The 56,130-nt window shown below is 74.2% G+C and carries 53 protein-coding genes (1 of these 53 only partly in view); 27 read left to right on the forward strand and 26 right to left on the reverse strand.

Translation table 11 applies throughout. The annotated features are described in order from the left end of the window. Nucleotides 1-135: 135 nt before the first annotated feature. Nucleotides 136-570 carry a peptidase inhibitor family I36 protein gene (locus tag ACIBQ8_RS42845; protein WP_397194987.1) on the reverse strand — a complete coding sequence of 145 codons (435 nt, stop codon included), beginning with the start codon at nt 568-570 and terminating at the stop codon, nt 136-138. Between the two features lie 125 nt (nt 571-695). Between ACIBQ8_RS42845 and ACIBQ8_RS42850 the strand changes: the two genes are divergently transcribed. The 7 genes from ACIBQ8_RS42850 (at nt 696) to ACIBQ8_RS42880 (ending at nt 7,617) form a co-directional block, all read left to right on the forward strand. After that, nucleotides 696-1,181, forward strand: coding sequence for a MarR family winged helix-turn-helix transcriptional regulator (locus tag ACIBQ8_RS42850; RefSeq protein ID WP_397174548.1), 486 nt, complete (start codon nt 696-698; stop codon nt 1,179-1,181). Nucleotides 1,182-1,260: 79 nt separating this feature from the next. Next, on the forward strand, nt 1,261-2,700 hold the full coding sequence (locus ACIBQ8_RS42855; RefSeq protein ID WP_397194988.1) for an MFS transporter: 1,440 nt from the start codon (nt 1,261-1,263) through the stop codon (nt 2,698-2,700). Nucleotides 2,701-2,732: 32 nt separating this feature from the next. Further along, nucleotides 2,733-3,209, forward strand: coding sequence for a TIGR03618 family F420-dependent PPOX class oxidoreductase (locus ACIBQ8_RS42860; RefSeq protein ID WP_397194989.1), 477 nt, complete (start codon nt 2,733-2,735; stop codon nt 3,207-3,209). A gap of 99 nt (nt 3,210-3,308) precedes the next feature. Further along, entirely contained in the window at nt 3,309-4,391 is a 1,083-nt protein-coding gene (locus ACIBQ8_RS42865; RefSeq protein WP_397194990.1) for a dihydrodipicolinate reductase, read from the forward strand. Next, entirely contained in the window at nt 4,388-4,924 is a 537-nt protein-coding gene (locus ACIBQ8_RS42870; protein ID WP_352325308.1) for a carboxymuconolactone decarboxylase family protein, read from the forward strand. The genes ACIBQ8_RS42865 and ACIBQ8_RS42870 overlap by 4 nt, the downstream gene beginning before the upstream one ends. Before the next feature lies 1 nt (nt 4,925). Next, nucleotides 4,926-6,536 carry a GMC oxidoreductase gene (locus ACIBQ8_RS42875; protein ID WP_397194991.1) on the forward strand — a complete coding sequence of 537 codons (1,611 nt, stop codon included), beginning with the start codon at nt 4,926-4,928 and terminating at the stop codon, nt 6,534-6,536. A 97-nt stretch (nt 6,537-6,633) separates the two neighbouring features. Then, nucleotides 6,634-7,617: an alpha/beta fold hydrolase gene (locus ACIBQ8_RS42880; RefSeq protein ID WP_397174541.1), complete on the forward strand. Its 984-nt coding sequence runs from the start codon at nt 6,634-6,636 to the stop codon at nt 7,615-7,617. Nucleotides 7,618-7,665: 48 nt separating this feature from the next. Here ACIBQ8_RS42880 and secD read toward each other — a convergent pair whose 3' ends face one another. The 4 genes from secD to ACIBQ8_RS42900 form a co-directional block, all read right to left on the reverse strand. After that, nucleotides 7,666-9,903 carry a protein translocase subunit SecD gene (gene secD / locus ACIBQ8_RS42885; protein WP_397194992.1) on the reverse strand — a complete coding sequence of 746 codons (2,238 nt, stop codon included), beginning with the start codon at nt 9,901-9,903 and terminating at the stop codon, nt 7,666-7,668. A 38-nt stretch (nt 9,904-9,941) separates the two neighbouring features. Beyond that, nucleotides 9,942-10,331 carry a hypothetical protein gene (locus tag ACIBQ8_RS42890; protein WP_397194993.1) on the reverse strand — a complete coding sequence of 130 codons (390 nt, stop codon included), beginning with the start codon at nt 10,329-10,331 and terminating at the stop codon, nt 9,942-9,944. A gap of 55 nt (nt 10,332-10,386) precedes the next feature. Next, nucleotides 10,387-11,997 (reverse strand): amidase, encoded by a 1,611-nt coding sequence (locus ACIBQ8_RS42895; RefSeq protein WP_397194994.1) that lies wholly within the window; start codon nt 11,995-11,997, stop codon nt 10,387-10,389. Between the two features lie 127 nt (nt 11,998-12,124). Further along, complete coding sequence (locus ACIBQ8_RS42900; RefSeq protein ID WP_397194995.1) at nt 12,125-13,252, reverse strand: esterase-like activity of phytase family protein; 1,128 nt, start codon at nt 13,250-13,252, stop codon at nt 12,125-12,127. A 206-nt stretch (nt 13,253-13,458) separates the two neighbouring features. Here ACIBQ8_RS42900 and ACIBQ8_RS42905 point away from each other — a divergent pair, with 206 nt between their 5' ends. Beyond that, nucleotides 13,459-15,321, forward strand: a complete 1,863-nt coding sequence (locus ACIBQ8_RS42905; protein WP_397174532.1) for an ABC transporter ATP-binding protein — start codon at nt 13,459-13,461, stop codon at nt 15,319-15,321. 22 nt (nt 15,322-15,343) lie between these two features. Here the strand turns inward: ACIBQ8_RS42905 and ACIBQ8_RS42910 are convergent, their stop codons facing one another. Then, nucleotides 15,344-15,886 carry a GtrA family protein gene (locus ACIBQ8_RS42910; RefSeq protein ID WP_397174530.1) on the reverse strand — a complete coding sequence of 181 codons (543 nt, stop codon included), beginning with the start codon at nt 15,884-15,886 and terminating at the stop codon, nt 15,344-15,346. 280 nt (nt 15,887-16,166) lie between these two features. Here ACIBQ8_RS42910 and ACIBQ8_RS42915 point away from each other — a divergent pair, with 280 nt between their 5' ends. From ACIBQ8_RS42915 to ACIBQ8_RS42950, 8 genes are all read left to right on the forward strand, one after another. After that, nucleotides 16,167-16,997, forward strand: a complete 831-nt coding sequence (locus ACIBQ8_RS42915; protein WP_397194996.1) for an ABC transporter substrate-binding protein — start codon at nt 16,167-16,169, stop codon at nt 16,995-16,997. Continuing rightward, nucleotides 16,994-18,034 (forward strand): methyltransferase, encoded by a 1,041-nt coding sequence (locus ACIBQ8_RS42920; protein WP_397174526.1) that lies wholly within the window; start codon nt 16,994-16,996, stop codon nt 18,032-18,034. Before ACIBQ8_RS42915 ends, ACIBQ8_RS42920 begins: the two co-directional genes overlap by 4 nt. Before the next feature lie 140 nt (nt 18,035-18,174). Further along, nucleotides 18,175-19,278: a hypothetical protein gene (locus tag ACIBQ8_RS42925; protein WP_397174524.1), complete on the forward strand. Its 1,104-nt coding sequence runs from the start codon at nt 18,175-18,177 to the stop codon at nt 19,276-19,278. Next, entirely contained in the window at nt 19,275-20,552 is a 1,278-nt protein-coding gene (locus tag ACIBQ8_RS42930; RefSeq protein ID WP_397194997.1) for a hypothetical protein, read from the forward strand. Before ACIBQ8_RS42925 ends, ACIBQ8_RS42930 begins: the two co-directional genes overlap by 4 nt. Next, on the forward strand, nt 20,549-20,935 hold the full coding sequence (locus ACIBQ8_RS42935; protein WP_397194998.1) for a FixH family protein: 387 nt from the start codon (nt 20,549-20,551) through the stop codon (nt 20,933-20,935). Before ACIBQ8_RS42930 ends, ACIBQ8_RS42935 begins: the two co-directional genes overlap by 4 nt. A 45-nt stretch (nt 20,936-20,980) precedes the next feature. Continuing rightward, complete coding sequence (locus ACIBQ8_RS42940; RefSeq protein ID WP_397194999.1) at nt 20,981-21,589, forward strand: TetR/AcrR family transcriptional regulator; 609 nt, start codon at nt 20,981-20,983, stop codon at nt 21,587-21,589. Continuing rightward, nucleotides 21,586-21,786: a ferredoxin gene (locus ACIBQ8_RS42945; protein WP_397195000.1), complete on the forward strand. Its 201-nt coding sequence runs from the start codon at nt 21,586-21,588 to the stop codon at nt 21,784-21,786. The genes ACIBQ8_RS42940 and ACIBQ8_RS42945 overlap by 4 nt, the downstream gene beginning before the upstream one ends. A gap of 1 nt (nt 21,787) precedes the next feature. Next, nucleotides 21,788-23,059, forward strand: coding sequence for a cytochrome P450 (locus ACIBQ8_RS42950; protein ID WP_397195001.1), 1,272 nt, complete (start codon nt 21,788-21,790; stop codon nt 23,057-23,059). Between the two features lie 43 nt (nt 23,060-23,102). Here the strand turns inward: ACIBQ8_RS42950 and ACIBQ8_RS42955 are convergent, their stop codons facing one another. Both ACIBQ8_RS42955 and ACIBQ8_RS42960 read right to left on the reverse strand, forming a co-directional pair. Then, the gene (locus ACIBQ8_RS42955; protein ID WP_397174516.1) at nt 23,103-23,876 is read right to left on the reverse strand and encodes a methyltransferase domain-containing protein; all 774 of its coding nucleotides are present in this window, start codon (nt 23,874-23,876) and stop codon (nt 23,103-23,105) included. Nucleotides 23,877-23,961: 85 nt separating this feature from the next. Continuing rightward, complete coding sequence (locus ACIBQ8_RS42960; RefSeq protein WP_397195002.1) at nt 23,962-25,134, reverse strand: methyltransferase; 1,173 nt, start codon at nt 25,132-25,134, stop codon at nt 23,962-23,964. 306 nt (nt 25,135-25,440) lie between these two features. Between ACIBQ8_RS42960 and ACIBQ8_RS42965 the strand changes: the two genes are divergently transcribed. Continuing rightward, entirely contained in the window at nt 25,441-26,520 is a 1,080-nt protein-coding gene (locus ACIBQ8_RS42965; protein ID WP_397174513.1) for a hypothetical protein, read from the forward strand. A 28-nt stretch (nt 26,521-26,548) separates the two neighbouring features. Here ACIBQ8_RS42965 and ACIBQ8_RS42970 read toward each other — a convergent pair whose 3' ends face one another. From ACIBQ8_RS42970 to ACIBQ8_RS43015, 10 genes are all read right to left on the reverse strand, one after another. Then, nucleotides 26,549-27,004, reverse strand: a complete 456-nt coding sequence (locus ACIBQ8_RS42970) for a MarR family winged helix-turn-helix transcriptional regulator (RefSeq protein WP_397174511.1) — start codon at nt 27,002-27,004, stop codon at nt 26,549-26,551. Between the two features lie 7 nt (nt 27,005-27,011). Next, nucleotides 27,012-27,638, reverse strand: a complete 627-nt coding sequence (locus ACIBQ8_RS42975; protein ID WP_397174509.1) for an HPP family protein — start codon at nt 27,636-27,638, stop codon at nt 27,012-27,014. After that, nucleotides 27,635-28,324 (reverse strand): respiratory nitrate reductase subunit gamma, encoded by a 690-nt coding sequence (gene narI / locus ACIBQ8_RS42980; RefSeq protein WP_397195003.1) that lies wholly within the window; start codon nt 28,322-28,324, stop codon nt 27,635-27,637. The genes ACIBQ8_RS42975 and narI overlap by 4 nt, the downstream gene beginning before the upstream one ends. Next, nucleotides 28,321-28,938 carry a nitrate reductase molybdenum cofactor assembly chaperone gene (gene narJ, locus ACIBQ8_RS42985; RefSeq protein WP_397174505.1) on the reverse strand — a complete coding sequence of 206 codons (618 nt, stop codon included), beginning with the start codon at nt 28,936-28,938 and terminating at the stop codon, nt 28,321-28,323. The genes narI and narJ overlap by 4 nt, the downstream gene beginning before the upstream one ends. Further along, entirely contained in the window at nt 28,935-30,551 is a 1,617-nt protein-coding gene (gene narH / locus ACIBQ8_RS42990; protein ID WP_397195004.1) for a nitrate reductase subunit beta, read from the reverse strand. The genes narJ and narH overlap by 4 nt, the downstream gene beginning before the upstream one ends. Continuing rightward, nucleotides 30,551-34,228, reverse strand: a complete 3,678-nt coding sequence (locus ACIBQ8_RS42995) for a nitrate reductase subunit alpha (RefSeq protein WP_397195005.1) — start codon at nt 34,226-34,228, stop codon at nt 30,551-30,553. The genes narH and ACIBQ8_RS42995 overlap by 1 nt, the downstream gene beginning before the upstream one ends. Before the next feature lie 287 nt (nt 34,229-34,515). Beyond that, nucleotides 34,516-34,932, reverse strand: a complete 417-nt coding sequence (locus tag ACIBQ8_RS43000; RefSeq protein ID WP_397174501.1) for a MarR family winged helix-turn-helix transcriptional regulator — start codon at nt 34,930-34,932, stop codon at nt 34,516-34,518. Nucleotides 34,933-35,188: 256 nt separating this feature from the next. Continuing rightward, nucleotides 35,189-36,148, reverse strand: coding sequence for a CU044_5270 family protein (locus tag ACIBQ8_RS43005; RefSeq protein ID WP_397195006.1), 960 nt, complete (start codon nt 36,146-36,148; stop codon nt 35,189-35,191). Then, nucleotides 36,148-36,717 (reverse strand): RNA polymerase sigma factor, encoded by a 570-nt coding sequence (locus ACIBQ8_RS43010; RefSeq protein ID WP_397174498.1) that lies wholly within the window; start codon nt 36,715-36,717, stop codon nt 36,148-36,150. The genes ACIBQ8_RS43005 and ACIBQ8_RS43010 overlap by 1 nt, the downstream gene beginning before the upstream one ends. Before the next feature lie 103 nt (nt 36,718-36,820). Beyond that, nucleotides 36,821-37,654, reverse strand: a complete 834-nt coding sequence (locus ACIBQ8_RS43015; protein WP_397174496.1) for an SAM-dependent methyltransferase — start codon at nt 37,652-37,654, stop codon at nt 36,821-36,823. 210 nt (nt 37,655-37,864) lie between these two features. Here ACIBQ8_RS43015 and ACIBQ8_RS43020 point away from each other — a divergent pair, with 210 nt between their 5' ends. From ACIBQ8_RS43020 to ACIBQ8_RS43055, 8 genes are all read left to right on the forward strand, one after another. Then, complete coding sequence (locus ACIBQ8_RS43020; RefSeq protein WP_397195007.1) at nt 37,865-39,070, forward strand: CoA transferase; 1,206 nt, start codon at nt 37,865-37,867, stop codon at nt 39,068-39,070. 398 nt (nt 39,071-39,468) lie between these two features. Continuing rightward, nucleotides 39,469-40,152, forward strand: coding sequence for a hypothetical protein (locus ACIBQ8_RS43025; protein WP_397195008.1), 684 nt, complete (start codon nt 39,469-39,471; stop codon nt 40,150-40,152). Between the two features lie 4 nt (nt 40,153-40,156). Then, the gene (locus ACIBQ8_RS43030) at nt 40,157-40,945 is read left to right on the forward strand and encodes a glycosyltransferase family 2 protein (protein WP_397174492.1); all 789 of its coding nucleotides are present in this window, start codon (nt 40,157-40,159) and stop codon (nt 40,943-40,945) included. Then, nucleotides 40,942-42,141, forward strand: a complete 1,200-nt coding sequence (locus tag ACIBQ8_RS43035; protein WP_397174490.1) for a 2-phospho-L-lactate transferase CofD family protein — start codon at nt 40,942-40,944, stop codon at nt 42,139-42,141. The genes ACIBQ8_RS43030 and ACIBQ8_RS43035 overlap by 4 nt, the downstream gene beginning before the upstream one ends. Nucleotides 42,142-42,146: 5 nt before the next feature. Next, nucleotides 42,147-42,770, forward strand: a complete 624-nt coding sequence (locus tag ACIBQ8_RS43040) for an HAD family hydrolase (RefSeq protein WP_397195009.1) — start codon at nt 42,147-42,149, stop codon at nt 42,768-42,770. Between the two features lie 8 nt (nt 42,771-42,778). Then, nucleotides 42,779-43,525: an NTP transferase domain-containing protein gene (locus tag ACIBQ8_RS43045; RefSeq protein WP_397195010.1), complete on the forward strand. Its 747-nt coding sequence runs from the start codon at nt 42,779-42,781 to the stop codon at nt 43,523-43,525. Beyond that, on the forward strand, nt 43,513-44,766 hold the full coding sequence (locus tag ACIBQ8_RS43050; protein WP_397195011.1) for a lipopolysaccharide biosynthesis protein: 1,254 nt from the start codon (nt 43,513-43,515) through the stop codon (nt 44,764-44,766). Before ACIBQ8_RS43045 ends, ACIBQ8_RS43050 begins: the two co-directional genes overlap by 13 nt. After that, nucleotides 44,763-46,001, forward strand: a complete 1,239-nt coding sequence (locus tag ACIBQ8_RS43055) for a glycosyltransferase family 4 protein (RefSeq protein WP_397195012.1) — start codon at nt 44,763-44,765, stop codon at nt 45,999-46,001. Before ACIBQ8_RS43050 ends, ACIBQ8_RS43055 begins: the two co-directional genes overlap by 4 nt. 3 nt (nt 46,002-46,004) lie before the next feature. On the opposite strand, the gene ACIBQ8_RS43060 is transcribed toward ACIBQ8_RS43055, so the two are convergent. The 7 genes from ACIBQ8_RS43060 to ACIBQ8_RS43090 all read right to left on the reverse strand — a co-directional run bounded on the left by ACIBQ8_RS43060 (nt 46,005) and on the right by ACIBQ8_RS43090 (nt 52,934). After that, the gene (locus ACIBQ8_RS43060) at nt 46,005-46,976 is read right to left on the reverse strand and encodes a glycosyltransferase family 2 protein (RefSeq protein ID WP_397174481.1); all 972 of its coding nucleotides are present in this window, start codon (nt 46,974-46,976) and stop codon (nt 46,005-46,007) included. A gap of 81 nt (nt 46,977-47,057) precedes the next feature. Further along, nucleotides 47,058-48,059 (reverse strand): hemolysin family protein, encoded by a 1,002-nt coding sequence (locus tag ACIBQ8_RS43065; RefSeq protein ID WP_397195013.1) that lies wholly within the window; start codon nt 48,057-48,059, stop codon nt 47,058-47,060. Then, nucleotides 48,056-49,366 carry a hemolysin family protein gene (locus ACIBQ8_RS43070; RefSeq protein ID WP_397174477.1) on the reverse strand — a complete coding sequence of 437 codons (1,311 nt, stop codon included), beginning with the start codon at nt 49,364-49,366 and terminating at the stop codon, nt 48,056-48,058. The genes ACIBQ8_RS43065 and ACIBQ8_RS43070 overlap by 4 nt, the downstream gene beginning before the upstream one ends. 126 nt (nt 49,367-49,492) lie before the next feature. After that, the gene (locus tag ACIBQ8_RS43075) at nt 49,493-49,888 is read right to left on the reverse strand and encodes a pyridoxamine 5'-phosphate oxidase family protein (protein ID WP_397195014.1); all 396 of its coding nucleotides are present in this window, start codon (nt 49,886-49,888) and stop codon (nt 49,493-49,495) included. A gap of 66 nt (nt 49,889-49,954) precedes the next feature. Next, nucleotides 49,955-50,647: a sigma factor-like helix-turn-helix DNA-binding protein gene (locus ACIBQ8_RS43080; protein ID WP_364338633.1), complete on the reverse strand. Its 693-nt coding sequence runs from the start codon at nt 50,645-50,647 to the stop codon at nt 49,955-49,957. Continuing rightward, nucleotides 50,617-51,735, reverse strand: a complete 1,119-nt coding sequence (locus tag ACIBQ8_RS43085) for a hypothetical protein (protein WP_397195015.1) — start codon at nt 51,733-51,735, stop codon at nt 50,617-50,619. Before ACIBQ8_RS43085 ends, ACIBQ8_RS43080 begins: the two co-directional genes overlap by 31 nt. Beyond that, nucleotides 51,732-52,934, reverse strand: a complete 1,203-nt coding sequence (locus tag ACIBQ8_RS43090) for a sensor histidine kinase (RefSeq protein WP_397195016.1) — start codon at nt 52,932-52,934, stop codon at nt 51,732-51,734. Before ACIBQ8_RS43090 ends, ACIBQ8_RS43085 begins: the two co-directional genes overlap by 4 nt. A 287-nt stretch (nt 52,935-53,221) precedes the next feature. On the opposite strand from ACIBQ8_RS43090, the gene ACIBQ8_RS43095 reads away from it, so the two are divergent. After that, on the forward strand, nt 53,222-53,986 hold the full coding sequence (locus ACIBQ8_RS43095) for a PP2C family protein-serine/threonine phosphatase (protein WP_397195017.1): 765 nt from the start codon (nt 53,222-53,224) through the stop codon (nt 53,984-53,986). 64 nt (nt 53,987-54,050) lie between these two features. Here the strand turns inward: ACIBQ8_RS43095 and ACIBQ8_RS43100 are convergent, their stop codons facing one another. Then, a complete protein-coding gene (locus ACIBQ8_RS43100) occupies nt 54,051-54,584 on the reverse strand; it encodes a hypothetical protein (RefSeq protein ID WP_397195018.1) in 534 nt (177 codons plus the stop codon). Nucleotides 54,585-54,629: 45 nt separating this feature from the next. On the opposite strand from ACIBQ8_RS43100, the gene ACIBQ8_RS43105 reads away from it, so the two are divergent. After that, nucleotides 54,630-56,130, forward strand: partial view of a PucR family transcriptional regulator gene (locus ACIBQ8_RS43105; protein ID WP_397195019.1) — the 5' portion only. The gene runs 110 nt beyond the window's last position; the window shows 1,501 of its 1,611 coding nt (coding positions 1-1,501); the start codon lies at nt 54,630-54,632; the stop codon falls past the right edge of the window.

Here is a 56,130-nt window from a genome sequence, read left to right on the forward strand (position 1 = left end):
TAGTTCACTATTACCGGGTTGTGGGGTAATGTGGAGGGGTGTGGGGGGCGCAAAACCCCCCCCCCCCCCCCGGGGGGGGGGGGGGGCGGGGGGGGGCCCGGGGGGGGGCGGGGGGCCGCCCGGAGGGTTCGAAGGTCAGCCGTGGGAGTCGGTGGTCGCGGCGCGCTTGATGCTCAGCTCGTCACCGCCGATGGAGCAGGAGGGGCCGTTCGGGCCGCCGAAGCGGACGGAGTCGAAGAAGTCGCGGAAGGTGATGTAGAAGTTGCCCTTGCCGCGCGGGCCGGTGACGGCCGAGCAGCCGCCGTAGTCGGCCTCGGAGTAGAGATGGATGAGCGTGTCGGAGCGGTTCCAGTCGGACTTGGCGCGGTCGCCCATGCCCAGGGCCGCCAGGTTGGCCGTGCTCGCCTGGAGCTGGACGATGTCGCCGGTGCCGTCGAGACCGGAGAACAGGCAGTAGTTGCCCTCCTGGCAACGGTCGTACCCCGTCGCCGCCTGGGCCGGGGACGCCACTGCGGCCAGCGCGGCCACGGCGATCGGTAACGCCAGAACGTGAAACTTCTTGCCCACCATGCCTCCATGGACGAAACTTTCCTTCGGTCCGAACATACATAGTGAGATCAACTTGCGCTAGACCGTCAGCGTGGACGTTCTTCAGCGGATAATCCGCTACGGGATGAGTTGGTAGCCTCGACGGCATGACTTCGATGGCGCCCTCGCGTACCGAGCACGACCTGTCGTTCCTGCTCGACCACACCAGTCACGTGCTGCGCACCCGGATGGCGGCGGCCCTGGCCGAGCTGGGGCTGACCGCGCGCATGCACTGCGTGCTCGTGCACGCCCTGGAGGAGGAGCGCACGCAGATCCAGCTCGCCGAGATCGGCGACATGGACAAGACCACGATGGTGGTCACCGTCGACGCCCTGGAGAAGGCCGGGCTGGCCGAGCGGCGGCCGTCGAGCACCGACCGGCGGGCCCGGATCATCGCCGTGACCGAGAAGGGCGCACAGGTGGCGCGGCGCAGCCAGGAGATCGTGGACGGCGTGCACGCCGCGGCCCTCGGCTCGATCCCCGACGACGAGCGGGAGGTGCTGGTCCGCGCCCTGAACCGGCTGGTCACCGGCCACCTGGAGACCCCGGCCGAGGCCCCGCAGCCGGTCCGGCGGGCCAGGGAGCGCAGCTGAACAGTTCCGTGGCATATCGTCTGTAATGAAACTATCTGCTACGGTCTCTCCTGTTGCATTCCTTGAACAGGAGACGACCATGTCCCTCACCTCCCGGCGCACCGCCCTGGCCGTGCTGTCGACGTCCGCCTTGATGACCATCCTCGACGGCAGCATCGTCACCGTGGCCATGCCCGCCATCCAGCGCGACCTGGGCTTCTCCCCCGCCGGGCTGAGCTGGGTCGTCAACGCGTACCTGCTCGCGTTCGGCGGGCTGCTGCTGCTGGCCGGACGGCTCGGCGACCTCGTGGGCCGCCGGACGATGTTCCTGGCCGGGAACGCGGTGTTCACCGGCGCGTCCCTGCTGGCCGGCGTGGCGAACAGCGAGGGCCTGCTCATCGCCGCCCGCTTCCTGCAGGGCGTCGGCAGCGCGATGGCCTCGGCCGTGGTGCTCGGCATCCTGGTGACGCTGTTCACCGAGCCGCGCGAGCGGGGCCGGGCGATCGCGGTCTTCAGCTTCACCGGCGCGGCCGGCGCGTCGATCGGGCAGGTGCTCGGCGGCGTCCTCACCGACGCGCTGAGCTGGCACTGGATCTTCTTCATCAACCTGCCGATCGGGCTGGCCACGATCGCGCTGGCACTGCCCGCGCTGCCCGCCGACCGGGGGCTCGGCCTGGCGCGGGGCGCCGACGTGACCGGCGCGCTGCTGGTCACCTCGGGCCTGATGCTGGGCATCTACACCGTGGTCAAGGTCGAGGAGCACGGCTGGCTCGCCGTGCACACGCTGGCGTTCGGCGCGGTGTCGCTGGCCCTGCTCGCCGGTTTCTTCCTGCGCCAGGCCACCGCGCGCACGCCGCTGATGCCGCTGCGCGTGCTGCGCTCCCGCAACGTGATCGGGGCCAACGTCGTGCAGATGCTGACGCTGTCGGCGATGTTCGCCTTCCAGATCATCGTCGCGCTCTACATGCAGAAGGTGCTCGGGTACGGCGCCCTCGCCACCGGCCTGGCGATGCTCCCGGCGGCCGTGGCGATCGGCGGCGTGTCGCTGTTCGTCTCGGCGCGGCTGAGCGCCCGCCTCGGCGCGCCGGCCGTGCTGCTGGCCGGGCTGGTGCTGCTGCTGGCGGCGATGGCCTGGCTCACGCGGGTGCCGGTGGACGCCGACTACGTCACCGACCTGCTGCCGGTCATGGTGCTGATCGCGGGTGGCGGGCTGGCGCTGCCGGCGCTGACCACGCTCGGCATGTCGGCCGCCCGCGCGGACGACGCCGGCCTGGCCTCGGGGGTGTTCAACACCACCCAGCAGATCGGCATGGCGCTGGGCGTGGCCGTCCTGACCACGCTGGCGGCCGCCCGCACGCAGGAGCTGCGCGCCGGCGGGGCGGCCGAGGCGGCGGCGCTGACCGGCGGCTACCACCTGGCCTTCGCCACCTCGGCCGGGCTGCTCGCGGCGGCCGTCGTGGTCGCCCTGGCCGTCCTGCGCCGCCCCCGCGCCGCGGCGGCCGCCGAGGCGTCGCCGATCGACCAGCCCGCCGCCCGCTGACCCCTTCTCACCACGGAACGGAGCCGATCACCATGACCGAGCCCGCGTACGGCCCCGGGCAGGGCCCCGGCGCCCGCCCCCTCATCGAGGACGAGCTCCTGCGGATCCTCGCCCGCCAGCCCTTCGGCGTGCTGGCCACGCTCAAGCGCGACGGCCACCCGCACCTGGCCTCGATGGCCCTGCGCTGGGACGCCGCCGAACGCGTCCTGCGCATCTCCTCCGCCGCGGGCCGCGTCAAGGTGCGCCACCTGCTCGCCGACCCGCGGGCGGCGGTGCACCTCCAGGGCGACGACGTCCTGTCGTACGCCGTCGCCGAAGGACGGGCGGAGGTCTCCGAGCCGTCGCTCACGCCCGGCGACGCCACCGGACGGGAGCTGCTGGAGATGGCCGGCGGCTTCCCCGACCCGGCGGACGAGGCCGCCTTCCTGGCGGAGATGGCCAGGGCCCGCCGCCTGGTCATCAGGATCCGGGTGGACCACCTGTACGGCATCGCCCTCGACGCCGCCTGACCGGCGGCTGCTCCGGCTGACGGCTGCCGGGAGCCGGACGGGCGGGCGGGCGGTCGCGGGGCCCTGTACACCAAACCAAGCGCTTGCTACGCTCCGCCCATGACGTCCACCGTGGTGTGGGGTACCGGCAACGTCGGCCGCGCCGCCATCAGGGCCGTGGAGGCCCATCCCGACCTCAGTCTCGCCGCCGTCGTCGTGCACTCCCCCGACAAGGCCGGCCGCGACGCCGGAGAGCTCGCCGGGCTCGGCCGCGACCTCGGCGTCACCGCCACGGACGACGCCGCCGCCGTCCTGGCCGCCCGCCCGAGGGCCGTCGTGTACGCCGCCTCCGGCGACCTGCGCCCCGACGACGCCCTGGCCGACGTCCTGCGGGCCGTGCGGGCCGGCGCCGTCGTCGTCACGCCCTCCCTGTACTCCCTCTACGACCACCGCGGCGCGCCGCCCGAGCTGCGGGACCAGGTGCTGGCCGCCGTCGCGGAGGGCGGCGGCTCGCTGTTCGCCTCCGGCATCGACCCCGGCTGGGGCAACGACCTGCTGCCCCTGCTGCTCAGCGGCCTCGGCTCGGTCGTGGACGCCATCCGCTGCCAGGAGATCTTCGACTACTCCGGCTACGACCGCCCGGACGCGGTCCGGTACATGGTCGGCATGGGCCAGTCCATGGACTACGAGCCGCCGATGATCGCGCCGACCGTCCCGTCCATGGTGTGGGGCGGGCAGGTACGGCTGATGGCGCGGGCACTCGGCGTCACGCTGGAGGAGATCCGCGAGGTCGTGGAGCGGCGTGCGCTCGACCGCACGGTCACCACCGACGGCATGGGCGTCTTCGAGGCCGGCACCCAGGGCGCGGTGCGGTTCGAGGTGCAGGGCGTCGTCGAGGGCGAGCCGCGCATCGTGATCGAGCACGTCACCCGCATCCACCCCGCCTGCGCCCCCGACTGGCCGCTCCCCCCGGACGGCGGCGACGGCGCCCACCGGGTGATCGTCGAGGGCCGCCCGCGCATCGAGGTCACGATCGAGGCGACCGACGAGGGCGGCAGCCGTTCGGCGGGCGGGAACGCCACCGCGGCGGGCCGGCTGGTGAACGCCATCGACTGGCTCGCCGCCGCGCCGCCCGGCCTGTACGACGCGCTCGACGTCCCGCTGCGCCCCGCGTCCGGCCGGCTCGGAAGGAAGAACCCATGATCGTCGACGTGCCCGGCGGCAAGGACCCGATCGCCTACGTCTGGGGCGAGCTGGTCCCCGGCATCGGGACCGCCGCCTCGAAGTTCTCCATGGCCGTCTACGCCCACACCACGCTGGGCCTGCGCGAGTTCGAGGCGGCCCGGCTGCGGATCGCGCAGATCAACGGCTGCGTCTTCTGCCTCGACTGGCGCACCGAGCGCGACGGCGTCAAGGTCGAGGACGGCTTCGCCGACGCGGTCGCGGACTGGCGCGCCACGGACGCCTTCGACGCGCGCACCCGGCTCGCCGCCGAGTACGCCGAGCGCTACGCCCTGGACCACCACGGGCTCGACGAGGAGTTCTGGTCCCGGATGACCGAGCACTACAGCCAGAACGAGATCGTGGAACTGAGCATGAGCATCGGTTCCTGGTGGGCCTTCGGCCGGCTCAACCACGTGCTGGGCCTCGACACGGCCTGCATGCTGACCGGCGGCCCGGCACCCTCCGTCAGACCGACCGAGTCCGCGTCAGACCGACCGAGCGAGGGCACGTGACATGAACACCAGCCGCCGCACCTTCATCGCCGGAACCGCCTCCCTCCTGGGCGCCGCCGCACTGCCCGGCCGCGCCGCCGCCACCACCGCCGCCGCCGTCACCGCCGCCGGGCCGATCACCGACGGCGCCCGCGTGCCCGTCCTGGTGATCGGCACCGGGTACGGCGGCTCGGTGGCCGCCCTGCGCCTGGCCCAGGCGGGCGTCGAGGTGCACATGATCGAGATGGGCATGGCCTGGGACACCCCCGGCTCGGACGGCAAGATCTTCTGCAACACGCGTGAGCCCGACTATCGCTCGTACTGGCTGCGCACCAGGACCAAGGCGCCGCTCAACTACTTCCTCGGCTTCCCCATCGACCGGGACATCCCCCGCTACACCGGCATCCTGGACGGCGAGGAGTTCGCCGGCATCACGGTCTACCAGGGCCGCGGGGTCGGCGGCGGCTCGCTGGTCAACGGCGGCATGGCCGTCACGCCCAAGCGGGAGAACTTCGCCGCCGTGCTCCCGTCGGTGGACGCCGACGAGATGTACGGCGTCTACTACCCGCGCGCCAACTCCGGCCTCGGCGTCGGCCTGGTGGACCCGGCCTGGTTCGACACCACCGCGTGCTACCAGTACGCCCGCGTGGGCCGCAAGCACGCCCAGCGCTCCGGCTTCCCGTTCACCTTCGTCCCGGACGTGTACGACTGGGACTACATGAAGCAGGAGGCGGCCGGCACGGCCACCCAGTCGGCGCTGGCCGGCGAGATCCTCTACGGCAACAACCACGGCAAGAAGTCCCTGCAGAAGACCTACCTGGCGCGGGCCCGCGCGACCGGCAGGGTGACGATCTCGCCGCTGCACCAGGTCACCTCGGTCGCCCCGGCGGCGGGCGGCGGCTACACCGTCCGGATCGACCAGCTCGCCACCGACGGCTCGGTCACCGCCGCCAAGACCGTCACGGCCGCCCGGGTGTTCTTCGCCGCGGGCAGCGTCGGCACGAGCAAGCTGCTGGTCAGGCTGAAGGCCACCGGCGCGCTGCCGGGGCTGAGCGACGAGGTCGGCAAGGGCTGGGGCGACAACGGCAACGTCATGTGCGGCCGGGCCAACCACCTGTGGGACCCGACCGGCAAGCTGCAGTCGGCCATCCCGTGCGCGGGCATCGACAACTGGACGGCCGGGGGCGCGTTCGCCGAGGTGGCGCCGCTGCCGACCGGGATCGAGACGTACGCCTCGTTCTACCTGTCGATCACCAACACCCCGCACCGGGCGCAGTTCTCCTGGAACGCCGCGACCGGCAAGGTGGACCTGAGCTGGCAGACCGCCTGGAAGCAGACGTCCATCGACATGGCGAAGACGATCTTCGACAAGATCAACGCCAAGGAGGGGACGATCTACCGCACCGACCTGTTCGGCGTGTACAAGATCTGGGGCGACCATCTCACCTACCACCCGCTCGGCGGCGCGGTGCTGAACAGGGCCACCGACAACCACGGCCGCCTGAACGGCTACCCCGGCCTGTACGTCATCGACGGCTCGCTGATCCCCGGCAACACCACGGTGAACCCGTTCGTCACCATCACGGCGCTGGCCGAGCGGAACATCGAGAAGATCATCGCCACCGACCTTTAGCCCAGGGTTTGCCGAAACGGCAACGCAGTTGGCGGGCGGCGGCACGGGCCGCGCATGATCCTGGTGACAGGCCATAACTCATGTGCGTGGAGGAACGATGTCGCAGCTCACCCCGGTCGCCGAGGGCGTCCACCGCCTGGTGCCCTCCCCCGCGGGCCGCGTCCATCTCGTGGAGGCGGGGCAGGGGCCGCTGGTGCTGCTGGTGCACGGCTTCCCCGAGTCCTGGTACTCCTGGCGGCACCAGCTCCCGGCGCTGGCCGCCGCCGGGTACCGGGCGGTGGCGGTGGACGTGCGCGGCTACGGCCGCTCGTCCAAGCCGGCGGACGTGGCCGCGTACCGGATGACCGAGCTGGTCGAGGACAGCGTGGCGGTGGTGCGGGCGCTGGGCGAGCGGACCGCGGTGATCGTCGGCCACGACTGGGGCTCGCCGATCGCGGCCAACAGCGCCCTGCTCAGGCCGGACGTCTTCCGCGCGGTCGCCATGCTCAGCGTGCCGTACACGCCGCGCGGCGGGCCGCGTCCGTCCGAGACGTTCGCCGGCATGGGCGGGACGGACGAGTTCTACGTCAGCTACTTCCAGACCCCCGGCCGGGCCGAGGCCGAGATCGAGCCGGACGTCCGGGGCTGGCTGGCGGGCACGTACGCGGCCCTGTCCGCCGGGACCATGCCGGGCCCGGACGCGCCCCACCCGCTGTTCGTGGCCCCGGGCGGCAGGATGCGCGACCGGTTCCCGGCGGAGGGCACGCTGCCCGGCTGGCTGAGCGAGGCCGACCTCGACTTCTACGCCGCCGAGTTCGAGCGCACCGGCCTGACCGGCGCGCTCAACCGCTACCGCAACATGGACCGCGACTGGGCCGACCTCGCGCCCCACGACGGCGCGCCGATCGTCCAGCCCTCGCTGTTCGTCGGCGGCGCCGAGGACGCCACGACCCAATGGCTCTCCGGCGCGATCGACGCCTTCCCCGCCACCCTGCCCGGCCTGGTCTCCTCCCGTCTCCTGGACGACTGCGGCCACTGGATCCAGCAGGAACGCCCCGACGAGGTCAACGCCATCCTCCTGGACTGGCTCGCCCGGCTCTGACCCGCGACGCCGCGGGCCCGTCCGGGCGAGGCGGGCCCGCGGCGCCGGTCACAGCACGGCTCCCGAGCCCTCGCGGGGCCGCCGGGCGGCCTTGGGCGCGGGCGGCTGGGGGGCCGGACGGCGGTCGTAACGGGCCAGGCCGATGGCCGCCGGGCCGGCCACGAACGACGACGTCAGCGTGCCCACGACGATGCCGGTGACCAGCGCGATGGCGAAGTCACGCAGCGAGTCGCCGCCGAAGACGGCCAGCGCGACCAGCACGAACAGCGCGCCGAGCCCGGTGTTGACGGTCCGCGGCACGGTCTGCAGGATCGCCGTGTTCACCGCCTCGGCCAGCGGCGCGGTGCGGCGGGCGGCCCACAGCTCGCGCACCCGGTCGAACACCACCACCTTGTCGTTGACCGAGTAGCCGACCACGGTCAGCATCGCCGCCAGGAACACGCCGTCCACCGGCTTGCCGAGCCAGGCGAACAGCCCGATCACCACGGCCAGGTCCACCAGCAGCGCCAGCACGGTCGCCGTGCCGAACGTCCAGCGGAAGCGCACCGCCAGGTAGAGGAGCTGCGCCGCCACGGCCACGCCGAGCGCGATGACGGCGTTGCGGCGCAGCTCCTCGCCCAGCGTGGGGCCGATGAACTCGTCGCGCCGCTTGCTCACCTCGCCGCCCTGCCCCTCCAGCGCGGCCTGGACCTTGGCCGGGTCGAGCTGCCCCGCGCGCACGGTGACGCCGTCGGCGGCGGCCTGCACGACCGCGCCCGGATAGCCGGCCTCGCTCACCAGCCGCCGGGCCGTGTCCGCGTCGACCGCCCTGGACGTGCCGAACTCCACGAGCCGGCCGCCGGTGAACTCGACCCCGAAGTCCAGGCCCCGGGTGAACAGCCCGGCCAGCGCCGCGACGACCAGGCCGCCCGCGACCGCCAGCCACACCTTCCTGGCCTTCATGAGCTGGGGGTTGCGCCGGGCCAGCCACGTCCGGACCGCGCCCGGCGAGCCCAGGCCCGACAGGCGCGGCCCGATCCGCCCGATGACGGCCTGGGTGAGCACGCGGGTGATCAGCATGGCCGACACCAGCGAGGCCAGCACGCCGATCGCCAGCGTCACGCCGAACCCCTTGACCGGCCCGGAGGCCAGCCCGAACAGCAGCGCGGCGGCGATGAGCGTGGTGACGTTGGAGTCGGCGATGGCGCTCCAGGCGTTCTTGAACCCCCGGTTCAGCGCCGGGGCGAGCCCGCGGGCCGGGGCCAGGCCGTACTCCTCCCTGGCGCGTTCGAAGACGAGCACGTTGGCGTCGACCGCCATGCCGACGGCCAGCACGAACCCGGCCAGGCCGGGCAGGGTGAACGTCGCCCCCATCGCGACCAGCGCGGCGTAGGAGATCAGGCCGTAGCAGGTGAGCGCGACGGCGGCGAGCAGGCCGGACAGGCGGTAGATCACGATGATGAACAGGGCGGTCAGCACCAGCCCGGCGATCGCGGCCTTGACGCTGGCCTCGATGGCGTCGGCGCCCAGCGTGGGGCCGACCGTCCGCTGCTCGACCAGGTCGAGCGGCACGGGCAGCGCGCCGCCCTTGATCAGCACGGCCAGGTCGCGGGCCTCCTCGTGGGTGAAGGACCCGGTGATCTCGGTGTTGCCGCCCGGGATGCCCGTGCCGCACGGCACGGACGGGTCGAGCTGCGGCGAGGAGATGATCTTCTTGTCGAGCACGATGGCGACGCGCCGCTTCGGGTCGCCCGCCGGCTGGCAGGCGGCCGCGCCGGTCATCCGCTGCCAGGCGTCGGCGTCGCGGAAGTCGACCGTGACCGACCAGCCGGGCCCGCGCTGGGGGTCGCTGCGCTCGGTGGCGTCGCTGACGCCGTCGCCGCTGATCGCCGCCGGGCCGAGCGCGAGCGGGCTGCCGCTCTCGTCGGGCAGCGCGGTGGCGTCGCCGGCCTTGCCGGGGCCGGTGACCGGGTGGAAGGCGAGCTGGGCGGTGCGGCCGATGACCTCGGCCGCCTTGCTCGGGTCGAGCACGCCGGGCAGCTCGACGATGATCCGCTTGTCGCCGGAGCGGGCCAGGGTGGGATCGACGACCCCCAGCGCGTCCGCCCGGCGGCGGAGCACGTCGAGGGCGCGGTCGGTGGCCGAGGAGTCGGCCGTGACCGTCGGGGAGTCTCTGGCCTCGAAGACGAGCTGGGTACCGCCGCGCAGGTCGAGGCCGAGGCGTGGCGTGGCGGTGAGGGACAGGATGATCGAGGTCGCGATGACGGCGAACGCCGCCAGCGCGCGCCACATGGGCGCACGTGACATGAGGCCTCCACAGGCTCAGGTGTGCGGAAGAGGGATCTTCAGAGCACCGTGGAGGGAGGCGCGCGGGCCGCCGCCGCGCCCCGGGCGCGGTCGGCGGCGGCACGGACGGCGGGCCGCCGGACGACGGCCGACCAGACGTGGAGCAGCCGGGCCGGAGCCGCGGCGGGCAGTGCCTGCCCGCCGGGCCCGGCCTGGTCGTGCCCCGCCTGCCTGACCTGCGCGAGCGGAGGCGGCGGCGGGGTGGAGCCGAGCTGGGCGACGGCGGGCCGGTCGGCCGCCGCCTGGATCGCCGTGACCTGCGTGACGGCCTGCGTGACGGCCTGCGTGACGGCCGGGGCGGCGACCTGGGCGGCGATCTGGGCATGGCCCGTCGCGGGAAGCAGCCACGACAGGACGAGAAGCAGCGCGGCGGGCAGCCTGGTGCGCACCTCGCCTCCTTCCCGTCGTGACCGTCGCCCCTACCGTAGCCCGCCGCCGGGCCGCTCAGGGCAGGGTGCGCAGGTACGTCGGCGGTCTGCGGACCTGGGTGGCCTGCTCGAAGGCGTATCCGAGGGCGATCAGGGACGGCTCGGAGAACCGCCCGCCGAAGAACGTGACGCCGAGCGGCAGGACGCCCCCGGCGTACCCGGCCGGGACGGTGACCGCCGGGTAGCCGGAGATCGCCGAGGGCGCGGAGGAGGAGACGAAGCCGGTGAAGTCGTCGCCCTTGGTCAGGTCGGTCAGCCAGGCCGCGTGGTTGGTGGGGGCGAGCAGCGCGTCCAGGCGGCCGGCGGCCATCGCCGAGTCGATCGCGCGGCGGGCCAGCGTGGTGGCCTGGTCGCGCAGGGCGCGGTAGGCGGGGTCGTCCAGGTCGCCGGTGGTGGCCTGCGCCTGCTCGAAGATCTCCTGGCCGAAGTGGCGCAGCTCGGTCCGGGCGTGCCGGCGGTTGAAGTCGATCAGCCCGGCCAGGTCGGCGGGGTGCCGTCCGGGGGTGGCGGCGAGGTAGGCGTTCAGGTCGTGCTTGAACTCGGTCAGCAGCGCCGGGAACTCGGCCTCGCCGGCCTGGTCCATGCCCTCCAGCTCGACGTCCACCACCGTCGCGCCGCGGGCCCTGAGGGTGACCACGGCGGCGTCCAGGGCGGCGCGCACCTCCTGGTTGTCGCCCGCGACCGAGCGCCACACGCCGACGCGGGCGCCGTTCAGCGCGCCGGGACGCAGGGCCTTGAGGTAGTCGCGGTCACCGCCCGGGACGGTCGCGGGGTCGCGCGGGTCCGGCCCCTGGATGGCCGAGAGCACGGCGGCGGCGTCGGTGAGGTTCCTGGTGATCGGCCCCGCGGTGTCCTGCCGGGCCGAGATCGGCACCACGCCGGCCCGGCTGACCAGCCCGATCGTGGGCTTGATGCCGACCACGCCGTTGATCCCGGCCGGGCAGACGATCGAGCCGTCGGTCTCGGTGCCGATGGTGACGGCGGCCAGGGTGGCGGCGGCGGCGACCGCCGAGCCGCTGCTCGACCCGCAGGGGTTGCGGTCGAGGACGTAGGGGTTGTTGGTCTGCCCGCCGATCGCGCTCCACCCGCTGGAGGACGGGCTGGAGCGGAAGTTGGCCCATTCCGACAGATTGGCCTTGCCCAGGATCACCACGCCGGCCGCCCGCAGCCGCTGGACGAGGAACGCCTCCGCGGCCGGCCGGGCGCCGAGCAGCGCCTGCGAGCCGGCGGTGGTGCGCAGCGGCGCGGCAGTGTCGATGTTGTCCTTGAGCAGGACCGGGACGCCTTCCAGCGGCCCGTGCGCGCCCCTGCGGCGGCGCCGGTCGCTGCGCTCGGCCTCGCCCAGCGCGCCGGGGTTGGTCTGGACGACCGCGTGCAGCAGCGGGTCCACCGCGCGGATGCGGTCGAGGTAGAAGCGGGTCAGCGTCACCGCGTCGAAACGGCCCTGGTCCATGGCGCGTTGCAGGTCGAGCACGGTGGCGCGGTCGAGGTCCAGCCCGCGCAGGACGGTGCCGGCGGACGGCGGGGCCGCCTCGCGCGCGTGCGCGGGGACGGCCGCGGTCAACCCGGCGGCGAGCGCGAGCGCCAGAGCGGCGGCCGCCCGGCGTGCGGGCTTCAGGAGAGTCATGGCTGACGAGCGTAGCCAGGATGCTTTCCCGGGAAAATATTCCAATTCGTATATATCCGCCACCCTCGGCCGGCCCCCTCGGTCCGGCCCGCACCCCCGAGCACGGGGCGGGGCCGGCGGCGGGGTGTCAGGGGCAGCCCGTGGCGGCGAAGGCCGTGAACTGGCTGACCTCGTTCCTGCTGAAGTTGTCGTCCGAGCCGATCACCAGCGTGCACTCCCCGCTGGCCAGCCGCGGCCCCCAGGCCATGGCCTCCAGGTTCTGCACCGGCGGCCGGAAGTCGCCCAGGTCGTAGACCAGCCGCTTGCTCACCGGCCGGTACCCCGCGCTCAGGTCGTCCCGGTCGAGCACGTTGGTCGCGCCCCTCATGTCGATCTCGTACAGCTTGACCTTGTAGTCGACGCCCTCGATCCAGGAGCGTTCCAGGGCCAGGTAGCGGTGGTCGTCGATGGGCAGGATCTCCGAGACCCCGCTGTCGGACTCCCCGGTGGGCGGCACCGGCGCGGCCGGGAGCGCGTCGAGCGGGTAGACGAACTGGCCGCGCGGGACGCCCCGCCGGTCCCACACGGTGAGCCGGGCGGGCGCGCCGTGCTCGGCCGTCGGCGGCTCGCCGTCCTCGTACCGCGGACCCTCGGTCATCGCCGTGATCCGGCGGGCGGTGACGGCCAGGCCCTCGAAACCGGCGTTGCGCCGCGGGCCGTGCTCGGTGGTGGTCAGGCGCAGGTTGCCCGGCAGGCGCAGGTCCCCCTGGTGGCGGCCCTGAAGGTCGGCGGCGCGCACGCCGGAGGCGGCCAGTGGCAGGCCGGGGTGGCCGGCGTCGGGGCGGTCGCCCTCGTCGCCCCACAACAGCCGGCCGGACCAGCGGTCGTACCTGATGGACTCGGGGTCGGCCGAGCCGGGCTTGCCGTAGCCGGGGTAGGGGGTGCCGTCCCGCCTGGTCAGCGTGGTGACCCCGGTCAGGCTGATGCCGGTGAACGCGCCCGAGTCCCGGTCGATGTCCAGGCGGGCGGTGTAGAAGCGGGCCGGGCCGTAGCGCCAGCGGTCGTCGGAGATCAGATACCAGGCACCGGTGCGCGGGTCGCGGTCGATGCCCGACACCCCGCCGACGGTGGTGCCGTCGAACTGCATCAGGTACGGCAGCCGCTGCTCCCCGAGATACCGGGTGATGCGGACCTCCTCCCGCGGGGCCGCCCAGGCGGGCTGGGTGACGCTCATGGCGACCGCGCACGCGACCGCGAACCCCGTGATTCTTCGCATTCCGTCCCCTGTGTCGTTCTGGTTACGTGGAGTGACCGGGGGACATGAAATCGCGCCCGCGCCCGCCGGGGCGACCGGGACACGCCGCCGCCCGCGCGTCTTTGCCTGGCGGGCCGTGGACAGGCGGGTGGCGCACGGGCCACCGTCTCCTCACTCCGGCGCGCGAGGCGGCGGAAACCGTCGGTGCCCGCCCGCACACTCAGCGCATGCCCGATGAGCCTCTGGAACTCGGCGAGATCACCGTCTCCGACTGGTACGCCCACAACGACAAGATGGCCGAGGTCGGCTTCCTGACCATCGCCAGACGCCTGCCCTCGCTCGTGCGCCAGGCGATGAGCATGTCCTGGCGGGCCGGCCCCCGCGACACCGTGGCCACCATCGCGCTCAACCTCCTCGGCGGCGTCTTCACCGCCTTCGGCCTGCTGGCCACCACCGGCGTGCTGAGCGCCCTGTTCAGCGAGGGCCCGACCCCCGACCGCGTGCTGGCCGCGCTGCCCAGCCTCGTCCTGGTCGGCGCGGCCGCCGTGCTGCGCACGGTGGTGCAGGCCGGCGCGGGCTGGGCGCAGTCGCGCCTGACCCCGCAGATCTCCCGCCACACCGAGGAGCGCCTGTACGGCCTGACCAGCCAGGTGGAGCTGGTCGCCTACGACGACCCGGAGTTCCACGACAGCCTCGAACGCGCCAACATGCGCGGCGTCAGCGTGGCGAGCTCGGTGGTCAGCTCGGCCATCAACGTGGTCACCGCGGCCGTCGGCATCGCGGCGGCGGCCGGCGTGCTGGGCGTGCTCCACCCGGTGCTGCTGCCGCTGCTGCTGCTGGCGGTGCTGCCCGACGCGTGGGCCACCGTGCGCGGCGCCCGCATGCGCTACTCGACGATGTACTCCCTCATCCCCGCCCGCCGCCGCAAGTGGATCATCGCCGAGCTGCTGGCCGAACGCGAGCCCGCCGCCGAGGTGCGCTCGTTCACCATGCGCGGCTTCCTGCTGCGCATGTACGACGCCGTCGCCAGGGCCGAGCAGGAGGTGCTGCTCAACCTGGCCAGGCGCCAGACCGTGGCCGGCCTGGTCGGCGAGGCCCTGGGCGGCCTCGGCACCGCCCTGGTCTACGTCGCGCTGGGCGTGCTGCTGGCCGTGGCGGCGATCCCGCTCGCCGTCGCGGGCACCGCGGTGCTGGCCATCAGGACCGGCCAGTCCTCGCTGGCCAACCTCCTGTACGCCACCAACCGCCTCTACGAGGACGGCCTGTACTTCACCGACTTCCTCCAGTTCTGCGCCGACGCCGAGCGCCGCGTGCCCGCCGCCCGCTCGGCGGCCGTGCCCGAGGGGTTCGAGCGCATCGTGGCCGACGACGTGACGTTCGCCTACCCGGGCGCCGACCAGCCCGCGCTGCGCGGCGTGACGGTCGAGATCAAGCGCGGCGAGGTCATCGCGTTCGTGGGCGAGAACGGCTCAGGCAAGACCACCCTGGCCAAGATCCTTTCCGGCCTGTACGAGCCCGACACCGGCACCGTCTCCTGGGACGACGTCGACCTGGCCGACGTGCCCCCCGACGACCTGCGCCTGCGCACGGCCGTCATCGCCCAGGACCACACCCGCTGGCCGCTCACCGCCCGCTACAACATCACCATGGGCACCGACAAGGGCGAGCCCGCCCTGGTCGCGGCGGCCTCGGTCGCCGGGGCCGACGAGGTGGTCGCGGGCCTGCCCCACGGCTACCGCACGCTGCTCGACCGCCGCTTCAAGGACGGCTGCGAGCTGTCCGGCGGCCAGTGGCAGCGCGTCGCGGTCGCCAGGGGCTTCCACCGCGACGCCGACCTGCTCATCTGCGACGAGCCCACGGCCGCCCTCGACGCCCGCGCCGAGCACGCCCTGTTCGAGCGCATCCGCGACCACTCCGAAGGCCGTACGGTGCTGCTCATCACCCACCGCCTGGCCAGCGTGCGCTACGCCGACCGGATCTACGTCCTCGACCACGGCAAGGTCACCGAGCAGGGCGACCACCAGGCGCTGATGGCGCTCAACGGCCTCTACGCCGACCTCTACACCCTCCAGGCCGCCGCCTACCGCTGACCCGTCTCACCGCTGTCCCGTCTCACCGCTGTCCCTGCCGGACGCCGGACCTGCGGGGCTTGCGCTTGGCGACCGGCAGGGTGCGGCGTCCGTGGTACCGGGGGACGGCGGCCGGCCGCATGCCGGCGGGGTGGGCCTTCTCGTCGGGGAAGACCCACTTCCGCAGCGCCCAGAAGCGGAAGACCATGGCGACCAGCGTGCCGACGACCTGCGCGCTCACGAAGTCGGCGATCTCCTGGGCCGCCAGGCCCACGTCGGGGGCCTCCAGGCGGAACACGTAACGGGAGATCCACAGCGGCGCCGAGCTGAGCACCAGGCCGATGCCGCTGACCAGGAAGAACAGCCCCGCCTCGTGGCGGCGCTCGCGGCCGCCCCTCAGCCGGAACGACCACTCGCGGTTGAGCACGTAGGACACGATCGTCGCCACGAGCACCGCGATGATCTTCGCGGTCACCGGCTTCGGTTGCAGGACGGTCAGCTTCAGCCCGTAGAACACCGCGTTGTCCACCACGAACGTCGCCCCGCCGACCACCGCGAACTTCAGCAGTTCACGGTGCCTCAGCACGTGCGCCTGCAGCGGCGCCGGCAACCTCGCGAGTACTGCTTTTGCGATTCGGAGCACTCTCGATCTTCTCATCAGTCCGGACCGCGCAGGACGACGCTCACCCCGTGCCGGGCCGGAACCGGGGTCAACGGCGGGCGCGCTTCTGACACGGCGGCCATCCCGTTCTGACCGGGCGTTGCAAGGCGGGCCTCCCGATGGTGCACTCAAGGACGTTGGTTCCGACCTGTGTTCAGGCCGCCAGCGGGAGCGAGGGCCGGCGGCGGACCTCGAAGGGAGAACCGTGAGACGATTACGTCCTCTGCTGCTGTTCCTGCTCGCCGCCCTGCTCGCCGCCCTGGTCCCGGCCTGTGGCGGGGCCGCGCCCGGCGGCTTGCGGGCGGCCGGTTCGGGCGCGCCGCCGGAGAGGATCAGGATCGGCGTCATCCCGATCCCCGACAGCGCGCTGGTCCACCTCGCCCGCGACCGCGGCTACTTCGCGGCCGAGGGGCTGTCGGCCGAGCCGGTGACCGTGCAGGGCGGCGGCCCGGCGATCGACCGGATGAAGGGCGGCGCCCTGGAGTTCGGGCTGGTCAACTACGTGACGGCGGTCTCGTACCAGCGGCGCGAGCCCGGACGGCTGAAGCTGGTCGCCGACGCCTACCACGCCGCGCCCGGCGCGTTCCAGCTCTTCGTGGCGCACGGCAGCCCGATCAGGAGCCCGCGCGACCTGCGGCACACCGGCGGCGCGAAGAAGAGCGTCGCGGTGGCCACGCTGCGCTCGGTCGGCACGCTGAGCGCCGAGACCGTGCTCGCCGCGGCCGGGGTGCCGGCGGACGACGTCGCGTTCAAGGAGATCCCCCTGCCCGACATGCCGGCCGCGCTGGCCGCGCACGCGGTGGACGTGGCGTGGATGACCGAGCCGTTCATCACCGCCTACAGCCGGCAGGGCGGGCGGTCGCTGGGCGACGCCATGGCGACGATCACGCTCGGCACGTTCCCCGCCACGCTGGAGCCCGAAGGGCTGCAGTCGGTGGTGGACGCCATGGTGAGGTTCGGTTACCTGCCCGCGCCGCTGCGGGCCGAGAGCATGATCGTCCGGCCGGCCCGGGAGTCGGGGAAGGGGAACCCATGAGCGAGACGCCGGAGCGGGCGCGGGTGCTGCGCCTGATCGACGACTTCATCCTGTACGCCGCCGTCCGGGCCGCGCTGCGGCTGTCGGTCTTCGACCTGCTGGCCGCCGGGCCGTGCGCCGTGCACGAGCTGGCCGACGAGATCTCCGCAGGCGGCGCGGGCCGTCCGGACGAGCTGCTGCTCGGCCGCCTGCTGCGCGCGCTGGAGCACCTGCGGCTGGTCGAGCGGGACGCCCGCGGCCGCTACCTGCTCACCGGCGAGGGCGACCTGCTCACCAGCGGCCGCGACGACTCGCTGGCCCCCGCCGCGCTGATGTGGGGCGAGGAGCTGTGGCGCGACTCGGCCGACCTGCTGCACCGGACGATCACCAGGGGCGCGCCCGCCGCGCTGGAGCTGCACCAGGTGGACTCCCCCTACGCCTGGCTGGGCGCCCGGCCCGCCGCCGGCGCCCTGTTCAACGAGTTCATGGCCACCCGCAGCGTCACCGTGGCCCGCGCGCTCGCCGAGCAGGACGTGACCGGCGTGGACGCGGTCGCCGACATCGGCGGCGGCACCGGCATCGTCCTGGCCACGATCCTGGCGGCCCACCCGCGGCTGCGCGGCGTGCTGTTCGAGCTGCCCGAGGTGGCCGCCCAGGCCCGACGTCACCTGGACGGGCGGGCGGGCGTCACGGTGGCCGAGGGCGACATGTTCACCGACCCGCTGCCCCGGGCGGGCCTGTACCTGCTGGGCAACATCCTGCACAACTACCCCGACGAGCAGGCCGCCAAGCTGCTGGCGCGGCTGGCGGCCCTGATGGACGGCCGCGCCGAGCTGTGGATCGTGGACGCCGTCCTCGACGACGACCCGCACCGCTCGCCGACGTCGGCGGTCGCGCTGGACATGAAGATGCTCACGCTGTTCAGCGGCGGGCAGGAACGCACGCTGACCGAGGTCGAGAGCCTGCTGGGGGCCGCGGGGCTGCACGTCGCCCGCACCGAGCCGCTCCCCCACGGCCTGCACCTGGTGGTGGCCAGGCAGCGCCCGGCTCCGGCGTGAGGCCCCGGCCGCCGCGCATCCGCGGCGGCCGTCGGCGAGACTGGCGGCCACGGGCGGTGGCCCGGGCCGCTCGGCGGTGCTGATCTTGGGCTTCCCGCCGCTTCGCGGCTTCTGCAAGTATGCGATCGAGGTATTCGATCATGGAAGAGGGGAGACGCGACGTGGCGGAGGCCAACGTGGGCGTACGGCGATTACTTGCGGACTCCGGGGAGCCGCGCGGATGGGTCCCGCTCCGGGCCGATCTCGTCACGGCGCTGCTGGGAGTCTGGTTCGGCGTCGGGCTGATGATCGACGCCTGGGCCCACACCAACCGCAGCGACCTGGAGACGTTCTTCACGCCGTGGCACGCGGCGTTCTACTCCGGGTTCGCGGCGGTGTCCGGCTGGATCATCTGGCAGGTGTTCCGCAACGTGCGGCTCGGCCGGCAGGGGGTCGCGGCCGTTCCCCAGGGTTATCTGGCCGGGCTGGTCGCCGTCCCGGCGTTCGCGCTCTTCGGGCTGGCCGACATGACCTGGCACACCGTGCTCGGCATCGAGACGAGCGTCGACATCCTGTTCAGCCCGTCGCACCTGGGGCTGATCGTGACCATGCTGCTCATCATCACCACGCCGCTGCGCTCGGCCTGGAACGCCCCCGACGTCGGCGTCCGGCCCTCGCTCGGGCGGCTGTTCCCGGCGCTGGCCGGGCTCGCGTTCGCGGCCACGCTGGTGTCGCTGTTCCTGTCGTACGGCGACGCGCTGCAGTACCGGTCCGCGCGCGTCGTCGTGGCGTTCTCCAGCGTGGACGGGCCGGGCGCCGAGCATCTGGCCACCTCCATGGTCATCAGCAACGTCGTCCTGCTGGCCCCGGTGCTGCTGGTGGCCCGGCGCTGGAACCTGCCGTTCGGCGCGGTGACCGTCATGTACACGATCGCCGTCCTGATGCCCGGCGCGCAGACGGCGTTCGAGAACGCGTCGACGCTGCTCACGTTCGTCGCCGCGGGCCTGGCGAGCGACGTGCTGATCCGCCTGCTGCGCCCGTCCGGCGCGCGGCGGGGCGCCTACTGGGCCTTCGCCGGGCTGTCGGCCTTCGTCACCTGGTCGCTCTACATCGCCGTCGCCTCGGCCGCCGTGGGCAGACTGCCCGCGGTGCCCGAGCTGTGGACCGGCGCGCCGGTGGTGGCCGGGCTGATCGGCCTGGCGCTCGGGGCGCTGTTCCTGCCGAACGCGCTCCCCGCGGCCGCGGCCGACGCCGGACGGGCATGATCCGGCCGCTCCGGGTCCTGTGTCTCGTCGCCGCACTCCTGCTCGCGGGCGCCGCCCCGGCCGCGGCCCACAACGTCACGGCCGGCGCGGACCTGCGCTTCGCCCAGACCATCGCCGGCGCCGAGCTCACGGTCGTGATCAAGGGCACGTCGCGGGTGCCGGGGCCGCTGCTGATCGGCGTGATCGCCTACGAGCCGGCGACCGGGCCGCCGATCGGCCTGGAGGTGCGCTCGGCCGAGGACGGTCACCGGGCGACGGCCACCGCGCAGCCGTCCGCCACCCCCCGGTACGTCAAGCTGACGGTCGAGCGCACCGGGCCGCACGAGCTCAGGCTGACGGCGGGGGGCGAGGTCGCCGTGCTGCCGTTCCGCGTCCTGGTGGACCGCGGTTCCGCCGGCGAGTTCCTGATCTACGGCGGCCTGCTGGTGGCCGGGCTGCTGCTGGTGGGCGGCCTGCTCACCGGGGCGCTGTCGCGCCGGACCCCGGCGATGCTGCTGGCCGGGGGCGCGGCGGCCGCGGTGACGGTGGCCGCGATGGTCGTGGTGTTCGAGCCCTCGCTGCCGCCCCCGCCGCCGGACGGCGCCGCCCCGGCGGTCGGCACGCCGGCCCCCGGACGGCCCTTCGCGCAGGGACAGGTGACGACCGTCCCGGCCCGACCGGCGGCCGGCCAGGAGTTCACGCTGCGCCTCGACCTCACCGACGGCTCGACCGGGCATCCGGTGGACGACCTCGTCCTGCACCACGAGGCGCTCGCCCACCTGGTGGTCACCAGCGAGGACGGCGCCTACTTCCGGCACCTGCACCCGCTGCGCACCGCGCCCGGACGGCTGGAGGTCCGGCTGCGCGCCGACCGGCCGGGCCGGTTCCTGGCCTACGCCGAGCTGGAACGCGAGGACTCCGGCGGCCAGCTGCTCGACGGCGAGTTCCGGGTCGCCGGGCCCGCGGTGGCCGCGCCGCCGCCGGTGACGCCCGCGACGGGGGGCACGCCGGTGATGCGGCCGTCCGTGCCGGTGGCGGGGCGTCCGGCGGCCGTCGAGGTGGGGCTCGGGGTCACGCCGCGGCAGTGGCTGGGCATGTCGGGGCACCTGATCGTGCGCAGCCAGGACGGCGCGTTCCTCGGCCACGTCCACGAGATGGGCGCCCCCGCGCCCCGGCTGCGCTTCACGTTCAGCTTCCCGGCGCCGGGCCGCTACCTGGCCTGGGCGCAGTACGCGGCCGACGGCCGGATCGTGACCGTGCCGTTCACCGTCGAGGTCGCGGAGGCTGTCCGATGAGGCGGATCCTGGCCGTCGCCGCCCTGCTGGCCGCGGCCCTGGCGGTGTTCCTGTACGTGCGCGGCTCGGCGCCCGTCCCGCTCACCCTCACCAGCACCGGCGAACGGTACGCCGTCACCGTCCTGATCCCGCGGCCGACGACGGGCCGCGTGACGGCCGAGGTGCGGGTGACCGCCGGCGACCCGCACACGGTGGCGCTGTCCACGGTGATGCCGGGCATGGGCCACGCCACCCCGGAGATCGTCGCAGACCCGCGGCAGCCGGGCCGTTACGTGGCCGAGGGCGAGTTGTTCCCGATGGCCGGGGTGTGGGAGCTGTCGGTCCGGCTGAGCGGCGCGGCGGGAGAGGAGGTGCTGGTGGTGAAGGCGCCGATCACGGGATAGGAGGCCGCTCTTGACGTATGAAATGAACGATCTTTTAATTCGTCCATGGGACGTATCGCCGGCGTCACCGCCGCCGAGACGCGGGAACGCCTGCTGCGCGCCGCCGCGGACGTCTTCGCCAGGCGCGGCTACGACGGCACCCGCGTCGCCGACATCGCCGCCGCCGCCGGGGTGAGCAACGGCGCCCTGTACGCCCACTTCGGTTCCAAGGCCGGCCTGCTCGTGGCCGCGCTGGGCGCGCACGGGCGGCGGCTGATGGACGGCCTGTTCGCCGACGACCCCGGCCGGCCGGTCGCCGACCTGCTCGTCGCCGCCGGCCGCCGCCTCCCCCGCCCCCTGGACGCCGGCGGCGACCTCGTCGTCGAGGCGCTGGCCGCCGCCCGCCGCGACGAGGACGTGGCCCTGCCCATGCGCGACTACGTCGGCGAGCGCGTCCGCCGGCTGGCCTGCCTGGTCCGCGCCGGCCAGGACGGCGGCGAGCTGGACCACGCGCTGTCACCGGAGGCGATCGCCCATTTCTGCCTCCTGCTCGCGATGGGCAGCGCGCTCATCGCCCCCGACCCCCACCAGGTGGACGAGGAGGAGTGGGCCAGGCTGCTCATCCGCGTCGTCGCCGCCCTCTCCCCCGCCCCACCGCACGAAGGAACGCCGTGAGAGTACAGATCGACCCCGAGCGCTGCCAGGGACATGGCCGCTGCTACGACCTCGCCCCCGACCTGTTCGGCGAGGACGACGAAGGTTACGGAACGGTCCTGCGCGACGGCGAGGTGCCGCCCGGCCAGGAGCGCACGGCGCGGCTGGCCATCTCCAACTGCCCGGAGCGGGCGATCGACCTGCTCGGGGAGGCGTGACATGAGCGTGGACGAGCGCTTCGTCAAGGGCTTCGGCGAGCCCGGCGACGACGAGGAGATCGGCACCCGCAGCGAGATCGTCACCGGCCCGGTCTCGGACTGGGCCACCGACTTCTCCCACCTGGAGCCGGAGTGGGCCGCCGACCCGTACCCCATCCAGGACGACCTGCGGCGGCGCTGCCCGATCGCGCACACCGACCGGTTCGGCGGCGGCTGGCTGCCCACCCGCTACGAGGACGTCGCGGCCGTCGCCTACGACACCGAGCGGTTCTCCTCACGCTCGATCATCATGAGCAACTTCCGGCCGCCGCGGGAGAGCGCGCCCGTGGGCGGCACGCCGCCGATCTCGTCCGATCCGCCCTTCCACCACGACGCGCGCAAGCTGCTGCTGCCCGCCTTCACCAAGACGGCGGTCGCCAGGCGGGAGGAGTCGACGCGGGCGCTGTGCCACGAGCTGATCGACGGCCTGGAGGGCCAGGACGTCGTGGACGCCGCCCGCGACTACGCCCAGCACATCCCGATGCGGGTGATCGCCGACATGCTGGGCTTCCCGCCCGAGGACGGCCCGCGCTTCCGCGAGTTCATCGAGAACGCCCTGGAAGGCGTCAACCTGCCGCCCGAGCAGCGGACCGCCAACATGGGACGGCTCTTCGACTACCTGCTGGACCAGATCCGCGACCACGTGCAGCACCCGCGCGACGACCTCACGACCTACCTCGTCGAGGCCGAGCTGTACGGCCACAAGCTGGAGGCCGGGCACGTGGCGGGCACGATCGCCCTGCTGCTCATCGCGGGCATCGACACCACCTGGAGCGCGATCGGGGCGTCCCTGTGGCACCTGGCCAAGACCCCCGCCGACCGCGAACGCCTGGTCGCAGAACCCGCCCTCCTGCCCACCGCCATGGAGGAGTTCCTGCGCGCCTACGCCCCCGTCACCATGGCCCGCCTCGTCAAGAACGACATGCACTGGAACGGCGTCGACATGAAAGCCGACGACTGGGTCCTGCTCTCCTTCCCCGCCGCCAACCGCGACCCCGCCCACTTCGACCACCCCGCCGACATCCGCATCGACCGCGAGGTCAACCGCCACGCCGCCTTCGGACTCGGCATCCACCGCTGCGTCGGCTCCCACCTGGCCCGCATGGAACTACGCACCGCCCTCGACGTCTGGCTCCAGCGCATCCCCGCCTTCACCCTCGCCGACCCGGGCGCCGTCACCTGGGCGGCGGGCCAGGTCCGCGGCCCCCGCACCCTCCCGCTCCGCATCACCTGACCCTCCCTCGGTCGCCGTCCCCGGCCCGGGACGGCGTGGCCGCTCAGGCCGCTTCGGCCGTCACCAGGAACAGCAGGGCCGAGGCCAGGAAGGGGCGGGAGCGCAGGTCGTCGAACCACTCCTCGGCGCCGGGTTCGAGGTATCCGGCGCCGACGGCCCTGCCCAGGTTGCGGCGCAGGCCGAGGACCTGGTCGGCGGTGTCCAGGTCGCGGAAGACCGGCGCGACCGTCGTCACCGACCGGACCGCGAGGCCCGCCTCCTCGCAGCGCCGGGCCAGGCCGCGGCCGAGCGTGCCGTGGCGGACCATCTCGGTGGAGATGAACCGGGCCAGCGTCCGGCCGACGTCCGGGCGCGGGGAGTCGATCAGCATGCCCTCCCAGTCGGGCTCGGCCATGACGATCCGCGCCCCGGGACGCGCCACCCGGCGGAACTCCGCCAGCACCCGCGCCGGGTCGTCCACGTGCTGGAGCACCCGGTCGGTACGGGCCCGGTCGATGCTCCCGTCCGCGAGCGGCAGCGCGTGCACGTCCCCGGGACGGACCTCGACCTGGGGCCGTCCGGCCAGCCGGGCGGCCGCCTCGGCGACCATCGCCGGGTCGCGGTCGAGGCCGATCACCCGTCCGGCGGGGGTGACGGCGTCGGCCATGGCCGCGAGGTCGGTCCCGGGGCCGCAGCCGAGGTCGAGCACGGTCTGCCCGGGCCGCAGGTCCAGCAGTTCGAGTACCTGCCGCTTGTACCCCCTGCCGACGTCCGTCGAGGCGACGTGGTCGAGGTAGGCGATGGGGTCGGGGCGGGAGGCGGGATCAATGTCGATCATGAACCCAGCCAACCAGACGAGCGCGCAGATCCCGGGGACACGGGGTGAAGATTCCGTGCACCCGAGCCCCCGGGGGTTAAGAGGGTCAGGTGCGGCGCAGGCGCCACAAGGAGGTGACCTCGGTGGCGCGGGCCGCGTGCAGGGGGTCGGTCCGGTCGGCGGCGCGCGGGTGGCGCGGCCGGGTCCGGAGCCGGTCCACGACGCGCAGGCCCGCGCTCGCGAAGGCGGACAGCAGTTCGGCACGGGTCCGTAACCCCAGCCGTTCGGCCAGGTCCGACAGGATCAGCCAGCCCTCGCCCTGCTGGGTCAGGTGCTCGCCGAGGCCGTCGAGGAAGCCCCGGAGCATGCGGCTCCCCGGGTCGTAGACCGCGTGGTCGAGGGGCGAGACCGGCTTGGCCGGGAGCCACGGCGGGTTGCAGACGACGAGCGGCGCGCGTCCGGGCGGGAAGAGGTCGGCCTCCAGGACGCCGACCCGGCCGGACAGCCCCAGCCGTCGCAGGTTGTCGCGGGCGCAGGCCACGGCGCGCGGGTCGCGGTCGGTGGCCACGACGCGCTCGACGCCTCTGCGGGCGAGGACGGCGGCGAGCACGCCCGTCCCGGTGCCGACGTCGAACGCCCCGGCGCGCGAGACCAGCGGGGCCGCGGCCACCAGATCGACGTACTCGCCGCGCACCGGTGAGAAGACGCCGTAGTGGGGGTGGATGCGGGCGTTCAGGGCGGGCACCTCGACGCCTCGCCTGCGCCACTCGTAGGCCGCGACGACGCCCAGCAGCTCGCGCAGCGAGATCACCGAAGCCTCGGTCGCGGGCCCGTAGACCTGCGCGCAGGCGTTCCGCACGTCGGGGGCGCGCCGCAGGGGGACGCCGTGGTCGGGGTCGAGCGGCACCAGCAACCGGCCCAGCGTGACGACCGCCTGGGAGCGGGCCTGCCGGTACCGGTGGAACGCCTGCGCGGGCGACTCAGCGGGCGCGGGCGACTCAGCGGGCGCGGGCGACTCAGCGGGCGCGGGCGACTGAGCGGGCGCGGGGGCCGGTGGGCGGGGGGCGGCGCGGCGGGTCATGGCGCGCAGCAGGCGGCGGGCGGCGTGGAAGTCTCCGCGCCACAGCAGCGCCGTGCCCTCGCAGGCCAGCCGGTACGCCGTGGCCGCGGCCAGGCGCTCGTCGGCGATCACCACGCGTGCGGGCGGCGGCGAGCCGTTCTCGGAACGCCAGCGGGCCGAGCGGGCCTCGCCGTCCTCGGTCCAGCGGATGTCGAGCACTCAGGGCTCCTCATGATCGAACCAGTGATGGCCATGAGAAGCACTTCGACGCGGAGAGGGTCAGCCTGTGGCGGCCTCCCGCGAGGAAGTGCGCGCCGGGGCGTCGCCGAGAACCATGCCGGGCGGTGGGAACGACATGATCAACCTCCTCGCGGTGCTGGGAACCCCCTCATCCTAGCTTCACGGGCCGACGTCGAGCGCTGTCAGCTTCCTCTTGACCGCGTTTCGGGGACAGATCCGGTCAGGCCGGAATACGGTGGGCCGTTGACGATCGGCCACCGCCCGCAAGCCCTACGGAGTCCCTCCATGCGTACCGCAGCGGCAGTCCTGTCCTTCGTGCTCGCCCTCGCCCTGCTCCCCGTCCAACCGGTGACGGCCACCGTGACTGCCACCGGGGCTGCCACTGGGGCTGCCACTGCCGCCGCCGGGACGGCCGCCACGCCGCTGCCGGGCGGCAAGTCCACGTTCGTCGTCTCGCAGGGCCATCTCCAGGCCGCCTCCCGGCAGAACTGGGTGCGCCTGGGCACCTACCGCTTCGCCGCGAACGGCACGGTGAGCGCCGCCCTGTACCTGTGGTGGCAGCGCTTCCCCAAGGCCAGGCAGCGCACCGGCACCGTGCCCGACCCGAGCTGCACCACCAAGGCCGGCGGGGTCGCGACGCGGCCGCGCGGCTGCGAGGTGCTCACCGCGGGCGGCTACACGGGCGGCCCGAGCGAGACCCGCACGGGGACGTACACGCTGGCGGGCAACGTGCTCACCATCCGGTGGAAGATCGCCCAGACCTGGACCGAGCAGTGGTACGTGCGCACCTCCCCCGACGGCAGGCTGGCCCGCCTCGACCTCAAGGGCAGCAGCCTGGCCACGCACGGCTACGGCTACGGCAGCAACGCCGCGATCGGCACCCGGCGCGCGATGAGCTCGGTGCGGGCCTTCCCCGGCTCGCTCAGGCAGGACCTGACGAGCTGGGCGAGCGGCACGCTGGTCAACTCGGCGAACCAGCCGTTCGGCCACTCCTCCTTCCGCGCCTGCAAGTCGACCACCTCGTGCCTGACCTACCTGCAGCCGTCCTCGCGGGGGGCGTGCCAGAAGTCGGGCGGCTGCCCCAAGTACGGCGGCGGCACGCGGCCCAACGTCAGCTCCATCCAGTACTACCTGACGACGATCTCCAAGTCCGACCGCCGCGACACGCTGTGGCACTGGTGCACGTGCCTGGCGATGGAGCGCGGCGAGTTCTGCTACACGGGCAACTCGCATGTCAAGCCGCTGATGCAGATCATCGACGACTCGGGGGCCTTCCGCGGCTGGGTCGGGGTGGAGGCGTCGTTCTCGACCGGTTCGCGGGCGACGGACATGCTGGCGGTGCTGCGCATCTCCGACTTCCGCTGAGCGCGGGGTCAGGCGGGGGCAGGCCGGGTCAGGAGCCGGAGCGCAGGTCCTCGGCGGCCTCCTGGTAGGCGCGGGCGGCCCGGTCGAAGTAGTCGAAGAGCACGTCGAGGTGCTCGGCCGGGTAGCCCGCGAGGATGTCGCCGATCTTCTGCCGGACGGGCGCCATGACCGCGTCGAGCTCGGCGGGCCTGCCGACCGGCTCGACGATCACCTTGCGGCGGTCGTCGGGCGCGGGGACGCGGCGGACGTACCCGGCCTGCTCCAGCCGGTCGATCAGCCGGGTGGTCGGGCCGGTGGTCAGGCCGGTGCGCACGCCGAGCTCGCCGGGGGTCATCGGGCCGGCCAGTTCGAGGATGTTCAGGGCGTACAGGTCGGTGGCGCCCAGGCCGCAGGCTTTGGCCCCGGCGTGGCCGTGCAGCATGACCGCGCTGAGGTAGCGGCGGTAGCGCCGGCCGGCGTCCGACGGGTCGGGGGTGTTCGGCACGCGGTCCTCACTTCCTGTCCTCCTTCTTGGAGAAGATAAATCCCCCAAGAAGTAACTTCTTCTGCGAAGTTACCACGCGGGGGACGCGCAGGCGTCCCAGCGCGAGCAGGACGAGGGTCGTGAGCACCACGGCGGTCAGCAGGACGGCCAGGTTCAGCGGGGTGCGCAGGAAGCCCAGCGCCACGATCAGCGTGGTCGCGCCGCCGGGCGGATGGGAGCTGTCGGTGGCCAGCATGCCCAGCGTCGTGCAGGACAGCGCGATGATCACGGCGAGCGCCCGGCGCCCGTCGATGTGCCCCAGGTCGGGTGCGGTGCGCGTCAGCCCGGTGACGGTGAGGGCCAGGTAGCCGCCGGCGGCGCTGATGGCGTGCCCGGCGACGGTGCGGCGGGGAGCGGCGGCCGGCGCCCCCGGCGCGGTGAGCACCAGGTAGATCGTCGGCCCCAGGGACGGGAAGACGAACGGCTGGTGGGCCAGCCAGGCGACCAGGGCGGGCACGCTGATGCACAGCGCGGCCCGCGCGGCGACCGCGCACGCCCCGGCGACCCGCGCCCTGACCGCCGCCCGCTCCCGGGCCCGGCCCCCGGCCGCCCCTTCCGCGCCTTCTGCCCCTTCCGCGGCGGCTTCCGCGCTCATCGGGGCAGCGCGCCACCGCGGGAGCGGTAGACGATGTACGGCCTGGCCAGGTAGGCGACGGGCGCGGCGAAGGCGTGGACCAGGCGGCTGAACGGCCACAGCGCGAACAGGGCCAGGCCGAGCAGCGTGTGCGCCTGGAACACGAACGGCGCCGAGGCCATGGCGTCGACGTCCGGCTCCAGTTCGAGCAGGCTGCGGAACCACACCGACACGCCGAGCCGGTAGTCGTAGTGGCCGGACGGCCCGAGCAGGGTGGCGATCAGCCCGGCGAGCAGCACGGTGGCCAGCACCGGGTACAGGACGCGGTCGGAGCGGCCGGTGGCCCGCCGCACGGCCCGTACCCGCAGCCGCCGCCACAGCAGCACGCCGAGCCCGGTCACGGTGGCCAGCCCGGCCAGCCCGCCGACGACCAGGGCGTTGAGCCGGTACATGGGCTCGGTCACGTGCACGGCCTCGGTGAAGCGCTCCGGGACGAGCAGGCCGACGAGGTGACCGGCGATCACGAACAGCAGCCCGAAGTGGAACAGCGGCCCGCCCACCCGCAGCAGGCGGCTCTCGTGCAGCTGGCTGGAGCGGGTGGTCAGCCCGAACCGGTCGTAGCGGTAGCGCCAGAGCGCCCCGGCGACGAACAGCACCAGGACGACGTACGGCAGCACGCCCCACATGGCGATGTTGAGATGCCTCATCGGCGGACTCCTCCGGGAACCTCGGGCAGGGCGGTACGGCCGACGCGTTCGGCGGGCGGGCCGAGCGCCGTCCGCTCGTCCACGGTCCGGCGGTCGGCGGACGTGGCGCGCGGCAAGGTCAGCCGCACGGCCTCCACGACGGCGGCGTAGCGGCTGCGGCGGGCGGTCAGGCCGGCGTGCAGCAGGTCGAGGCCGGGCCGGTGGTCGCGCAGCAGCCGGCCGCCGGGGCCGGGCACGCGGGCGGCGAACTCCAGCATCACCGGCAGGAAGTCGGGCAGCTCGCCGGTGCCGGGCCGCCAGCCGTGGGCGCGGTAGAGCGTCTTGAGCGCCAGCAGGGACTCGCCGCGCCGGCGGGTGTCGCCGTCGCCGTAGTAGGTCATGTGGAGCGTGCGCCGGCCGCTGCGGTCGAACGTGGACACGTACGCGGCGCCGGCGTCGAGCGCGGGCAGGGCCGCCGCCTCGGCGCAGAAGCCGCGCAGGCGCTCGGCGGCGGCGCCGCCCGCCGGGCCGAGCGCGTCGCGGACCAGGCCGAGGCGGGCGGTCCAGTCGTCGCCCGGGTAGCTCAGGAGCAGGGAGGCGGCCTGGTGGATCAGGCGGGCGTCGTGCCGGTTCACTCGGCCGCCTCGTCCCTGGAGGGGAACAGGCCGTCGGGGGTGCCCTTGCCGTCCCAGTTGAGCAGGTTGACGCGGCCGCGCAGCCGGTCGTCCCTGGCGACCGGGGGGCTGTGGAAGCCCTCGGCGAGCATGCCGGGGCCGCCGGGGGCGTCCAGGCTGCAACCGGCGTGGCCGGCGTGGCCGGCGTGGTCGGCATGGTCGGCGTGGTCGGCGTGGTCGGAGGTGACGTAGGCGGTGGGGATGACGTACCGCTCGTCGTACTTGGCGAGGGCGAGCAGGCGGTACATGCGTTCCAGGTCTGCGGGCGACAGGCCGGTCCCGGCGGCGATGCCGGGGTCCGGCTCGTCGCCGAGGTTGCGGGCCCGCATGTGGGCGCGCATGGCGGCCAGGCGGTGCAGCGCGGCCTCCACCGGGGCCGGGTCGCCCGCGGTGAACAGCTCGGCCAGGTACTCGACCGGGATGCGCAGCGAGTCGATGGCGCCGAACAGGTTGCCGGCGTCCTCGCCGTCGTGGCCGGTCTCGGCCAGCGCGTCGACGATGGGCGACAGCGGCGGGACGTACCAGACCATGGGCATGGTGCGGTACTCCGGATGCAGGGGCAGCGCGATGCGGAACTCGGTGATGAGCTGGTAGATCGGTGAGCGGCGGGCCGCCTCCAGCCAGTCGTGCGGGATGCCCGCGGCCTCGGCGGCGGCGACCACCTCGGGGTCGGCGGGGTCGAGGAAGCAGGCGAGCTGCGCCGGGTACAGGTCGTGCTCGTCGGGCACGGCGGCGGCCTCCCCGATGCGGTCGGCGTCGTACAGCATGACGCCGAGGTAGCGCAGGCGGCCGACGCACGTCTCGGAGCAGACCGTCGGCTCGCCCGCCTCGATGCGCGGGTAGCAGAACGTGCACTTCTCGGCCTTGCCGGTCTGGTGGTTGAAGTACACCTTCTTGTACGGGCAGCCGGACACGCACATGCGCCACCCCCGGCACCGGTCCTGGTCGACCAGCACGATGCCGTCCTCCATGCGCTTGTACATCGCCCCCGACGGGCAGGCGGCCACGCAGGACGGGTTGAGGCAGTGCTCGCAGATGCGCGGCAGGTGGAACATGAACGCCCGCTCGTAGTCCAGGCGCACGGTGTCGCTCACCTTGCGCAGCACGACGTCGGCGGAGAGCTGCTCGGGGCCGCCGCCCAGGTCGTCGTCCCAGTTCGGGCCCCAGGTGACGGCGGTCGGCCGCCCGTCGATGAGGGAGCGGGGCGGCGCGGTCGGCACGTCGTCGCCGAGCGGCGCGCTGGTGAGGTTGTCGTAGTCGTAGGTCCACGGCTCGTAGTAGTCGTCCAGGCCGGGGAACTCGGGGTTGGCGAAGAGCGTGGCCAGGCGGCGCAGCCGGCCGCCGGCGCGGGGCACCAGGCGGCCGTGGCGCAGCCGCCAGCCGCCCCGCCAGCGCTCCTGGTCCTGCCAGCCCCGCGGGTAGCCCTGGCCGGGCCGGGTCTCGACGTTGTTGAACCAGACGTACTCGGTGCCCGGCCGGTTGGTCCACGTCTGCTTGCAGGTCACCGAGCAGGTGTGACAGCCGATGCACTTGTCCAGGTTCATCACCATGGCGATCTGGGCCATCGGTCGCATCAGTAACGCACCTCCTGATCCCGGCGGCGGATGATGGTCACCGCGTCGCGCTGGTTGCCGGTGGGGCCGTAGTAGTTGGGGGCGAAGGAGAGCTGGCCGTACCCGCCGATCAGGTGGGTCGGCTTGACCAGGAGCTTGGTGAGCGCGTTGTGCACGCCGCCGCGCCGGCCGGTGGCCTGCGACTTGGGCACGTTCACCAGCCGTTCCTGGACGTGGTACATGAACACCGTGCCGGGCGGCATGCGGTGGGAGACGACGGCGCGGGCCACCACGACGCCGTTGACGTTGACGGCCTCGATCCAGTCGTTGTCGGCCACGCCGATCGCGGCGGCGTCCTCGACGCTGATCCAGATGACCGGGCCGCCCCTGGCCAGCGTCTGCATCAGCAGGTTCTCCTGGTACTCGGAGTGGATCGACCACTTGGAGTGCGGGGTGAGGTAGCGCACGTTCACCGCCTTGCCGCCGTCGGGCGCGGCGGGCAGGCACTCCCCCAGCGCGTCGAGGTCGAGCGGCGGCCGGTAGACGGGCAATTGCTCGCCCAGCTCGGCCATCCAGTCGTGGTCGAGGTAGAAGTGCTGGCGGCCGGTGAGCGTGTGCCAGGGCTTGCGGTGCTCGGTGTTGATGGTGAACGGCGCGTAGCGGCGGTCGTGCCCCTCCGCGCCCGACCACTCGAAGCTGGCCCCGGCGGCCACCGGCCGGTCCTGGGTGTCGGAGAACACCGTGCGGTGCCCGGCGACCGACGCGCCCAGCTCCGACAGCCCCGAGCCGGGCCCGCAGCGCTCGGCGAGCCGGTCGAAGCCCTCGGCGGCGATCCTGCCGTTGGTGGTGCCCGACAGCGCCAGGATCGCCTCGCACAGCTTGACGTCGCTGTCGAGCAGCGGGCGTCCCTCGGCCGGGCCGGCGGCGGCGGTGCCGCAGCGCGCGGCCAGCCAGGCCGACTCGGGGCCGGGCCGCACGGTGACGCCCTTGACGGTCATGCCCTGCCGCTCGGCCAGCGGGCCGAAGGCGGCCAGCTTGTCGGCGATCGCGGTGTAGTCCCGCTCGACCAGCGTCACGGCGGGCATGGTGCGGCCGGGCTCGGGGCTCTCGCCGCTCTCGCGCCAGTCGGGGACGCCGCCGCCGGGCTGGGCGATCTCGCCGGGCGTGTCGTGCTGGAGCGCGGTGGCCACCAGGTCGTGGGCGACGTCGAGGCGGCCGGCGGCCAGCTCGCTCAGCTTGCGGGCCAGGGAGTGGAAGATGTCGAAGTCGGTGCGGGCCCGCCAGGGCGGGTTGATCGCCGGGGTGAAGGCGTGCACGAACGGGTGCAGGTCGGTGCTGGACAGGTCGTGCTTCTCGTACCAGGTGGCGGCGGGCAGCACCAGGTCGGCGAAGAGCGTCGTGGAGGTCATCCGGAAGTCGAGGGCGAGCAGCAGGTCGAGCTTGCCGCGCGGCGCGTCCCGCCAGGTGACCTCCCGTGGACGGCCGGACGGCGGCGCCTCCTCAGCGGTGGCGTTGTCGGGCGCGCCCAGCAGGTGGCGCAGGAAGTACTCGTTGCCCTTGGCCGAGGAGCCGATCAGGTTGGCCCGCCAGACGGTGAGCACCCGCGGCCAGTTCTCCGGCGCGTCGGGGTCCTCGCAGGCGAACGCCAGCCGCCCGGACTCCACCTCGCCGGCGATCCAGCGGGCCGGGTCGGCGCCGCTGTCGTGGATGCGGCGGCCCAGGTCGAGCGGGTTGGCGGCGAAGGTGGGGTAGCTCGGCATCCAGCCCAGCCGGGCCGACTGCGCCACCAGGTCGAGGGTGTGCCGCCCGGCGAACCGGCAGGGCCCGGCGGGGCTGGACAGCGTCCCGGCCGAGAACCGTTCGTAGCGCCACTGGCCGGTGTGCAGGTACCAGTACGGCGTGCCGGCCATCTGGCGGGACGGGCGCACCCAGTCGGCCGCGGTGGACAGCTGCTGCCACCCGGCCAGCGGCCGGACCTTCTCCTGGCCCACGTAATGGGCCCAGCCGCCGCCGTTGACGCCCTGGCAGCCGGTGAGCAGCAGCAGCGTCAGGAAGGAGCGGTAGATGGTGTCGGAGTGGAACCAGTGGTTGGTGCCCGCGCCCATCATGATCATGGCCCGGCCGCCGGTGCGCTCGGCGGTGGCGGCGAACTCACGGGCGATCCTGATCGCCTGCGCGGCCGGGGTGGAGGTGATGCGTTCCTGCCAGGCGGGCGTGCCCGGGGCGTCGGGGTCGTCGTAGCCGGTGGGCCACTGGCCGGGCAGGCCGGGGCGGGCGACGCCGTACTGGGCCATGAGCAGGTCGAAGACGGTGGTGACGAGCCGGTCGCCGACCCGCCGGACCGGCACGCCCCTGCGGACGACGCCGGGATCGTCGAAGCGCGGCAGGACCACCTCGGCGCCGTCGCAGCCGGGCGCGTGCAGGGTGAGCAGCGGGTCGAGGTCGCCGAGGTCGAGGTTCCAGCGTCCCTGCTCGGCGCTCCAGCGGTCGCCCAGCGTGCCGTTGGGCGCGACCGGGCGGCCGGTCGCGGCGTCGAGGATCATCGGCCGCCAGCGGGCCGCCTCCTCCTGGCCGCCCAGGTCCGCCGAGGTCAGGAACTTGCCGGGACGCAGCCCGCCGTCGTCGTGCTCTTCCAGGCACACCAGGAAGGGCAGGTCGGTGAAGCGCTTGACGTAGCCGGTGAAGTGCGGGGTCTGCCGTTCGGCGAAGAACTCGCGCAGGATGACGTGCCCCATGGCGACGGCCAGCGCGCCGTCGGTGCCGGGATGGGGGTGCAGCCACTCGTCGGCGAACTTGGTGGCGTCGGAGTAGTCGGGCGAGACCACGATGACCTTCTGGCCCCGGTAGCGGGCCTCGGTGACCCAGTGGGCGTCGGGGGTGCGGGTGACCGGGACGTTGGACCCCCACAGCACGAGGTAGGCCGCGTCCCACCAGTCGCCCGACTCCGGCACGTCGGTCTGGTCGCCGAACACCTGCGGCGAGGCCACGGGCAGGTCGGCGTACCAGTCGTAGAAGGACAGCATCGGCGCGCCGATCAGCGACATGAACCGGGCGCCCACCGCGTGCGAGGCCATCGACATGGCCGGGATCGGCGAGAACCCGGCGACCCGGTCGGGCCCGTACGTCATGAGCGTGTGGACGTGGGCCGCCGCGGCGATCTCCAGCGCCTCGTCCCACTCGATGCGGACCAGGCCGCCCTGGCCGCGCGCCGACTGGTAGCGGTGGCGTTTGCGGGGATCGGTGGTGATCTCGGCCCAGGCCGCGACCGGGTCGCCCAGGCGCGCCCTGGCCTCCCGGTACAGCTCCACCAGGACGCCGCGGGCGTGCGGGTAGCGCACCCGGGTGGGCGAGTAGGTGTACCAGGAGAAGGCGGCGCCGCGGGGGCAGCCGCGGGGCTCGTACTCGGGACGGTCGGGGCCGACGCTGGGGTAGTCGGTCTGCTGGGTCTCCCAGGTGATCAGGCCGTCCTTGACGTAGACCTTCCAGGAGCACGAGCCGGTGCAGTTGACCCCGTGGGTGGAACGCACCACCTTGTCGTGCGCCCACCGGCGCCGGTACGGGGAGTCGTTGACCTTGTCCTCGCCGCGGTACACCGCCCGCCGGTCGGGCGTGGTGTCGGCGCGCAGCAGGTGGGTGCCCGCCGCCAGCAACCGTGCGGCCGCCGTGTCGGCGGCGCGTTCGGCTCGTGTCAGATGCATGCGTATTCCGCCAGGCACGACACATGACCTCCTCACATGGAGATGACGCTTTCGGATGTGCGCCGGCCCGGCCGGGACGCGGTCCTCCCCCTGCGCCCGGAAACCGGCGAATCGACTGAAAGTGAATGCGTGCAGTCAGACGACTGTTTCTAGCATGCGACAGTGTCCATATGGAATCTGTTAGTTCTGCGGGAGGGTTTCACCGCCCCCGAAAACACAATTAGGTCTATCGACCGAAATTTCGCGAAATAAGGGGAAATAGCGGCTGATGTCGGCGGATCAGGCGCTCAGGAGTCGGCCGCCTCGGTCAGCCGCCGCAAGACGTGCACGAGCGTCCTGCGGTCGTCCGGGGCCAGTTTCTCCAGCGCCTGGCCGATGCGCTGCCGCCGCGCGGCGCGCAGCCGCTCCAGCACCTCCCGGCCGGCCGGGGTCGTGCTGATGCGGATCTCCCGGCGGCTGTGAGCGGCCGGGGCCCTGCTCAGCAGGCCGGCGGTGTCCAGGCGGTCGACGACCCGGCCGGCCGCCGACAGCGACATGTCCAGGCGGTCGGCCAGGGAGCGCAGGTTCATCGGGCCGTGGCGGTCGACCGCCAGCAGCACCCGCAGCCGGGGCACCGACAGGTCGCCCAGCGCGGCCATGGCGTCGAGCGTCGCCTCCACCAGCACCAGGGACGCCTCCTCGATGTGCCATGCCGAGTCGTCCATGCCCGCACCTTCGAGCGGTGTCGTTGAGCGGCCATGGAATACCGAAGCCGCTGGTCCGACATTTTTCCACATAACGGGCCACCTATTCATCACTCCGCCGACGACCAAAAGGAAAGTCCTAGCAGGCGGCCCGCCCTCGGCGCACCCCCGGCCACTACGGGCCAGGAGGACGCCGCCGTCCGGCGGAGCGACGGTGTTCACTACCCATTACAGTGCTTTTCACCTGAGGTTTTCAAATGGTGATGAATTCCGCCCCTCAGGGACGCCGTCCAGGCTCGTCCACCACCTCGGTGCCGAGCCGGGCCGTCCAGGTGACCGGGGTGCCGGCGGGCACGTCGGCACTGCCTCCCGTCCACGTGAAGGTCCGGTCGGTCACGCTGACGCCGTACGTGCCCAGGAAGCGGTAGTCGCCGGGGCTGAGGATGAGGTCATGGCGGGCCCAGTCGCCGGTGTAGCTGAAGGCGACGCCGTGCCGCCCGCCGGCGTCGACCGCGTCGGGGGTGACCTGCACCCCCTCGATGGCCGGCAGGGCGCGGAACAGCGCGGCCCGTACCCGCGGGGGCAGCGCCTGCTCGCCCATCAACTGGTAGATCGCCTGGAAGAGCCGCTCGTTCATGGGAGGCGGCGGGTCGCCGGCCGACGCGTCGAGCGGGCGCAGGGCGGCCATGAGCCGGTCGGTCACGGTCTCAGGGGTGACGGGCTCGGCGGCCAGCTCGGCGGCGCCGATGCCGGGGTGGGTGTACTGGACGAGAAGCTTGCCCTTGTCGTCGTACCAGGCGATCTTCTTGCCGTCGACGCTCGTCCACACCTCCGAGGTGATCCGCCTGCTGGTGTCGACGCCGTACCCGCTGTAGGCGCCGGGGGCGGCGTTGAGCTCCTTGACGTAGAGCCACTGGTCGCCGCGGGCTCCCGGTCCTGGGGCGTCCTCGGCCGCATCGGCGGCCCATTCGCTCAGCTGTTGCACGCTCGCCACCGGCGTGGCTTCTGGCTCACGGGTCGCGGCCCAGCCGAGGCCCGCCAGGACGGCCAGGACGGCCGCCGTCGCGAGCCGCCACACCGGGCGCGCGGGGCGCCGCCGGGGCGGCGCGGTTCGCACGGGCGTCCGCACGGGCGTCCGCACAGCGGTCAGCAGCCTGGCCCGGGCCGCGCTCTCCGCCTGCGGCGTCATCGCCGGGACGGGGCGGCGCACTCGCCTCACCGCGTTCAGGTCGTCCATCAGTTCTCCTCCTCCGCGGGAAGCACGGCCTTGATCTTCTTGCGCGCGCGGTGCATGCGGGAGCGCGCCGTTCCCGCCGGGATGCCCAGGACCTGCGCGGCCTCCTCCAGGCTCATGTCCTCCCACGCGACGAGCAGCAGGACGTCGCGGTCGCGGGGTGACAGCCCCGCCAGCGCCGCGAGCAGCCGGCGCTCCTCGCCCTGGGCCGCGACGCGCCGGGTCACGACGTCCCCGAGCGGCTCGGGCAGCGGCTCGGCCCCGGTACGGCTCAGCGCCCGCAGGAGCCGTTCCTCGTCGCGCCGGTGCCGGGCGATCAGCCTGGTGGCGATGCCGTACAGCCAGGGCCTGGCCAGGCGGGCGGCGGGATCGTAGGAGCCGCGGCGGCGGAAGGCGGCCAGGAACGTCTCCGCCACGATGTCGTCGGCGGCCTGCGTGCCGAGCCGGCGCGCGACGTAGAGGTGGATCTGCCGGGCGTGGCGGTCGAACAGCGCGGCGAACTGTTCGGGGTCGTCCCGGGAGCGGAGGATCACCTCCGCGTCGTCCTGCTCCGAGAGGTTCTGCAGGGTCACATCGTTCCTTCCACGGGGACGGCGGTCACCTCGCTGTCTCCCGCAGGCCGCATCATCGTTCACGGCGGGGGCGGGGAGGCCGTCGGGGGCCGTCCGGGGAAGGTCAGGGGATGCGGGCCACGGCTCCGTAGTTGCCGGACGAGGAGGGGGCGTCCGCGCAGGCCGGGTCGCCGCCGTCGGGACGCCATTCGGGCACCCACACCAGGCCCGGCTCCAGCAGGTCGAGGCCGTCCAGCAGGTCGGCGACCTCGGCGCGGGTGCGCACGTTCAGGCCGGGCAGCGTCATGGCCAGCATGCCCCGCACGGCCGGGGCCAGTTCCCCCGGCACGCCGTCGAACGTGATGTGCAGCAGCCCGAGGAAGCTGCCCTCGGGGACGGCGTGCCGCAGCCGCTTGACGACGGTACGGGCGCATTCGTCGTCAAGGCTGTGGGCCGACAGCAGCAGCACCGCGATCGGCCGGTCCCAGTCGAGGAACGTCTGCACCACCGGGTCGCCGAGCATCTCGTCCATCTCCCGCACGTCGCCGTCGACCACGCGCACCAGGTCGCAGAAGGGCTCGATGGTGGCCTGGGCCAGCGTCAGGGCCATCGGGTCGCTCTCGACGTACACGACGCGGACGTCCGGGCCGGGCGAGGTCAGGCGGGCCACCTCGTGCAGGCGGCTGCCGCCCGAAGGGCCGTTCGGCACCCCGCTCCCCACGATCATGAATTGGTCCACGCCTTCGACAGCGGCCAAATGACCGATCACCCGCGACAGGTATTCAAGAACGGCACGGGCCGCGGTGGTGGCGACGGGAGTTACTTGATCGAAATGGCGAACCAGGTCTCTGTCGGCGAGGAAGTTGTTCTTCCCGCCCGCGGCGGCGTCAAGTATCCGCGTGATCCTGGCGTGCGCCGTGCCAAGCCTGGCCAAGTTGCGGACAGCACGCTGGCGCATGAGCGTTGCCCCTTTCCCCTCGCCGCCACCCTCTTGCGGTAGGCGATCTTTGGACTTCACTCGTGACTCAGACCATATGTTCCAACAATTCCAGTTAATGACAATGGGGCAGACCGGTTATTTCGGGAAATGTTTGTTACCAGAACTTACGGGCTAGATCATCGGGCCGCCGCGCGCGCGTAGGATCGGCGGATCGACATGGAGGTGGCCGTGGCAGAGGAGCAGGCCGCACCGCTGGCCGGGATGCGAGTCGTGGAGCTGTCCAGCTTCGTCGCCGCGCCGCTGGGCGGGATGACGCTGGCCCAGCTCGGGGCGGAGGTCGTCCGGGTCGATCCGGTCGGCGGCGGGCCCGACGCGCGGCGCTGGCCGCTCGCGCCCTCCGGCCGCAGCCTCTACTGGGCGGGGCTGAACAAGGGCAAGCGCTCGGTCACCGTCGACCTGCGCTCGGCCCGGGGGCGCGCTCTGGTGGCCGACCTGGCCGTCGCGGCGGGCACGGTGCTCACCAACGCGCCGCCCAGGGCCGGGCTGTCGTACGAGGAGCTGGCCGGGCGCCGCCCCGATCTGGTGTACGCGCGGCTGCTCGGCCACCGCGACGGCCGTCCCGCCGTGGACTACACGGTCAACGCCGGGCTCGGCCTGCCGTACGCGACCGGCCCCGACGGCCACGAGGGCCCGGTGAACCACGTCCTGCCGGCCTGGGACGTCGCCTGCGGCCTGTACCTGGCCGTGGGACTGCTCGCGGCCGACCGCCACCGGGCCGCGACCGGCCGGGGACGCCGCCTCGACGTGGCCCTGCACGACGTCGCCCTGGCGACCATGGGCAACCTGGGCTTCCTGGCCGAGGCCCAGCTCCGCGGCGCCGGCCGGCCGCGCATCGGCAACGACCTGTACGGCGACCTCGGCCGCGACTTCGCCACCGCCGACGGGCGGCGGCTCATGGTCCTGGTGCTCACCGAACGCCACTGGCGCGACCTGGTCGCCGTCACCGGGCTGTCGCGCGTGGTGTCGGCGCTGGAGGAGGCGCTGCCCGCCGACTTCCGCTCCGAGTCCGACCGCTACGCCCACCGGGAGGCGCTGGGCGGGCTGCTCGCGCCGTGGTTCGCCGCACGTACGGCGGCCGAGGCCGAGGAGGGGCTGAAGGGCACGTCGGTGCTCTGGTCGCGGTACCGGACGCTGGAGGAGCTGGCCGCCGGCGGGGCGGCGGCGCTGCGCGCCGAGCCGCTGATGGCCGTGCTCGACCAGCCGGGCGTCGGCCCCCATCTGGCCCCGGGCGGCCCCCTGCTCCTGGACGGCCGCCAGACCCCGCCGTCGCCCGCGCCGGAGCTGGGCGAGCACACCGACGAGGTGCTGGGCGAGCTGCTGTCTCTTTCCCCGGCACAGGTGGCCGGCCTGCGCGCGGAGGGCGTGGTCGGCTGACGCAATTTGGGCATGCCCGAAACAAGGGTTACGGGCCCGAAAGATGGGAAGTCGCGGGAGCGCTCCCAACCACCCGGAACGCCCGACACGCTGCGCCAATGCGGAGACGGTTCAAGTTTCACGCAAAAACCGCCGAGCGGAATGCCGTCCGCCCGGACTCCCCGCCGGGTCTTGACATCGCAGGCAGGCCCTTTGCGGTCACTGTTCTCCTGCATCGTTCCAGCCATCGCCTTATGGACGATGACCTGGACTTTCAGGCGGACACTACTGTTAGTCAGCAGGTCCGCAAGTTCCGGTGGGTCCGTTATCCGATATTGCGGTGGCCGCCGCCGGGACAGGTGACATACTGCGTTGGGAGCGCTCCCGTGACCCTTCGATGACGCCCACGAGGACCGGTAGTGAACCATCCCGACCCCCCGCTCGACGCCCCGCGCCCCTGGGCCGCCCACATCTGGTGGATCGCCCTGGCCGTCGGCGCGGCCGGCTTCGCCTTCGTCTGGCTGGCCACCCCGCACGCCCGCGAGATCGACGCCGCCTGGCAGCTCGCCGCCAAGCTGCTCGCCTTCGCCTGCCTGTGCTGCGCGATCGCGTTCTTCCCCTGGGTGTCGCCGCGCCTGCACTGGCTGCTCTACGCGCCGTTCCTGTTCCTGACCGGCTACCTCATCCCGAGGATCAGCTGGTTCTACTACGGCGACGGCGCGCGGGCCCACGGCGACGACTTCTACACCCACCTGTACCTGCTGCTCTACCCGGGGATCGTGCTGACGGTCGCGGCCGCGTACCGGATCGGGGGCGGCTCGCCGGGCCGCTGCCTGAAGATCATGGCGAGCGGGGTGCTGATCGTGTTCTCGGGCTTCCTCGACGTGATGTGGCAGGTGGTCAACCCGGTCGAGATCCCCGACCGGATCGACGCCCCGCACATCAACCTGTTCACCGGCGGGCCGATCCCGTTCTGGGGGGCGGTGGTGTTCACGCTGGCGCACGTCCCGATCCTCGCCGGGATCAACCTGCTGCCCCTGGACCGCTGGATCGGGCGCCTGACCGGGGCCGGCGCCGGCCCGGACGCCACCCGGAGGAGGTGACCCCTTGCCGAACAGGCCGGCCGTCGACGTCTCCGTGGCGGCACCCGCGTACAACGAGGCGGACAACATCGCGGCGGCGGTGACGGAATGGCGGGAGTACCTGGAGCGCCATCCGGGGGTGGCCGCGTGGGAGATCGTCGTGTGCGACGACGGCAGCTCCGACGCGACCGGGCGGATCCTGCGCGAGCTGCGGGAGGACTGCCCGCAGCTCGTCGTCGTCACCTTCGCGCGCAACCGGGGCGCGGGGGCCGCCATCGCCGCGGCCGTCGCGCGCACCCGGCTGGACTGGGTGGTGCTGCTCGACTCCGACGGCCAGTTCCCGATCGCCAACCTCGACGCGTTCCTGGAGCGCATCCGGGCCGGCGGCGGGCCCGCCTTCTCGGGGGCGCGGGTCAGGAAGGCCGACAGCCTGCCGTACCGGTGGGGGTCGGCGGCCAGCGGCGCGGTCAGCAACCTGCTGCACCGCACCCGCTACCGCGACTTCAACTCGATCTTCAAGGTGGTGCGCGGGCCGCTGTTCAGGGCGCTGCCGCTGGAGTCGGCGGGGATGAACTGCTCCACCGAGATCACCGCCCGCGTGGCCGAGCTGGGGCACGTGTGGGAGGAGCTGCCGATCGAGCACCGCGAGCGGGGCGGCGGCAGCCGGGGCTGGCGGTTCTGGCGCGGGGCGCGCGACCGGGCGCTGTTCGTCGGCTACCTCGGGCTGCGCCGCTGGTTGCTGCGCCGGGGCGTGCTGCGGGCGCCGCTCGCGCCGTTCCCGCTGGGCCGCTCCTCGCTGGAGGAGGTGCGATGAGCACGGTGACGCGCACGGTGACGCGCACGGTGTCGGTGGCCCTGTTCGGCGGCGGGCGCGGCGGCGCGGGCATCGCCCGCGCGCTGCTGCGCACCCCGGGGACGAGCCTGTCGCTGCTGGTCAACGGGTACGACAACGGGCTGTCCACGGGCGCGCTGCGCCGCTGGCTGCCCGGCATGCTGGGCCCGTCCGACTTCCGCAAGAACCTGCTGCTGCACCTCGACCCCGGCGACCCGCGCCACACGCTGCTGGAACGCCGGCTCCCGCCCGGCGCCACCCCGGCCGACCTCGACACGCTGATCGGCGACGTCGCCGCGGCGGGCCCGGCGGAGGCGGCGCGGGAGCTGCGGGTCGTCGCGGCCCGCCTGGCCGCCCGGCCCGGCGGGCTCGACCTGGCCGACTGCGCGCTGGGCAACCTGGTGTTCGCGGGGGCGTACCTGCGGCTGGGCGAGGACTTCAACGCGGCCGTACGGGAGTGCGCGCGCACGTTCGGCTCGCCGGTGCGGCTGCTGAACGTGACCGGCGGCGAGAACGCGTTCCTCGTCGCGCTCAAGCAGGACGGCCGGGTGCTGGCCGACGAGGCCGACATCGTCGCGCCGCAGGACGACGTGCCCATCACCGGCCTGTTCCTGCTGCGCGAGCCGCTGTCGGCCGCCGACCGCGCCGCGCTGGCGGGCCGCCCGGCCGAGCGGGTACGCGAGCTGCTGGCCCGCCGCTCCGCCGAGGTCACGCCGAACCCCGAGGCGCTGCGGGCCCTGGCCGAGGCCGACCTGATCGTGTACGGCCCCGGCACCCCCCACTCCTCGCTGCTGCCCAGCTACCTGACCCCGGGCCTGGCCGACGCCCTGTCCGGGAGCGGGGCCGGGAGCCGGGCAGCGGCCAGGGTGTTCGTCGTGAACGTCGGCGGCGACCACGACGTCCAGGGTCTGACGGCCACCGACCTGGTGGACCGCACGCTGGCCTACCTGGGCGACCCGGGCAACGAGCGGGCCACGATCACGCACGTGCTCAGCGGCCGGGGCGCGGGCGCTCCCGCCGTGCCGGCCCGCGTGCTGGACCGGGGTTCGTGGGCGGGGGCGCGCTGGATCAGCGCCGACCTGGAGGACCCGGCCCGGCCCGGCGCCCACCGCGGCCCGCGTACGGCCGAGGCGCTGCTCGCGGTGCTCGGCGAGGCGCCGCTGGCGCGGGCCGGGTGAGCCGGATGCTGCCCTGGACGGTCTGGCTGTGCGACCTCGACGGCACGCTGGTGGACTCCGCCCCCGCGCACGAGGCCGCCTTCCGCCACGCCCTGGCCGAGCACGCGCCCGGCGCGCTGGACGGCTTCCGCTACGCCGACCACGCGGGCGCGAGCACCGCCGCCGTGGCCGCCCGGCTGACCGGCGACCCGGCGGCGGCCAGCCGCCTGGCGCGGCACAAGCAGCGGCTCTACCGCGCCTACGTCGAGGCGGGCCTGGTGCGGCCGTTCCCCGGCGCGCGCCGGCTGCTGGACGCGCTGGAGGCGGCGGGCCGGGCCGCCTACCTGGTCACGGGCGGCAGCCGGGCCTCGGTGGAGCGGGTGCTGGCCGCCTGCCCGCTGCCGGTGCGCGGCGTGCTGACCGCCGATGACGTGCCGGTGAGCAAGCCCGACCCGGGGTTCTACGCCGCGGCCTGCCGCCGCTGGGGCGTGCGCCCGGCCGCGGCCGTCGCGCTGGAGGACTGCGCGCACGGCGTGGCCTCGGCCGTCGGCGCCGGGCTGGCGACGCTGCACGTGCACGCCGCCGAGCCCGCGCCCGGCGCGGTCGCGGCCCCTGACCTGGACCACATCGTGTCCCTGCTGGAGAGGTGATCGGCGACGTGAGTGAACGGCGGGTGTGCGCGGTGATCCCGGCCGCCGGACGCGGGACGCGGCTCGGCCACGACCTCCCGAAGATCATGATCAGCCTGGCCGACGGCGTCACGGTGTGGGACGTCCTGCACCGGCGGCTGCGCCCGGCGGCCGGGCACGTGCACGTCGTGGTCTCCCCGGCGGGCGCGGGCCCGTTCGGCGAGCTGGTGGCGGGGACGCCCGGGGTGTCGGTGAGCGTTCAGGAGCGGCCGACCGGCATGGGCTCGGCGATCTTCGGCGCGGCCGGGCACTGGGCCGGGTACGAGACGATCCTCGTGGTCTGGGGCGACCAGGCGAACCTGTCGGCGCGGACCGTGCGCCGGGTCGTCGCCGCCCATCCGGGCCAGGGGCTGACCCTGCCGCTGGTGCCGATGGACGACCCGTACGTGGAGTACGAGCTGGCCGGGGAGCGGCTCGTCCGGGTGCGGCAGTCGCGCGAGGGCGACGCGTGCCGGCCGGGCGGGCTCAGCGACATCGGGGTGTTCTGCCTGGCCACCGCGGGCCTGCAACAGGCGTGGGAGCGGTACGCGGCGGGCGCGGCGCGCGGCGCGGCCACCGGCGAGGTGAACTTCCTGCCGTTCCTTGCGCATCTGTCGCGGGCCGAGGGATGGCCGGTGACGGTGGTGCCGGTGACCGACCCGGCCGAGGCGCGCGGCGTCAACACGGCCGACGACCTGGAGTTCGCCCGGCGGGCGTACGCGCGGTGCACGGGCTGAGGGGCCGCGCGGCGGGCCTGGTCCGGGGGCACCGGTGGGCGGCGGGGCCGACGCTGGTGAGCACGGCGGCCAGCGGCATCGCGGCGGCCACCACGCTGGTCGTCGCGCGCGGCGCGGGGGCGAGCGCGTTCGGCCGGTTCACGGTGGTGCTGTCGATCGCGCTGATCGTCACCGTGGTCATGCTGACGAGCCTGCACTACGTCGTGCTCCAGGAGCTGCCGCGGGCCGCGCCGGGCGAGCGTCCGGCGCTGGTCACGACGGCGCTGGCGGCGACGCTGGCGATGAGCGCCGGGCTGGCCGCGCTGGGCCTGCTGGCCGCCCCGCTGCTCACGCCCGCGCTGAACGTGGACGTCCCGGCGCTGGCCTACGGGCTGGCGCTGGCGGTGTCGATGACGGTCAACCAGCTCGCGGACGGGTTCCTGCGGGGGCTCGGCCGCTTCGCGCTGGTGGCCCGGCTGAAGCTGGCGGTCGCGGTCGCCTACCTGGGCGCCGCCTGCTTCTGCCTGCTGGTGCTGGGGATCAGGGACGCCGGGCCGTACCTGGTCGCGCTGATCGCGACGAACGCGGCGTTCGCGGTGGCGGCGACGGCGGCGGCCGGGGTGCGGCCGCGGGCGTTCTCGGCGCGGCTGGCCCGCTCGCTCTACCGGCACGGCGGGTACGTGACGGCCGTCGCCGCGCTGACCGGCCTGCTGTTCGGCGTGGACGTCCTCTACCTCAACCACTGGGCGGCCCCGGCCGACGTCGGCGTCTACGCGGTCTACAACGGCTTCCCCAAGCGGCTGCTCGGCGTGGTGTTCACCGACGGCGTGCTGCTGGTGCTGCTGCCCAGGATGGCGACCGCCGACAAACCGGCGCTGATGCGGCGGATCGCCCGGCTGGCCCCGGCCGTGGCGGGGGCGACGGCGGTCTTCTCCTTCGCCGCGAGCACGGTGTTCTTCCTGCTGATGGGCGGCGAGTACCCGTATGCGACCGGGCTGATGACGCTGTCGGCACTGGGCATCGGGGCGCACACGGCGTTCAACCTGTATTCGGTGGCGCTGTCCATGGACGGGGTGCGCGGCGCCCGCGTGCTGATCGGCTGCCTGCTCGCCGGCGCGCCGGTCGCGCTCGCCGTCCCGGCCTGGTGCGTGCGGTGGCACGGGGTGGCCGGCGGGCTGGCCGGGTTCGCGCTGGTCAACCTCCTCCTGCTGGTCGTCGTGGCGGTGACGGCCGGGCGCGTCTATCTGAAGGACCTGTCATGAGAATCGCCTGCGTCGTCAACCAGTTCCCGCCCAACGTCACGGCGGGGCTCGGCCGCTACGTCGAGCTGATCACGCCCTGGCTCGCCCGCGACCACGAGCTCACCGTCCACACGCTCAACGTCGGCGACCTGCCCGTGCACGAGCGCGTGGACGGCGTCACCGTGCACCGGCCGCGCGTCCGGCTGCCCGGCGCGCGCGGGCGGCGGCTCAACCGCACCCGCCGCGCCGAGTTCCTGCTGCTGGCCGCGCAGGTCGTGGTCAGCGACTGGCGGTACGTGCGGCGGCTGCGCCGCGGCGCCTGGCCGGACCTGGTCGCCGTGCACGACTCGACGAACTTCCTGGCCGCCCTGCTCTGCCACCACCTGCTGCGGCTGCCGGTGGTCCTGCACGTGCACACCACCGAGTACGGCGTGGCGGCGCAGCGCAGCATCCGCGACCCGCTGAACCTGTTCGCGGCGCTGGAACGCCACCTGGCCCGGATCTCGCGGCGGGTGGTGGTGGCCACGCCCGAGGTGCGCGAGCAGCTGCTGGCCGCGGGGTGGCGGCGCACGCCCGTCGACGTGGTGCCGCTCGGCGGCACGTACGAGCGGGTCGTCGCCGATCCGGCCTTCGACCGGGACGCGCTGCGGCGGGGCGCGGCGGCGCTGCGGCGGCGGCTGGGGTTGTCCGAGCAGGACAAGGTGCTGCTGTTCGTCGGCAGGATCGAACGCCAGAAGGGCGTCTACCAGCTCCTGGAGGCGATGCGCGCGGCGTCGGCCGCCGTGCCGGGGCTGCGGCTGCTGATCGTCGGCGAGGGGGACGAGGTGGGCGTCCGGCGCATCGTGGCCGCGACCGGGCTGCGCGGGCGGGTGCTCACCTCGGGCCGCTTCGTCACGGGCCGCGAGCTGCTGGAGTACTACGAGCTGGCCGACGCGTGCGTGTTCCCCTCGCTGTTCGAGCCGTTCGGGCTGGTCGCGACCGAGGCGATGGCGCTGGGACGGGCGACGCTCCTGGGCGACGGCTTCTCGCGGATCTTCCTCGGGGACGACCCGGCGCGGCCCGCGGCGCGGTTCGTCCGGGCCGCCGAGCCGGCCGACATCGCGCGCGGGATCATCGACGTCATGTCGGACGAGGCGCTGCGGCGGTCGCTGGGCGAGCGCGGCGAGCGGTTCGTCCGCGAGAGCCTGAGCTGGGAGCGCGCGGCGGCGGCGACGGCCGCGGCCTACCGGGCGGCGCTCAAGCCGCCCGGCTCCTGAGGGTCAGGCCGGGCCGCCGCGCAGGACGCGCAGGGAGCCGACGGCCAGGCCGGTGACCAGCACCACGTGCACGGCCAGGTGCACGGCCATGAAGTAGGCGGTGAAGGCCGGGCCGCGCTCCCGGTGGACGAACCGCAGCAGCTCCGGATCGGCCACCACGAACCACCCGACCAGCACGACCGGCACCGCGAACAGCGCCGGCGCGAGCAGGCCGAGCGGCAGGCAGGCCAGCGCCAGCGCGCAGGCGAGGATCCCGGCCCGGCTGTTGGCGTTCTCCGGCTTGGCCGCGCCCCGCCTGGCCGTGGCCAGCGCGAGCGGGATCAGCGGCAGCGCCCGCCGCCACTGCTCCGACAGCACGGGCAGGAAGCGGTGGCCCTCGTCGTGCCGGCCGGCCACGGCGTCGGTCAGCACGATCCGGGTGTGGACGGCCAGGCGGCTGCTGTACTCGACGTCCTCGCAGTCGCGCAGGCTCTCGTCGAGCCGGCCGGCCCGGGCCAGCACCTCGCGGCGGATGGCGGCCAGGGCGAACACGACGCTGTTGACCTCGCCCAGGTGCCGGCGCCGCCAGTGGACCTGGTGCAGCAGCCGGTACCACTCGACCGGGCCGTCGTCGATCAGCGGCTCGGTGTCGTAGACGCCGTGCACGCAGCCGACGCCCGGATCGGCCTCCAGGATCGCGACGGCGTTGGCGACCGCGTCGGGCCGCAGCGCCACGTCGCTGTCCAGGAAGAAGATCACCTCGCCGGTCGTGTGCTCGACGCCGGCGTTCCTGGCCGCCGACACGCCCCGGTTGGCGGGCAGGCGCACGACCCGGCAGCCCAGCTCCTCGGCGATGGCCGCCGAGCCGTCGGAGCCGGCGTCGTCGACGACCACGATCTCGTCGGGCAGGCGGGTCTGGGCCAGCACCGACTCCAGGCACAGGCGCAGGGTCCTGGCCGCGTTGTAGCACGGCACGATCAGCGAAACCGTCGTCACGAGCGTTGCCCTCCGGCGAGTTCCCGGTCGCGGTCACCACGGCCCGCGGCCCTGCTCCATGATCTCGCACGGACCCCCGTCTCAGCCAGTCATGATCCCGCCGAGCACGTCGTCCAGGGTGACGACGCCGAGCACCTGCCCGGACTCGTCGGCGACGGCGGCGAGCTGGGCGCGGCGGGCGCGCATGACGGCCAGCACCTGGGCCAGGGTGGCGGTGGCGGGCACCTGCGGCAGCGCGCGCACGGGCAGCGGCTCGCGGGCGCCGTGGCCGTTCAGCGCGTCCAGGACGTGCAGGTAGCCGCGCAGTTCGGCGGGGTCGGCGCCGTGCACGGGGAAGCGGGAGTGGCCGTGGCGGCCGGCGTACCGTTGCAGGCCGGCGCTGTCGATGGTCTCGGGCACGCTGACGACCTCGCTCATCGGCACCATCACCGAGCCGACCGGGCGGGCGTGCAGGGCGAGGGTGGCGATCAGGCGGTCGCGTTCGTCCTGGCGCAGCAGGCGGTGGCGGCGCGACTCCTCGATGAGCACGGGCAGCTCGCCGGAGGTGTAGACCGTACGGACCTCCTCGGCGGACGGGACGCGCAGCAGCCGCAGCACCACCCCCGCCATGGCCTTGACCAGCGTCAGCACCGGCCGGGTGGCCCTGGCCAGCACGAACAGCGGCGGCACCAGCCACAGCGCGGCCACGTCGGGCGCCGACAGCGCCAGGTTCTTCGGCACCATCTCGCCGATGATCACGTGCGCGGCGACCACCAGCAGCAGGGCCAGCGCGAAGGCGATCGGATGGACCAGCCGCTCGGGCAGCCCCGCGGCGGCCAGCAGCGGCCCGACCGCCCCGGCCACCACCGGCTCCCCTGCCGCGCCGAGCACCAGCGAGGCCAGCGTCACGCCGAGCTGCGCCGCCGCCAGCATGGTCGGGACGGCGTTCATGGCGGCGAGCACGGCCTGCGCCCGCCGCGACCCGTCGCGCGCCCGCGGCTCGATCAGGGTGCGGCGGGCGGAGATGAGCGCGAACTCCGCGCCCACGAAGAAGCCGTTGACGGCCAGCAGCAGCACGATGACCAGCCCTTGGGCGAGGCTCACCGGCGCTCCCCCGCCCGGCCCGGGGCGGTCAGCGTGACCTGCTCGATCCGGCGTCCTCGCATGGTCTCCACCCGCAGCACCCATTCGCGCACCGCGACCTCGTCGCCCGGGTCCGGGATGCGGCCGAGGGCGGCCAGCACCAGCCCGGCGAGCGTCTCGTAGGGGCCCTGCGGCATGCGGAAGCCGGTGCGCTCCTCGACCTCGTCGGCGCGCAGCAGGGCCGGCAGGCTCACCGAGGCGCCCGGCGCGAGCAGCACGGGCGAGGGCTCGTCGGACTGCTCCTCGGGCAGGTCGTACTCGTCGGCGATGTCGCCGATCAGCTCCTCCACCAGGTCCTCGACGGTCACGACGCCGGCCAGGCCGCCGTACTCGTCGATCACGACGGCCATCTCGGCGCGGGCGGAGGCCAGGCGCTCCTGCACGACCTCCAGCCGCAGCGTCTCGGGCACCTGGAGGGCGGGCCGGGCGATGGCGGCCACCGGGGTCGTGTCGCGTTCGGACGGGGGCACCGCGCAGGCCCCGGGGACGCTGGCGATGCCGAGGATGTCGTCGCGTTCCGCGCCGCAGACCGGGATGCGCAGGTGGCGGCGGCTCCTGGCCAGCTTGAGGAAGTCGGCGACGCTGGTGGTGCCGGGGACGGTCACGCAGTCCGTACGCGGGGTCATGGCCTCGGCCGCGGTCTTGCCGCCGAAGCGCAGGGCCCGCTGGAGCATGGCGGCGGTGCCGGGCTGGAGCACGCCGGCCTCGGCCGACAGGCGTACCAGCAGGCCCAGCTCCTCGGGCGAGCGGGCGGAGGCCAGCTCCTCCTGGGGCTCGGCGCCGAGCCGTCGGACGATCGCGTCGGCGACGGCGTTGCACAGCCGGATCAGCGGCCCGCACGCCGCCGAGAACGCCCGCTGCGGCGGCGTCGCCAGCCGGGCCACCGCGAGCGGCCTGGACAGGGCGGCGTTCTTGGGCACCAGCTCGCCCAGCACCATCTGCGCCACCGTGGACAGCGCGATCGCCAGCACGACCGGCGCCACCGGGACGCCGCCCAGCAGCGGGTCGAGCAGGTCGGCGATGGCGGGCTCGGCCACGACGCCGAGCAGCAGCGAGGTGACGGTGATGCCGAGCTGGGCGCCCGACAGGTGGAACGACAGCCGTTGCACCGCGGCCTCGACGCCCTGGGCGCCCCGGTCGCCGTCCTCGGCGAGCTGGCGGACCTGGCCGCGTTCGACGGTGACGAGGGAGAACTCGGCCGCGACGAAGATGCCGTTGGCCAGGATCAGGGCCAGGGCCGCGAGCAGGTGGACGGCGTCGAGGAGCACGTCAGCCCGGGCCCTCGGGTAACGCTCCGGGCGGGGCCGCGGCGGGCCGTCGGCCGTACTCAGACTCCACGGGCGAAAGCTAGCATCCGGCTCGGGCCCACGGAAGTCATGACGAACCGCCAGTGATCAGACGTTGCCCATCACGCGCGTCACCCGGATCTCCAGCACCACCCTGGACGGGTTGGGCCGGGGCGGCTTGTAGCGGGCGGTGTACCGGCGTTCGGCGTCGGCGACCTGCTCGGGCTCGGTGCGCACCACGGCCCGCCCCTCCAGGGTGGACCAGCGGCGGCCGTCGACCTGGCACAGCGACACCGCCGCGCCGTCCGGGCCGTTCGCGCCGATCAGGCGGGCCTTGCGGGAGGAGCCCGAGGTGATCACGCGGGCGGTCGCGGTGTCCAGGTCGAGGGTCGCGCCGACAGGAACGACGTGCGGCGGTCCGCCGTCGCGGGCGGTGGCGAGCGTGCACAGGTGCCGCTCCCGCCAGAACGCGGCGAACTCCTCGCCCAGCTCGGCCAGGTCCACGATCCTCCTCAGGGGTTCCGGGCGAGCGTCATCGTACCGGGCCCGCCGGGGCCGGATCGGGGCGGCTCAGGACGGCGGGCCCTGGCGGGCGTGCGAGGTGTAGATCCCGACCTCGTCGGGGCGGATCAGGCCGTCCTGGATGGCGCAGATGAGCAGTTTCTCCTTGGTCGGCGCGGGCCGGCCGGCCGCCGCGTACTTGACCCTGGCCCGGTCGATGTACTGGCGCACGGTGCGTTCCTTGATGCCCATGCGGGCCGCGACCGACGCCTTCGACATCGACTGGAACCAGAACAGCAGCGCCGCCCGCTCCTTGTCCGACAGCTGGGGGCGGTGGGGGCCCTCGTCCGTGGCGATGGCCTGGGCCATGGGCAGCGTCACGGACGGCCGGTCGGCGGCCACCTCCATGATCGTCTCCAGGCAGGACTCGCGGGTGGCGCGTCCCTTGCCGATGAACGCCGACGCGCCCGCGTCCAGCACCGCCCGGACGATCTCGGGCTCCTCGTGCTCGGAGAAGACGATCACCCGCTGGCCGTCCGCGCACAGGCCGCCCACCCGGTCGGCGACCATCGTGCCGTTGAGGTTGAGGTCGAGCAGCAGCACGTCGGCGGCCACGCCGCGGACCGACTCGATCGTGGGCCCCTGGGCGACCAGCTCGACGCCGCTGCCCGGCCCGAACCAGGAGCGCACGCCGTCCACCACCACCTGGTGGTCCTCGACCAGGGCGACCGTCACGGGCGCTGCCAGATGCTGTTGACCCATACCTCCCCTCCCTGGCGCTGATAGGTGACCACGACCCCGCTGGGCTCGCGCACCGGGATGGGGCTGACCGGCAGGTCGTCGTTGTCGGCGACGACGGCCACGCTCACCATCGCCGACATCGCCGACACGGTGACCCTGGCCCGCGAGCGGGCGCCGTCCAGCGCCAGGACGGGCGCCCTGAGCAGATCCTCCCGCACGCCCTCGGGCAGCGCGGGCAGGTTCTCGCCGAACGGCGGCGCGGTCACCAGCACCTGGCGCCGCTCGGCCGCGTCGATGCGCTCGCGCAGCGCGGCCACCAGCGCGTCCGGGACGTCCTCGCGCTCGGTGATCAGCCGGCGCAGCCGCATGGCGCCGGCCGTGCAGTCCTCGCGGACGCGCGGGTCGCCGGGGTCGGCGCCGTCGGCGAGCTGCTGGAGCAGCGACTCGGCCACGTCCCTGATGGCGGCGTACCTGCGGATGCGGTCGGCGTGGATGCTCCTGGCCGACTCCCGCCAGGCGTCGTCGGCGGCGAGCCGCCGGGCCAGCAGCACGGCGTCCTCGGCGCGGGCGCGCAGCAGGGCGCAGCCGGCCGTGTAGCCGAGCTGCATGGTGACGCCGCCGACGACGACCACCAGGTACTTGGCGATCGAGACCCGGTCGAACGCCCCGGCCACGGCCATCGCGGCCAGCATGACGGCGGCGTTGACGGCCAGGAAGGCGCCCAGCTCCGCCCGCCAGCGCGGCCGGTTCCAGGCCAGCATGACGCCCAGCCAGCCGACCGACCCCCATCCCCAGTCGCTGATGCCGAGCAGGTCCTGCGGGCGGCAGGCCACGATCACCGCGACGTCGGCGGCCAGCGCCGCGACCGCCAGGCCGAGGACGCGGTCCGGGCCGCGCGAGGCGCGCGAGAGCGACAGGCCCGCGATCACGCCGACCACCGTGTAGACGACCCAGGCGGCCGCGGCGAGCAGCGGCCAGCGGAAGGAGCTCCAGCCGGTGACGGTGACGGTGAGGTCGTAGCCGGTGTGCCAGAAGCCGGCGATGACGGCCGCGCCGAGCGCGGTGTAGCGGGCGTAGCGCTGGGCGACCTGCTCGATGTCGTCGGTCACGGCCGCCACCACATGCTCACCCGCGTGCCGGTGTCGCCGGAGGAGATCCGGGCGCCGCCGCCGCGCAGCGCGTTCATCGTGTCGAGGATCGAGCCGCGCACGCCGAACCGGTCGGGCGGCAGGCGGTCCTGGTCGAAGCCGTGGCCCGCGTCGGCGACCTCCACCCGGATCTCGCCGTCGTGCCCGCTGGAGACCAGGACGGCCTCGGCCACGCCGGCGTGCAGCGCGACGTTGGCCAGGGCCTCGGTGACGGCGCGGGCGAAGTGCTCGGCGACGTCGCCGGGGACGGTCTGCGGGATCAGGCTTCGGCGCACGTCGAGGCCGGGCACGCGGCCGGCCACCTCGTCGAGCAGGGCGTCCAGGGCGATGGGGGCGGTCTCGGGGCGTGGCCGGTCGCGCAGCTTCTCCAGCGCGGCCAGGTCGGCGCCCACCTGGGAGCGCAGGGTGGGCGACGGCTCGTCGTAGGTGCCGAGGCCGACCATGGTCAGGGTGTGCAGGGCGGTCTCGTGGATGCTGGCGACCTGGCGCAGCTCGTCCTCGCGGCGCAGGCGTTCGACCATGAGAGCGATCTCGGCCCGCGCGCTCTCGCGCAGGAACGCGTCGGCGGAGGCGGCCGAGCGGCGCAGCAGGGTCATCAGGATCACGATCGCCAGGAGCTGGACGAGGTGGATGCCCAGCGTGCCGGCCACGTCCTGGGACGGCGCGGCCAGCCGCACCCCCGCCAGGTACGCCCCCGCCACGGCCAGCCCGGCCGGCACGGCGATCCGGGGCCGCCAGGTCACCCCGATGACGACGATCGTCATGGTGACCAGCCCCGCGATCCAGCTCGACCCGGCGTCGAACGCCCGGACCGGCACCAGGTGGCGCTGGGCCAGGCAGGCCGCCACGGTGGTCGCCGCGTCACCGGCCACCAGCCAGTGCGGCAACGGCTCCTCGCCGCGTAACCGGCGCAGGTAGAGCCCGGTCCACACCAGGCCGGCCGCCAGCGCGGGCGCCAGCCACGCGGCCGAGACCGGCGGGACCGCGCCGAGACCGGCCGCGACCACCGCCACCAGGCCGACGGCCCCGCGCGCGCCCGCGGCGGTACGCGCGACGGCCTTGTCGAGCTGCCTGGTCGCGGAGTCGTACCTCGTGTCGTGTCTCGGGTCGTGTCTCGGGTCGAGCCTCTTGCCGTGACGCGTGGAGCCGGGGTGAGCCATGTGCGATCCGCCCGCGAAGAGGGCACAGGACGGGTCCCACAATATCGACTTTGAACAGGCTTGTTCCCGTCATGACGGTCGGCTGTTTCCATGGCTCTTCCTCGGGGGGCCGGCGGCTCTCCGGCGCGGGTGCGCCGCCCTGCCTCACTGTGGGTCGCGCGGGCCCCGGGCGGCATGACGGCTGATCGGCCGTCGTGCCGCCACGACGGCTGATCGGCCGTCAGTCGCATTCCACGCAAGAGGGATGTACTGGACAGGTGTCGTCGCGCGCGACGGGAGGGACGATCATGACTGTTTTCTCGATCTCGATTCTGCTCGGCTGCCTCTCGGTGATGGCGGTCCGTGGCCGCCGGGGGGACTGGCCGCCCGGCATGCCCGCGGCGCGGCCCCGGCTGGTGACCGCGGGCGGCACGTACGACGGCTCGCACGGCCACCCCTCCGACGCCTACGTCGTCCAGGAGCGGGTGATCGCGCTGGCCGACGGGCAGGGCGGCACGGAGGTCGCGCACACGGCGGCCGCGCTGGCCCTGGGCGCCGTGGTCGCCGCCCGGCCGCAGCACTCCGCCCGGCGGGAGGAGGACCTGGACGAGTGCGCCCAGGCCGCCCACCGGGCCGTCCGGCGGGCCGCGTTGCGCACGCCGTCCAGGCCGGCGCTGGTGACGACGATGGACCTGCTGGTGCTCGTCCCCGGGGAGACGCCGTGCCTGCGCTTCGCCCACGTGGGCAACGGCGCGATCTGGCATTGCGCCAAGGGCGGCAAGCCGCGCCGGCTCACCACGTCGCACTCCTTCGACGACGGCCCGCTGCTGCGCGGGATCGGGCTGGCCTCCACGCTGAACCCCGAGGTCGGCACCGTGCCGCTGCGGCCGGGCGACCGCGTGGCGGTGGTCACCGACGGCGTGCTGAAGGCGCTGGGCGAGCACCGGCTGACCGAGCTGCTCGCCGTCGGCCCGTCCCCGGCAGCCTGCCTGGACCGGCTGTACGACGAGGTGGCCGCCGCGGCGCCCAAGGACGACGCCACGATGGTCGTCGCCGACTTCGTCACCGCCTGACCTCCGGACGCCTGTGGAACGTGCCACCCGACACGTAGGCGGGGGCCGGGTGGCACGCCGGGGGTCAGGCCAGGCGCTGGAGGAGGCCGTAGACGAACAGGGCGCGGCGGGGCGTGCCCTGGCAGGCGAAGTCGACCGCCCAGTGGTGCGGGGCCGACCCCTCGCCCTGGAAGCTCACCGGGAAGCTCGCGCCGACGTCGGCCACGACGCATCCCCACGGGGTCAGGTCGGCGGCCGACAGCCGCCCGTCGCCGCCGGGCCGCACGAACCACAGGTTCCACACCTCGCCGCCGGGGCCGGTCAGCGCCTCGAACTCCAGCTCCGGCCAGGACGGCAGCCGCCAGCGGGCCACGTCGCAGGTCAGGCTGCCGAACGGGGCCGCGCCCGCGTGCGCGGGCGGGCCGAGCGCCATCCGCAGCGCGGCCCGGCCCTTGGGCGCCGCCGGGGAGTGGGCCAGCCGGGTCCAGTGGGCGTGGGCGGCGCGCAGCTCGGCGCGGGAGGCGTCCATGTCGGCCAGCGCCTGCTCGACGCGGCCCGGGTTGAGGTCGCGCATGCGGTGCATCAGGGCCAGCTCGAACTGGCGTACGCCGAATCGCATGGCCCCCAGCCTGCCAGGCGTCCTGACCTGCGTATGCTCCCCGTCATGAACAAACGGGGGCAGATCACTCTCCGCGAGCTGCTCGCCTTCGACGAGGGCGGCGTCCTGCGGCTGCTGCTCGCGCCGTCGGGCCAGGACGTGCACGTGTCCGGGATGATCATCGGCGACGAGGGACCCGCCCGCTCGTACGCGGGCCGGATCGTGCTCGCGGCCGGGCTGTTCCACTCCACCGGCGCGGCCACCGCCTCCATCCGCGAGGCGGCGCGGCGCGGCGCGGCAGCGGTGGTCGTGCGGGCGGGCGAGGACCTGGCCGACGACGCGCTCGACGCGGCCGAGCAGGGCGGCATCGCCCTGCTGGCCCGCGCCGAGTGGGCCGACTGGGACGACGTGGCGACCCTGCTGCGCTCGGCCGCCGCCTACGGCGAGGCGGGACGCGGCGACCGGATGGCCGAGGCCACGGCGGGCGGCGGGCTGGCCGCGCTGGCGTCGGTGGTCGCCGAGTTCACCGGCGGCTCGATCACCATCGAGGACACCCAGTTCCGCGTCCTGGCGCACTCGGCCACCGGGCCGGAGGCCGACGAGCTGCGCCGCTCCACCATCCTGGGCGGCCGGGTGCCCGACTGGCGGGTGGACGAGCTGCGCCGCAGCGGCCTGCTGCGCACCCTGTGGTCCTCCGGCGAGGTGATCCACCGGCCCGCCGACGGCGACACCCCCGAGCGGCTGATCATCGCCATCCGCAGCGGGCGGGAGATGCTGGGCTCGATCTGGGCCGCCGCCGACGGCCGCAGCCTGTCGCCCAACGCGGCCAGCGCGCTGAGCCGGGCCGCGGAGGTGGCGGTGCCGTACCTGGTGCAGCACCGGCTGCGGGAGAGCGGCGCGCGGCTGCGCGAGGAGCACGCGCTGCGCGGGCTGCTGGGCGGCGAGGGCGACATGAGCACCCACGCCTGGACGCTGGGCCTGCCGCCCGACCTGCGCTGCGCCGTCGTGATCGCCGAGACCGGCCCCGACGCGGCGGGCGAGGGCGCGGCGGCCCGGGGCCCGGCCGGGGAGCGGGTGCTGGAGGTGCTCGCGCTGCACGCCGCCTCCTACCGGACGGGGGTGCGGGTGCTGCGGGAGACCGGCCGGGTGCTGGCCCTGGTGCCGGTGCGCGGCGGCGACGAGCGGGACGTGCTCGGGCTGGCCCGCGAGCTGGACGGGCTGGCCGCCTCGACGCCGGGCGCCGCCGCGGTGCTGGTGGGGGCGGGGTCGGTGGCCGCCTCGCCGCTGGTCGCGGCGGGCTCGCGGGAGGAGGCCGACCTGGTCGTACGGGTCCTGCGCGGCCGCGACGCCGGTCCCCGCCACGCCCTGGCGGCCGACCTCGGCCCCGCCCTGGACGTGCTGCGCGTCCTGGACGCCGTCCGCCCGGTGTGGGAGCGCGGCAGCGGCCCGGTGTACGACCTGGTCCACGCCGACCTGGCGGCGGGCGGCGAGCTGGTCCGCTCGATCGCCGCCTACCTCGACGCCGCCGGGGACGTCGGCCGCGCCGCCCGCCGGCTGGTCCTGCACC

Origin of the sequence: Nonomuraea sp. NPDC049646, assembly GCF_044465525.1 — a bacterium.
GTDB lineage: Bacteria > Actinomycetota > Actinomycetes > Streptosporangiales > Streptosporangiaceae > Nonomuraea.

Bases quoted from the DNA above. Each gene is read 5' to 3' on its own strand.
- ACIBQ8_RS42845 (WP_397194987.1), bottom strand. From the start codon at position 570: ATGGTGGGCAAGAAGTTTCACGTTCTGGCGTTACCGATCGCCGTGGCC.
- ACIBQ8_RS42850 (WP_397174548.1), top strand. From the start codon at position 696: ATGACTTCGATGGCGCCCTCGCGTACCGAGCACGACCTGTCGTTCCTG.
- ACIBQ8_RS42855 (WP_397194988.1), top strand. From the start codon at position 1,261: ATGTCCCTCACCTCCCGGCGCACCGCCCTGGCCGTGCTGTCGACGTCC.
- ACIBQ8_RS42860 (WP_397194989.1), top strand. From the start codon at position 2,733: ATGACCGAGCCCGCGTACGGCCCCGGGCAGGGCCCCGGCGCCCGCCCC.
- ACIBQ8_RS42865 (WP_397194990.1), top strand. From the start codon at position 3,309: ATGACGTCCACCGTGGTGTGGGGTACCGGCAACGTCGGCCGCGCCGCC.
- ACIBQ8_RS42870 (WP_352325308.1), top strand. From the start codon at position 4,388: ATGATCGTCGACGTGCCCGGCGGCAAGGACCCGATCGCCTACGTCTGG.
- ACIBQ8_RS42875 (WP_397194991.1), top strand. From the start codon at position 4,926: ATGAACACCAGCCGCCGCACCTTCATCGCCGGAACCGCCTCCCTCCTG.
- ACIBQ8_RS42880 (WP_397174541.1), top strand. From the start codon at position 6,634: ATGTCGCAGCTCACCCCGGTCGCCGAGGGCGTCCACCGCCTGGTGCCC.
- secD (WP_397194992.1), bottom strand. From the start codon at position 9,903: ATGTCACGTGCGCCCATGTGGCGCGCGCTGGCGGCGTTCGCCGTCATC.
- ACIBQ8_RS42895 (WP_397194994.1), bottom strand. From the start codon at position 11,997: ATGACTCTCCTGAAGCCCGCACGCCGGGCGGCCGCCGCTCTGGCGCTC.
- ACIBQ8_RS42900 (WP_397194995.1), bottom strand. From the start codon at position 13,252: ATGCGAAGAATCACGGGGTTCGCGGTCGCGTGCGCGGTCGCCATGAGC.
- ACIBQ8_RS42905 (WP_397174532.1), top strand. From the start codon at position 13,459: ATGCCCGATGAGCCTCTGGAACTCGGCGAGATCACCGTCTCCGACTGG.
- ACIBQ8_RS42920 (WP_397174526.1), top strand. From the start codon at position 16,994: ATGAGCGAGACGCCGGAGCGGGCGCGGGTGCTGCGCCTGATCGACGAC.
- ACIBQ8_RS42925 (WP_397174524.1), top strand. From the start codon at position 18,175: ATGGAAGAGGGGAGACGCGACGTGGCGGAGGCCAACGTGGGCGTACGG.
- ACIBQ8_RS42930 (WP_397194997.1), top strand. From the start codon at position 19,275: ATGATCCGGCCGCTCCGGGTCCTGTGTCTCGTCGCCGCACTCCTGCTC.
- ACIBQ8_RS42935 (WP_397194998.1), top strand. From the start codon at position 20,549: ATGAGGCGGATCCTGGCCGTCGCCGCCCTGCTGGCCGCGGCCCTGGCG.
- ACIBQ8_RS42940 (WP_397194999.1), top strand. From the start codon at position 20,981: ATGGGACGTATCGCCGGCGTCACCGCCGCCGAGACGCGGGAACGCCTG.
- ACIBQ8_RS42950 (WP_397195001.1), top strand. From the start codon at position 21,788: ATGAGCGTGGACGAGCGCTTCGTCAAGGGCTTCGGCGAGCCCGGCGAC.
- ACIBQ8_RS42955 (WP_397174516.1), bottom strand. From the start codon at position 23,876: ATGATCGACATTGATCCCGCCTCCCGCCCCGACCCCATCGCCTACCTC.
- ACIBQ8_RS42965 (WP_397174513.1), top strand. From the start codon at position 25,441: ATGCGTACCGCAGCGGCAGTCCTGTCCTTCGTGCTCGCCCTCGCCCTG.
- ACIBQ8_RS42975 (WP_397174509.1), bottom strand. From the start codon at position 27,638: ATGAGCGCGGAAGCCGCCGCGGAAGGGGCAGAAGGCGCGGAAGGGGCG.
- narI (WP_397195003.1), bottom strand. From the start codon at position 28,324: ATGAGGCATCTCAACATCGCCATGTGGGGCGTGCTGCCGTACGTCGTC.
- narH (WP_397195004.1), bottom strand. From the start codon at position 30,551: ATGCGACCGATGGCCCAGATCGCCATGGTGATGAACCTGGACAAGTGC.
- ACIBQ8_RS42995 (WP_397195005.1), bottom strand. From the start codon at position 34,228: ATGCATCTGACACGAGCCGAACGCGCCGCCGACACGGCGGCCGCACGG.
- ACIBQ8_RS43000 (WP_397174501.1), bottom strand. From the start codon at position 34,932: ATGGACGACTCGGCATGGCACATCGAGGAGGCGTCCCTGGTGCTGGTG.
- ACIBQ8_RS43005 (WP_397195006.1), bottom strand. From the start codon at position 36,148: ATGGACGACCTGAACGCGGTGAGGCGAGTGCGCCGCCCCGTCCCGGCG.
- ACIBQ8_RS43015 (WP_397174496.1), bottom strand. From the start codon at position 37,654: ATGCGCCAGCGTGCTGTCCGCAACTTGGCCAGGCTTGGCACGGCGCAC.
- ACIBQ8_RS43035 (WP_397174490.1), top strand. From the start codon at position 40,942: ATGAGCACGGTGACGCGCACGGTGACGCGCACGGTGTCGGTGGCCCTG.
- ACIBQ8_RS43040 (WP_397195009.1), top strand. From the start codon at position 42,147: ATGCTGCCCTGGACGGTCTGGCTGTGCGACCTCGACGGCACGCTGGTG.
- ACIBQ8_RS43055 (WP_397195012.1), top strand. From the start codon at position 44,763: ATGAGAATCGCCTGCGTCGTCAACCAGTTCCCGCCCAACGTCACGGCG.
- ACIBQ8_RS43080 (WP_364338633.1), bottom strand. From the start codon at position 50,647: ATGGGTCAACAGCATCTGGCAGCGCCCGTGACGGTCGCCCTGGTCGAG.
- ACIBQ8_RS43090 (WP_397195016.1), bottom strand. From the start codon at position 52,934: ATGGCTCACCCCGGCTCCACGCGTCACGGCAAGAGGCTCGACCCGAGA.
- ACIBQ8_RS43095 (WP_397195017.1), top strand. From the start codon at position 53,222: ATGACTGTTTTCTCGATCTCGATTCTGCTCGGCTGCCTCTCGGTGATG.
- ACIBQ8_RS43100 (WP_397195018.1), bottom strand. From the start codon at position 54,584: ATGCGATTCGGCGTACGCCAGTTCGAGCTGGCCCTGATGCACCGCATG.